We start from the raw sequence: 57,451 nt of genomic DNA on the forward strand, positions 1-57,451 counted from the left end.
GCCGCCGACGCCGCCGCTGCCGCCGACGCCGCCGCTTCCGCCCGCGCCGCCGCTGCCGCCCATGCCGCCGACGCCGCCGCTGCCGCCCGCGCCACCGCTTCCGCCCATGCCGCCCGTCCCGGAGCTGCTGCTCGCGGACGACGACGACGACGAGCTGCTCGCGGCGAGCGAGCCGCCTGCCCCGGACGTGAAATCGGGCAACTGGGTGCCTTGCGCGCAGCCGACGAGCGGGACGAATGCGGAGAGCGCGACGAAGCGGGGAAACATGCCCCAGTTGTCGCGTACTTCGTGATGGCGTCAAGCTTGGAGGAAAGAGCGAGGCGGGACGGATGGGGGCGGGTCGCCGCCCCCATCCCAGCGGATCACCGGATGGTGATCGCGAGCTTGTAATCGAACACGGCGAGGGCGTTGCCCGGCTCCGCCGAGAACGGCGCCGCCTGCACGAGCAGGTAATACGTGCCGCCCGCGAGGTTGTGCGCGAACGCGTGCGTGGGTGTCGCGCCGAGGCCGTCGATCGCCGAGCAATAGCCGCGACCGCCGTCGTCGTCCGCGCCGAGCTCCACGCCCGCCGCATCGTACAGCGTCAGGTAGCTATCGATGGGATCCGCCCCGTTCGAGCACGACTCCGCGGCCGTCCCCTCGATGATCTCGGCCCGCAACGACTTGCCCGCCGGGACCGTGATCTCGAAGTAATCGTCATCGTCGAAGGCCGGATGCGCGGCCGTGATGACCGTGTCCCAGCCCGTCGTCGCGTCGGCGTCGGCCGGCTGATTGTTCGGCTCGGTCTCCGGGCCGCTCTCCGTGAGCACCTTCGCCCGCAGCATGTACGAGGCGATGGTCCCGTTGTTGTTCGTCTCCTCGACGCTGACGTAATACGTGCCCGCGGCGAGGTTCATCGTCAGCGCCGAGCAGGAGCCCTCGCCGCTCACGTTGTCCGTCTCGAGGAGCTGGCCGCTCGCGTCGAGAAGGCGCAGCGTGGACGTGAAGCCGCAGCCGATGCCCGTGTCGTTCAGCGTCTCGAGCACGAGCGCCGCGTCCGACGCGAGGTCGATGCGGAAGACGTCGACGTCGCCGACCGCGGCGATCGAACCCGTCACGTTGGTGCTGCCCGTGAGAATCACGCCGGCGTCCGCCTCGACCGTCGTGTTGTTCGGCTCGATCTCGGCGCCCGCCTCCAGCGCGCACATGTCGCTGCAGCCGTCGCCCGCCGTCGTGTTGCCGTCGTCGCAGGCCTCCGTGCCGTCGAGGTAGCCGTCGCCGCAGACCGGGGTGCGATCGCAGGTCGCCTCGCAGCCCGCGCCGCCGTCGCACTCCTCGCTGCCCTCGACCACGCCGTTGCCGCAGACGGCCTCGACGGCGATCTCGAGCAGATAGCCGGGGATGGCGTTGTTGTTCTCGTAGTCCTCGACCTTGACGAAGTACGTGCCCGGGGCGAGGTGCCGCGCGCCCGCGTGCGTCTTGCCCGAGATGCGCGAGCAGATGTTGACGCCGCCGTCGTCCGCCTGCGCGAGCTCGGTCGTGCCGTCCGGGCCGTAGAGCGTGAGCACCGTGTCGAGCGGCAGCGCGCAGGTCCCGGGGCCGTTCGCGTCGTGCGTCTGGAGCCGCACGTCCGAGATCGCGCTCAGCGTGAAGCTGTAGAAGTCGACATCGCTGCCCGGGGTGATCGCGCCGCTCACGATCGTGTACGGCGTGTAGGGTCCGCTCGCCGTCGCGCTCGTGTCGTTCGGCTCCGTCTCCGGCGTCGACTCCTTCGTGCACGTGGCGTCGCAGCCGTCGCCCGCCGTCGTGTTGCCGTCGTCGCAGGTCTCGGGCGCGTCGATCTTGCCGTCGCCGCAGACCGCGATGCGATCGCAGGTCATCGAGCAACCCGCGCCGCCGTCGCACTCCTCGGCGCCCTCGACCTTGCCGTTGCCGCACGTCGCGTCGAGCGTGATCTGCAAGCGATAGCCGGGGATCTCCGTGTTGTTGAGGAAGTCCTCGACCGAGACGTAATACGTGCCCGCCGGCAGATGACGAGCCGCGCCGTCGCCCGGCTTCTTCGCGTCGATCTTGCCGCACGCGCCGAGGCCGCCGAGGTCGCGCTCGAGCAGGAGCGTGGTGCCGTCGGTGCCGTAGAGGCGGAGCAACGTGTCGATGCCGTTGCAAGAGCCGGGGCCGTTCACGTCGAACGACTCGACCGTGAGGTCGCTCGTCTGGTCGAGCTTGATCGCGTAGAAATCGACGTCCGTGGCCGGGCTGATCGCGCCTTGGTAAAGCGCCGGCGGAGCGAAGCCGCCCGACGCCTGCGCGCTCGTCTCGTTCGGCTCCGTCTCCATGAGGATCGACGTCTCGCAGGTCGCGCTGCACGTGTCGCCGTCCATGGTGTTGCCGTCGTCGCAGGTCTCGGGTGCGTCGATGTTGCCGTCGCCGCAGACCGGGACGCGATCGCAAGTCGGCGAGCAGCCTGCGCCGCCGTCGCACTCCTCGGAGCCGCTCACGGTGCCGTCGCCGCAGACCGCGTCGTACGTCACGACGAGCTTGTAGCCCGGGATCGCCTTGTCGTTGCCGGCCTCCTCGACCTTCACGTAGTACGTGCCCGGCGCGACGTGCCTGAGCGCCGCGTTCGTCGTGCCGTCGAGGCGCGAGCACGCGTTCGTGCCGTTGTCGTCGTCGGAGGCGATCACGGTCGTGCCGTCGGACGCGTAGAGCGTGACGAGCGTGTCGATGTTCAAGCAGCTCGACGGGCCGGCGCCGTCGTACGTCTCGATGTGCAGGTCGACCGTGCCGGGGACGGTGATCTGGTACCAGTCGGCGTCGCTCCCAGGGCTGATCGAGCCCGCGACCAGGACGGGCGCTGAGTACGGACCGTTCGCCGTGCCCGACGCGTTGTTCGGCTCGGTCTCCGTGAACGTGTCGACGACGCAGGCGGAGCTGCAGCCGTCGAGGTCCTTCGTGTTGCCGTCGTCGCACGCTTCGGTGCCGGCCTGGATGCCGTCGCCGCAGGTCGTCGCGCACACGCTCGGAGCGCCCGTGCATGAGTAGCCGACGTCCTCGACGCACGCGGTGCAGCCGTCTCCGTCGTTCGCGTTCGCGTCGTCGCACGCCTCCATGCCGGCGACGATGCCGTCGCCGCAGGTCGTCGTGCACACGCTCGGCTCGCCGGCGCACAGGAAGCCCGCTTCTTGCGTGCAGGCGGCGTTGCAGCCGTCGTTTGCCGTGGTGTTGCCGTCGTCGCAGGCCTCGCCGCCGACGATCACGCCGTCGCCGCAGTTCGGCGTGCACACGCTGGGTTCGTCGGCGCAGCTCCAGCCGGTCTCCTGCGCGCACGCGGCGTCGCAGCCGTCACCGGCCGTGGTGTTGCCGTCGTCGCAGGTCTCGGCGCCGCCGACCAGGCCGTCGCCGCACACGACCATCGAACCGCCCGTGCCGCCCTGGCCGCCCTGGCCGCCTTGGCCGCCTTGGCCGCCCTGGCCACCCTGACCGCCTTGGCCGCCTTGGCCGCCCTGGCCGCCCTGGCCGCCTTGGCCGCCCTGGCCCCCGATGCCGCCTTGGCCGGCTTCGCCCCCCATGCCGCCTTGGCCTCCGGTGCCCCCGGATCCGCCTTGTCCTTGCGGAATATCGCTCCGATCGACCGATGCGATCAGCTCGCAGCCCATGGATCCGAACGAACCCAGGCCGAGCACGAGCGCTACCCCAACGTGCCGCGTTAGCCTCGTCATGCGCGATTCTTCGCTCCCAACGTTAGCGATGTCTCGCCCGACGCCTGCGCCGAGACGCGTACCCGAGAGCCTCGGCAAGCGAAGAGCTGAGATACCTCAATGAATCGACGGGCCGGCGTCAAGGAATAGGTGCCGCGCGCCTTCGATGAGGGATCTCCAGGGTGAAGGTGGCTCCCTCCCCTGGGCGATTGTCCACGAGCACCCGGCCGCCGTGCGCCTCCGCCACGCTCTTCACGATCGCGAGCCCGAGGCCCGTACCATCACGATCCGCGTCGGTCGTGAAGAACCTGTCGAAGATGCGCGGCAGGATCGCGGGCGGCACGCCCGGGCCACGATCCGCAACGGAAACACGAATCACGGCCTCGGGCGGGCCTCCCTCGACGCGGATCCGCACCGGCTCTCCCGGCGGCGAGAATCGAACGGCGTTGTCGAGCAGGTTGCCGAGCGCCGTCTCGACGTCCACGGGTCGGCAAACCACGTCCTTCTCGCTCGCCACATAGTCGAGGATCACCGGCTGATCGGGCCCCGACGCGCGCTCCTTCGCCGCGAGCGCGAGCGCCGCAAGGTCACACGCGCGCATCGGCTCGGCCGAGGCCTCGATGCGCGAGAGCTGGAGCAGGCGCGAGACCAGTCGATCGAGGCGCTCGACGTCGAGCTCGATGTTCCCGAGGAAGCGAACGCGCGCCTCCGGATCGTCGTGCGCGCCTTCGCCGAGCAGCTCCGCCGCGCCGCGGATCGAGGTGAGCGGCGACTTGAACTCGTGCGCGACGTCGGCCGCGAACTCCGAGATGTACCGCATGCGCGCGTCGAGCCGCTCCTTCATCGCCGCGAACGACTCGCCGAGCTCGCGGATCTCGCCGCCGCCGCCGATCGGCACGACCACGTCCCGCTCGCCCGCCGCGATACGCTTGGCCGCGCGCGAGAGCCGCCCGAGCGGCCGCGAGATGCTCCACGCGAGCACGAGCGTCACGAGGCCCGTGCCGAGGAGCGCGACGAGGAGCACACGTCCGAGGCCCGAGCGGATGCGGTAGAGCTCGAACAGGACGGGCTGCGTCGATCGCGCCACGTACACCACACCCGTCACCGCGCCGTTCGTGCGGATCGGCTCTGCGAGAAAGAGGATCACGCCCGGGTCGCGGTCGCGGATGCGCGTGCGTGTCGCCTTCGAGCCCGCGAGCGCCGAGCGCACCTCGAAGCGATCTGCGATCTCCGGCCACTTCTCCCCGGGCGCCGCGCGCATGTCGAGCGCCCACCGCACGTCCCGCGAGCGCGGCAGCCGGAGCGGCGCCGGCGGCTCCGGCCCTTCGGGCGGCCCCTCCGCGTGCGAGTCGGACACCACCTCGCCGCCCTTGTCCACGAGCCGGATCCGCGTCCGCGTCCGCTGCGCCGCCGTCGCGAGGATCTTCTGGTGCTCCGGATCCCCGAGCGCGCGGCCCGCGCCGAGGTTTTGCTCGACGAACGATCGCACGAGGATCGCCTGGTTCGACATGTCGCGCTCGAGCGCGTCGAGCAGCTCCCGCTCGTGGATGCGCGCGAATTCGAGCCCGATCGCGGGCACGAACAGCGCGAGCAAGTTGATGGCGAGCAGCCGCATGCGGATGCGGCCGAGCAGGACGAGCAGCCTACGCACCGGCGACCTTGTACCCGACGCCGTGCACCGTCGCGATCGGGTCCTCGCCGCCCGCGGCGCGGAATTTCGCGCGGATCCTGCGCACGTGCGTGTCGATCGTGCGCTCGGTGATCAGGTTGTCGTACCGGTACGCGCGCGTCATGAGCTGGCTGCGCGAGAGCACGATGCCAGGTCGTTCGAGCAGCGCGCCGAGCAAGCCGAGCTCGGTCGCCGTGAGCGTCACGGGTGTGCCGTCGAGCCGCGCCTCGTGTCGCTCCACGTCGACCTCGATCCGCCCGTGCGTGAGCACCTTGCGCGTGGCCTCGCCCGGCGCTTCGAGCCTGCGGAACAAGGCCTTTACGCGCGCGACGAGCTCGCGCACCGAGAACGGCTTCGTGAGGTAGTCGTCGCCGCCGAGGTCGAGGCCGAGCACACGATCGATCTCGTCGCTGCGCGCGGACAGGAAGAGGATCGGCACGCGGCTCTCGATGCGGATGTGGCGACACGCGGAGAGGCCGTCGACCTCGGGGAGCATCACGTCGAGGATCACGAGGTCCACAGAGCCTTTCGCGACGGCCTCGATCGCCTCGCGGCCGTCGGTCACCACGGAGACCTCGTAGCCCTCTTTGCGAAGCGCGTACTGCAGGACCTCGCGGATACGCGCCTCGTCGTCGACGACCAGGATGTGTTTGCTCACGTCTCGATCGGCTCCTCGGCGCGGAGGCTCTCTTCGGCTTCGAGGGCAGCGCCGAGGCCCTCGACCCGCGCCTGCACCTCCGAGACGATACCACCGATGTCCGCCGCGGAGGATCCGCTGAAGCGCGCCACCGTGACCTGCGTGCGCAGCGCCTCGGCGAGCGCGCAGAGCTCCTCCAGCGCACGCGCGTCCCGGTCGCGCAGCGAAGACAGACGGCGGACGTTGTCGAGATCGAGCCGCGCCGTCGCGAGCGCGCGGCTCGATCCCGAGGCGCGCTCGAGCTCGCGCACGCGCGCCTCGGCCCGCCCGAGATCGAACGCCTCCTTGCGGAGGAGCGCTTCGAGCTCCGCGTGCCGCGCGACGCGCCGCTCGACCTCCGCCTCGATCCGCGCCGCGGCCTCCGCCGGCAGCACGCTCGCGAGCGGCGTCCCCCGCGACGCCGCGACAGCCTCCCCGAGCGCGGCCTTTACCCTCGCGAGCGCGCTGCCCGCCGCGCCCATCGGCGCCTCCACCGCGCGCTTCGCGGTCAGCGCGATCGGCGCCCAGAGCGGCCAGAGCGGCACGGCCAGCGCTGCCGACATGGCCGCGCGTGATCCTCCCGCGGGGGACGAACGGTAGATCGCCACTGCGCAGCAGAGCCCCGCGACGAGGTAGAGCAGCGACAGATCGCGCAAGCTCATTGCCCTCCCTCCTCCACGAAGTCTTCCTCGACCTCGCGCGACCGCGTGTCCTTGTTGCGCTCCCACGCGTCGGACTCCGCGGGCGCGTCGATGCGATACGGCCGGTCGCTGTACATCGCGGCCGACGTCACGCTCGTCAGCACGGCCTCGGCGAAGCTGCCCTCGCGGTCTCGCAGGAACGGCACGCTCGTCGCGCGCGGACGCACCAGGTACGGACGCAGGATCCACGCGGTTTGTCCGCCGACCGCGAAGAACACGCCGATGAACGCGATCGCCGTGGTGAGCCGCCCTTTCCCTTCGCCGAGCCCGCGCACGAGCAAGGACAGCGCCGCGAACCCGGCCACGGCATACGCGCCCGACGCGACGATCGCCGCCGTGTGATAACCCATGCCGAGATCGAGCATCAGCCAAAGCGCGGGCGCGAACGCGAGCAGGACGAGCGACGATCGACCCGCGGACGCGAGCGCGAGCGCCACGATCGATCGCATCGGCCAGGGCCTCCCGAGCACTGCGGCGAGCGCGTGGAACGCCGGCGCCGAGAGCGCGAGCGTCGCCAGCACGGCGAGCGGGACCTTCGCGGCGCCGTAGAGGATCTGCGCGCCGCCGCGGAAGCTCCCGAGCACGCCGCCGAATGCGGCCGCGCCGAGCGCGATCGAGGCGAGCGAGGTCGCGGCGATGGAGCGCACCTCCGGGTCGTCGTCGCGACAAGCGCGGGCGATCTCTCCAGGTGCGCGGAGCAGGCGGGCGAGGACGGTCGCGCTCACGGGGCACCTCCGAAGATCGGCAGCGTGCTCCACCAGACCCGCGCCGACAGCGCCGTCGCGAAGATCGCGAAGCCGGCGAGCGCGAACCCGCTCATCGTTCGCACGCCCGCGGAGGCGCGCCCGAGCGGCACCCCAATCGCGCCGAGGAACGCGCGCAACCCGAAGATCCCCGCGAGGATCAGGCCGAGCCCCGCGGAAAACGCCGCGCCGACGCGCGAGCTCGACGTCGTCACGAACAGCGCCATCGCGGGCGCGAGCCCGCCGAGCACGAGGCCCGTCGTCGCCGCCCCGCGCGCCGCGGCCTTCACCGCGGCCGGCGGATCGATCGGCGCGTCGAACAGCGTGAGCACGATGAACAGCGCGGGCACGCCGAGCCCTGCGACGGCGAGCGGCGCGAGCGGCACCGCGGCCGCGTGCTTCAAGATCGAAAGCCCTCCGTCCCGCGTCCCGATCGACAGCCCGTACATCGCCGACAGCGCGAGCGCCGCGGCGAACCTCCGCGCGTCGTCGCGCAGCGCGCCTGCGGCGCCTTCCGGCCCGTCGCCGAGCAGCGACTTCGCGAACGACGGCGCGCCCTCGTCGACAGGGCTCGCCGGGGCGACGTGCGGCGCTTCGGGGGGCGGCGGGGGCGTGGACCCTTGGGGTTCGGGCGGGGCGTCGCCCGCGAGGGCATCGACGTACGAGGCGTGGGCTTGCATCTTTCCTCCGGGGTGGCGGCCACGGGCCGCGCCAGACCTCCTTTTCGTATCGCCCCGGTTTGGCGCTCCTCTGCCTTCGCCGCGGAGGAGTCGTGGAATGAATTCGACGAAATTGTGGCAGGGTGGATCACCGATGATCCACCTCTCTGCCGCCGTTCCGTTGTATCGACTTCGGTTTCGCTGCTAGAAGGGGGGCCATGCACGTTCTCGTCATCGGTGGGACGCGGTTCGTCGGGCCGCTCCTCGTGCACCGGCTCCTCGCGGCGGGGCACCAGGTGACCTTGTTCAATCGCGGGACCCTGCCGGATCCCTTCGGCGCGCGGATCGAGCGGCTGAGGGGCGATCGGACGACGGCCGATTTGTCCCGGCTCATGCAAAACCGTCACTTCGACGCGGCCGTCGACTTCGCCGCCTATCGCTGGGAGGACACGCGCGGCGCGGTGGATGCGCTCGGCGGCCGCGTGGGGCATTACGTCTTCATCAGCACGGGCCAGGTCTACCTCGTGCGCGAGGGCGCCCCGCGGCCTTCGCGGGAGATCGATTATGTCGGCCCGGTCATGCCCCGCCCCACGGACGAGGACGAGCTCGCGAACTGGGAATACGGCACGGGCAAACGCGACTGCGAGGACGCGCTCGTCGAAGCGTTCCAGAAATCGCGCTTCCCCTCCACGCGTGTTCGTATCCCCATCGTGAACGGCGAGCGCGACCATTATCGCCGGCTCGACCGTTATCTCCTCCGCCTCGTCGACGGCGGCCCGGTCATCGTCCCGGACGGCGGCACGCACCCGGTTCGTCACGTCTATGCGGGCGAAGTCGCGCGGTTCCTCGTGGAAATCCTCGGCCGTGAGCAGACGTTCGGCGAGGCGTACAACGTCTGCCAGCGGGAGACGCCGTCCCTCGTGGAGCTGCTCGGCATTCTGCGAGGAATGCTCGGGTCCCGGGCCAAGCTCGCGCCCGTCGCGTCCGCGGACATCCTCGCGGCGGGGCTCGACCTCCGCGACGTCTCGCCGTTCAGCAGCAAATGGATGTCGATGCTGGATCCCTCGAAAGCCGAGGCCGAGCTCGGCTTCTGCCACGAGCCGCTCGCCACGTCCCTGGGCAAGATCGTGGCGAGCTTCCTCGCGTACGGTTATGCGACGCCGCCGGACGGCTACGAGCACCGCGCGACGGAAATCGCGCTCGCCGAGCGCTGGCTCAAGGAGCGCGAGACCGTGCGTCCCCCGCCCACGGGGCGCTTCGAGTAGCCCCCTCCTCGCATCGGACGCAGCATCTGCGCCGCCACGCAAGGCGCGCACGTCCTCGGCCGCATGCTCGGCCCCGAGGCCGCAAAACCAGGCATTCGTGGGGATGGCATGGCCCTTGCCGAGGGTCTCGCTCGAAAGCCACCTGCACCTGGAGAGCGATGATGCAACGTACGATGAGGGCCGCGGTCGTTCGGGCGTTTGGACAGCCTCTTTCCATCGAGGAGGTCCCCGTCCCTGTGCCCGGCGCGGGCGAGGTCCTCGTTCGCGTCGTGGCGAGCGGGGTTTGCCATACCGATCTCCACGCAGCGAACGGCGATTGGCCGGTCAAACCCGCCTTGCCCTTCATCCCCGGCCACGAGGGCGTCGGTCACGTCGCGGCGCTCGGCCCCGGCGTCACCACGCTGAAAGAGGGCGACCGCGTCGGCGTCCCCTGGCTCCACAATGCCTGCGGCGCCTGCGACCATTGCATCACCGGCTGGGAGACGCTCTGCCCGTCGCAGCAAAATACAGGCTATTCGGTCAACGGCGGCCACGCCGAATACGTCGTCGCGCCTGCGGCGTACGTGGGACGCATTCCGGACGCGCTCGGCTTCATCGACGCCGCGCCGATCCTTTGCGCGGGCCTGACCAGCTACAAGGGCCTCAAGGAGACGGAGGCGCGTCCGGGGCAATGGGTCGTCGTCTCGGGCATCGGCGGCCTCGGGCACCTCGCGATTCCGTATGCGAAAGCGATGGGCCTGCGTGTCGTGGCCGTGGACGTGGGCGCCGACAAACTCGACCTCGCCCGCGAGCTCGGCGCCGAGCTCGCCATCGACGCGCTGCACACCGACCCGGCGGCAGAGGTCCAAAAGCAGATCGGCGGCGCGCACGGGGCGCTCGTCACCGCGGTCTCGCCGGGCGCTTTCCGCCAGGCCCTCGGCACCCTCCGCTCCGGCGGAACGTGTGTCCTCGTCGGCCTCCCGCCCGGCGATTTCCCCACGCCGATCTTCGACGTCGTCCTCAAGCGCCTCACGCTCCGCGGATCGATCGTGGGCACCCGGATGGACCTCAAGGAAGCGCTGGAGATCGCCGCGCACGACGGGATCCGGCCCACGACCGAGGTCCAGCCGCTCGAGGCCATCAACAGCGTGTTCGCGCGCATGGCGGAAGGGACGATCCACGGCCGCGTGGTGCTCGCCCTTCGCGAGGAGGAAAAAGGTCAGGTCAACGCGGCGCGGTGATCGAAGGCCGCTCAGCGCGTCTTCGCGAACGATTTCGGAGGCGCGAGGGTGGCGCGACAGAAGACCACATTCTCGCCGTGCTTCGAGGGCGGGCAAAACCGCGTTTTGGGCGGCTCGCCCGCGGGGCTCGTGGCCGCCTCCTCGCCGCGCTCGTGAGGCTGGGCCTGCGGCGCCGGATCGAGACGATTGCCGCGATCGACCTTCGCGTCCCGTTTTCCTCCCGTGCCGACGCCGGGTCCGCCGAACCAGCTCGACGGGGTGTGGCCCAGACGGAGCGAGGCCGAATCGTGCATTCCGGCCGGCAGGTCGTCTCCGAACGGGTCCGTTTGCAGCGCCTCGGCGCGCTCCCCGGAGGTCGCCGTGGGCGTGTTGTCGGTCCGCACCGACTCCATCGTGCCCTCGTCGCAAGGCCCGCTCACCTTGCGCTCGCCGCCGCGCTCCTCCGTCACCGTCTCCCCCGGCTCCGCGGTCACGAGTAGCATGCGCGTCTGCGTGACGTGCTCTTCGATCCGCGTCTCGGCGTACGAATCCCTCGGCCCGAAGAGCGCCGCCCCGCTGAGCAGCAGCACGTGCGCGGCCAGGGAAAAGCCGTGGCAGAGCACGGGAACGAACGGCTTCACGGGGGGGAGGGGAGTGCTCATGTCCATGCGTGGGCCTCGGGCGAGCGGCTCGAGCGCGGACACCGCTGCGTGCCCTGGGTTCCCGCATTCTTGCGGCCCCCCCACGATCCAGGCATCCTGCCGATCCTTCCCCATGCGCGTGCCCTTGTTCGCCCTAGCCCTCGTCGTCCCCGCCCTGCTCCTCGCCTGCGGCGCTCGCAGCGATCCCACGGCATTTGATCTCGGGAGCGGCGGCGCGGGCGGCACGGGCGGCGGGCCTCCCGTCTGCACCGTCGAGCTCTGCAACGGCCTCGACGACGATTGCGATGGCCAGATCGACGAGGAGAGCCAGAACGCGGGCGCCGATTGCATCACGGACCTGCCCGGCATCTGCAAGGACGGCTCCGTCGTCTGCACGGCGGGCGCCCTCGCGTGCGCCCCGGACGTGGCCCCGAAGCCCGAGATTTGCGGCAATGGCATCGACGAGGATTGCAATGGCATCATCGACGACGCCTGCGCCAAGGGCAACGGTTGCAGCGACGGCACGCGCGAGGGGTTCGTCGACGAGCAGCAATTTCCCCAGATCGCTGGCTGCTCCGGCGGCTGGGACCGCCCAGGCCTGATCTATTCGTTCGACCCGGAATGCAACCGCGAAGCCGGCAACACGAGCGTGAACCCGTTCGGCAAGGGCTGCCGCGCGGAAGATCTCTGCGCGCCGGGCTTCCACGTCTGCAAGGGCGCGGACGACGTCGCTGCCCGCGCGCCGGGGGGCTGCGCCGGCGTGGGCCTCGAACCGAACCTTTTCTTCGCGACCCGGCAGGGCTCGACCGGCTGCGCGATATGCGCCCTCGGCACCCTGACCGATCCGAACCTCTGCACCGCCGGAAGTTGCTCCATGGACTGCGCGCAGAGCGACGTCACGGCGAACGACCTCTTCGGCTGCGGCACGCTCGGCTTTTCCAATGACGGCAACTGCGGGGTGCTCACCGTGACCTCGGGCAACATCTGCAGCTCGCTCGGCGCTCCGTGGTGGTGCGGCGGACCTGATGGCGGTTACGACGAGGCGCACGTCGTCATCAAGTCCGGCCCCGACGGCGGCGGCGTCCTCTGCTGCGCGGATTGAGCGGGGCGGGGGGCCTTGACGTCCGCCCGCCGCCCGCGTTTCATGGGTTCCATGCCGTCGGGTGGGCCGAGGCTCTGCGTGCTCCACATCTCGGACCTGCATTTCTGTGCGGCCGAGGCGCGCGGCCACTACTGGAACACCGAGGCCACCGAGCTCGCCGTCGCGCCCCACAACCGCCGCGGTCTCCTCGGCAGCCTGCTCTACGACCTGCGCAACGAGGGCCTCACGCCGAACCTCGTCGTCGTCTCCGGCGACCTCCTCGACCGCGGTAACGAGACCGGCGTCGAGCCCGTCGTCGTGTTCCTGAAGGCCCTCGCCGAGGGCCTCGGCCTCCCGGCCACGCGAATCGTCCTCGCCCCGGGAAACCACGACGTCCTGCGCGGAGGTGATCCCGCAGGCCGGTACGTCCTCTACGACCGCATCCGCGGCGCCCTCTACGGCGATACGCGCCCGTCCTTCGCGCCCGATACGCCGCCGCACAAGCGCGTCGATCACCACGTCTTCGAGGACCTCGGCGTCGAGGTCGTCGCGTTCAACTCCTGCGAGGAGCTCGAAGCGAGCGCGCAGAAAGAGCACGGGTCCGTGGGCATCGGCCAGCGCGACCACGCCGACGGGCTCCTCCGGCGCACCCGGAGCAAGAACCTCTTTCGGCTCGCGGTCGTCCACCACCACCTGGAGAGCCCCGCGGGCGTCGGCCGCACCGATTACAGCGTCATGACCGACGCGGGCGGCATGCGGCGCTGGCTCGCGCGTGAGCGATTCCAGCTCGCGCTCCACGGCCACCAGCACGTCGATTGGCACGACGTACGCGAGCTCGACGGCTGGTTCCTCGCCATCGCCGCCGCCGCGAGCGCGGGCGTCGCCGAATATGGCCGCAAGGAATGGGCGCTCCCCATTGCCTACCAGATCCTCGTCGTCGAGGGCCCGACCCGCGGCCGCCGCATTCGCCGCGAATACGACCCGCAAACCATGGAATGGGCCGACGCGGGCCGCGGCGAGGACACCCAGGCCCTCCGGTTCGGCCCCGCGGACGTGGCCGTCTCCTCCTCCTCGCGGCCCGCGCCCGAGCCCGCGGTCAAGACACCATCGCCCGAGGAGCCCTCGCCGCCGAGCCTCACCCGCAAGGGCCGCATCGCCGTCAAGATCCAGCACCTCGAACGCGCGATCGATTCACACCGCACCACGCTCCGCGTGCAGCTCGTGAGCGTCGGCGCCGCCGTCTTCCTTGGCATCGCGCTCGCGGCGTACCTCTACCGCATGTTGCCCCCGGTCCTCTCCGTATCGGGCGGCTTCGCGCTCCTCTTCGCGGGCTCGATCGGCCTCCCGATGCGGCTCGCGTCGTATCGCGAGGCAATCGACAGGCTCCATTTCCTCAAAGACGGCTATCAGCGTTGCGCGTCGCACCGCGACGACGAGCTCGTGCGCGTGCTCGACGAGCGATTCCAACGGCTCATTTGAAGGGCGAGCCATGACCATGGATGAGAAAGACAGGTTGGAGATGGAGCTCTCGGCGCTCGAGGCGCGCGCGCGCGCGCAGCGCCAGAGAAGCATGCTCGTCACGCTCGTCCCCGTCCTCCTGACGGCGCTCGTCGTCGTTTATTTCGCGATCGACATCGCCCGGAAAAACATGGAGCTCCAGGACACGCGGATGGCCAAGGACGAGCTCGACCAGAGGCTCAGCGAGGGGCAGGCCAAGCTCGACGAAGTCGAGAAATCGCGCAAGAAGCTCGAAGAGGAGACGCGCCGCCTCGAGGATCGCAAAAAGGACCTCGAAGCGTACCTGCGCAACCAGCGGGCGGAATTGCACCCCTCCGCCCCTGCGACAGCGGGGGTGGCGGCCCGCACCGCCGATGCCCCCGAGAGCGTCGTCCTGACCGAGGAGGGCAAGGTCCCCGAGGGATTGCGTCCGACGCCGCGCGTGAGGGTGGTGCAGCGCCCCGGCATTCGCGGCAGTGCCGTGTTCGACGTCATTCTCTCGCTCGACGTTCCGGAGGCGCAGAAGGACACGATCAAGCGCGTCGTGTACGAGCTGAACCCGGTCTTTTACATCTCGAAGAGCGAGCTCGTCGGCGGCAACGCGCCGTCGTTCGAGGCCGCGGCCTCGGTGAACGCCTGCAAATCGACCGTCGTCGTGAAGATCGAGCTCCGCGACGGCTCCCGCATGGAGCTCGATCTCGACTGGTGCCGAGCCGAGGGATGGCCGCAGAAAAGAGCGGAAAAACAGATCGTCGAGAAGGCGAGCCCGAAGGAAGTCGAGCGGTTGCTCAATACGCCCCCGCAGCTCACGCCCCCGCAGCTCACGGCCCCGCCGGCCACGCCCCGCCAGAATGACCCGTTCGTCGACGATCCGTACCGGTAGCACCCGCCCGGCACCTCTCCATCCTCTCCACATTTTCGATCTTCATCGGTTTTTCCCGCCAGACGATCGACGCGTCCACGTCGAAATCGTCCTGATGAGCGTGAATCGTCCGCGCTGCGTCGCGTCGAAGAGTCGCTGCCGACGTGATGGCTGCGTGGAGGTTCCGAAATGAAGAAGTACGCGACGCTCCTGGCTTTTTGCGCCCCTCTGCTCGGGCCTGTGATGGAGGCGCGGGCGGACGTCGGGATCGGCGCGTCGCTCGATGCATCGTTCCTCGGGAAGGTGCAGATGAGGACGCCTGCCCAGATGCAAGCGCAATGGCAAGCGCCCGTCCAGTTGCCGCCGCAGGTCCAGACGGCTCCTCCGGCGGAGCGGCCCTACGGCTATCGATCGGTCCCGCGTCCGCAATATGGCTCCGCCCCCACCCCGAGGCGTTACACGAACGCCTACCCCGGCTATACCGAGCTCCGCGTCGCGCCGGTGTACGGCGGGATCGCCTGGATCTACGACGGCGACACCCTCGTCGGCTCGATCGAGGGGCGCCCCGGCGTCATGTTCGTCCCCGAGGGGCGCGCCTATGGCGTCGTCATGACCCGCGGCGGTCGGATGGTTTGGCAAGGCCACGTCCAGGCCACGCCCGGCGTCGTGGCCCTCTCCCTCGACCGTTACGGCTCGCCGATCGTCGAGCGCGTCCCGCCGCCGCCCTCGCACGGCGCGTATCCGCCGCCCGCCTTCGAACTCGAGCGGCCCCTCTCGGCCATCCAGTTCCGCACCACGATCGCCGACATGGAGGCCTTGCAAGACGATCGCAGCCGCCTCGCGTTCGTCGTCGAGGTCTTCGGCAATCGCGCCGTCACCGTCGGCCAAGCGCATGATCTGATCGCGCGCCTCGCATTCGAAGAATCGCGCCTCCGGGCGCTCGAGATCCTCGCCCCCGGCCTCATCGGTCGTGGTGACGCCTCGCGCCTGCTCGACACCTTCGTCACCTATGAAGGCCGCGCCCGCGCCGCCGCCATTCTCCGCATTCCTTGATCATCCACAATGCCCGCTCGACGTCCCGTCCGGCGGCACGCACGAAAGCCCGAGGGTCGCGCAATCGAGCGTGACCCTCGACCCGGCCACGCAGACCGAGATCGACGATCCATTGCAGACGTCGATGTCGGGATCGAGCGGTGAGCACGCCTCCCCGGGCTGCGCGCACCGCGCGCCCCCGTCCTCCGCGACGCACGCGGCGCCCATCGCAGCGCAATCGAACTCCGAGGCGAGCGAGCCGTCGCAGACGCGCACCCGCGCATCTTTCGGCGCGCACGACGTCACGCCTGGCTCGTCGCACGGAAAGACGCCGTCCTCGGTCGCGCATTGCGCGGACGCGCCCTCCGCGCCCTCCGGGCAGGTGAGCCCCACCGTGTTGCAATCCTTCGCGACCTTCAGGTTCGTCGCCGGATCACACCGCACGTAGACCCCCGACGTGCAGCGCGGCGGCACCGCGGTCTCGGGGAGGCACCCGCTGAGCGCGCATCGACCCTCGCTCCCGAGCCCGAGCCTGCACTCGCTCCCGGCGCCCCAGTGCGGCGTCACGCAATGCTCGGCGTACCGGCTCGCGCAATCGACGAGCATCCCCGCGGACGTGCACGCGTCCCCCGCCGCGCCCACGCACCGCGCGTCCTCCTCGCCGAGCGGCTCGACGAAGGCGCACGCGAGCGCCTCCTCGCATCCCCCGGCCTCGCTCACGCAGGCGAGCAGGCTCGCCTGCGCTGAAAGACCAAACCGGCTCTGCGGCAGCGGGCCCGCGAGCCACCCGAGGCACGTCGAGAACCGCGTCGCGCTCGCCGGCACGCCGATCGACCGCGCGATCGCCTCGGAGAGCCGTGGACAACGAAAGACCAGGCTACACGCCCGCGCCGCCTCCTCGATCGGGAGGTACCCGGGCAGCGCGCTCGTGTCCGGGGGCAGGGGGACCCCGTCGAACACGGTGCAGCCGAGGAGCCCGAGGAGGAGCCAAGCAAGGAGTTTTCCACGCATCACCGGCCATTGTCGCCGATCTCCCTCGCGCGATACGGATTCGCGTGCAGATCCCAGCGCGACGCGGGCGCTTTCGGCCGCGCCGAACCGGTCGCCGCGCCCGAAGCCGGCTTCATTTCCTCCGGCGTCGCGCGCGCCGGCACGCGCTCGCCCATCGCCTCCCCGATCGCCCCGTTCGTCACGACGACCCCTGCCTGCCGCGCGGACGCCACGCTCGCCTCCACGCCCGCGTTCGCCCGCGCCGGGCTCGGCGCTGCTCGTCGTATCGCTGCGAGCGCCAAGAAGCCGCCTCCCGCGAGCGCCGCCGCCGAAGCCAGCACCACGATCGCCCGCGACGACGATCGCCGGCGCGGCGTGTTCTCCGGGGCCGCCTCGACCCTTGGTTGGTCCAGAAAAACTCGCACCGCCTCCCGCCGCCGCTCGATCTCCGCCGCTCCGTGCCGCGCGAGGATCGCCGCGACCTCGCGCGCGGGCGCGGGCGGGAGCGCGCGTTCGAGCGCCTCCGCGAACGCCGCGGCCGAGGCGAAGCGCTCCTCCGGATCGCGACAAAGCGCCGCGTCGAGCACCTCGTCGACCGCGGGCGGAAGGCCCGAAATGGCCTCCGACAGCCGCGGGATCTCGTCCGCGAGCACGCCGATCAAGACGTCCGCCTCGTCGTGCCCGTCGAAGAGCCGCTCCCCCGTGATCGCCTCGTGCAGCACCACGCCTGCGGCGAACACGTCCGCGCGCCGATCGAGCTCGCGACGCCGGAGCTGCTCCGGCGCCATGTACGCGATCGTCCCCTTCATGATCCCGCTCTTCGTCTGCGTGATCCGCCGCGCCGCCTTGGCCACGCCGAAATCGATGAGCCGCGCTCGCCCGTCCGTGCCGACGAGCACGTTCCGCGGGCTCACGTCGCGGTGCACGATCTCGAGCGGCTCGCCGCGCAGATCCTTCGCCTCGTGCGCCGCGTCGAGCCCGGCGAGCACGTCGAGCAGGATCCGGCTCGCCACCGCGGGCGGCAGCCGCTCGCCTGCGCGCCGCGTCGCATCGAGCAGCGCGCCGAGCGAGAGCGACTCGACGTACGGCATCACCAGGCAAAGCTCGCCGGACGCGTCCACCACGTCTTCCACCGGCACCACGTTCGGATGCCGCATCGACGCGGCCACGCGCGCCTCGTCGCCCAGCATGTCGCGGAGGTTCGGCTCCTTCAGCAGATGCGGATGCACGCGCTTCAGCACGACGAGCCGCTCGAAGCCGACCTCGCCCGTCTTTCGCGCGAGGTACGTCGTCGCCATGCCCCCGGAGGCGAGCTCGGCGATCACCTCGTATGCGCCGATCCGCTCGATTGCTCGCGCCATTCAGAAGCTCCCCGTGGCCCCGACGAACGCCGGGCCTCCGAGCACGGGCGGCGTGATCTTCAGTTCGACGCTCGGGGCTTCGGATCGCCTGACGGCGTCCTGCGCCCCAGACCCCACCTTCACGTCCTTGCCGCTCCGCCCCACGAGCCAGATCGATCCGAGCGCGCCCGTGATCGCGCCGAGGCCGAGCGACACGCCGATCAGCACGTTCGTGCGGAACTGTTTGTCCCGGCCATCGTAGTATTTGTCCCAGGTTCGCCCTGCATCGTAGTCCGACCGCGCGTTCAGCGTATCGACCCCCGACCATACCAAGAGCCCCGTGCTCACGAGCGTCGCCGCTCCGCTCGCGACGAGCGCCGGCACGAGCCACGGTTTGTCGGCGCGCGGCGCGGTCGGGATCGGGGCCGATGGTCGCTGTGGTTTCACGATCGGCCGCGGCGGCTCTCTTGGCGGCTCCTTGGGCACATCGTTCGGCGCTGAAACGATCTCCTCCACGACGAGCGCCACGCTGCGCACGCTGCCCGCTTCGAGCACCTCCGTCCGCTGCACCGAGATCCCACGCATGCGGCCTTTGATCACGTGTGTTCCGGGGTGCACGTACACGCTCGATCCTTCGAGCGGCTGATCGTCGACCCGCACGTCCTGGGCCTCGGGCGCGAACACCTCGATCCGTCCGAGCTTCGTCGCGAGCTCGGCGAGCGCCTTGCCGGCCTCGTCGCGATCCGGCGCGCCTTCGGGCGCCTCGCGCAGGTACCGCGCGTATCCGTTCGCCGCGCGCGCGATCTCGCCAGCCTTGTTCCACGATCGCGCCGCGTTCCAGAGCGGCGCCGGGTGCGGCGCTTTGCGGTAGGCCTCCTCGAACCGTTCGGCTGCTCTTGAAAAATCACCGGCTCGATACGCGCGTTCGCCCTCCTCGAATGCGCGCGTCGCGGCCTCGCGATCCTCCATCGCTCCACGCTCCTCGCTCCGCGCCGCCGTGATCCCGGTGCCTGCGGGCGCCGCGAGCAGCACGAGCGTGCACAGGACGAGCCGGGCTCTTTTTCGAGAAACGGAGCGGGCAAGAGGGAGCATTCCGCGATAAGATACCACGTCTTCCGAGCGCGCCGCGGCACGCCCCGGCGCGGGGAGCAGGGGTATGACACATTCTGTCCTTCCCTTTCGAGCGACTCGTGTGTCCATCGTCTCCCTCCTCCTCGCGGCGGCCGCCTGCGGCCCTGCCGAGAGCGAGGACGAGCGCGTCGACGTCGAGCAGGCCCTCGATGCGTTCGACGTCTCGCAAAACGAAGCGGCGCTCGTCGTCGGCGCGATCGCGCGTGTGGATCCGAAAAGCAAAAATCCCGAACTCGCCGCGGCAAAAGCGGCGGCGACGGCGGGCCTCGTCTTCCGCCCCGTGGACTGCGTCACGGCCACGCGGAAGGACAACACGGTGAAATACCTGCTCTCCGGTTGCGTCGGCCCGTTCAAGACGGCGAAACTCGACGGGACGCTCGACGTCGTGTACTCGGTCAGCGGCAATGGCCTGCACGCGCTCGCGTCCGTGCGGGATCTGCACGCCTCGCGGGCGATCCTCGACATCGACTCCGAGGGGTTTTACTCGCTCGACCCCGACGGCGAGACGCGGCGGCTCGTCGTCGAGGCGAGCGGCGAGGGCCAGGGCCCGCGCGGACATCGAATCGAGCGCGCAGGCTCTTACACGGTCACGTGGAATGCCACGGAGAAATGCGTCACGTTCGAAGGTGATTGGGAGACCATCGTGAGCACGCGGTCTTTTCATACCACGGTGAGCGGGCTCTCGCGTTGCGCGGGCGAATGCCCCGCGGCGGGCGGCGAGATCGTGCACGAGAAAGAAGAACTCGGCGTCCGCATCCGCGTCACGTTCGACGGCAGCGCGCAGGCGTCCTGGTCGAGCTCGCGTGGTCGAAGCGGGAAAATCCAGCTATTCTGCGGCGCGGGAGCATGAAGAAGAGGCGCGGAGGAGGACATCGATGAGCGATTCGGTAGAGGAGGGCGACGTTTCGCTCGTCGAGCGGGTCCTCGCGGGGGATCGGAGCGCGGCGGACGCGCTCGTGAAGGAGCATCAACCCGGGATCTTGCGCCTCGTCCGGAGGTACGTCCGGCGCCCGGAGGACGCCGAGGACGTCACGCAGCGGGCCTTCCTCAATGCGTTCGAAAAACTCGCCGATTTTCGCCGCGAATCGAGCTTCCGCACCTGGCTGTATCGGATCGCGGTCCACGTCGCGCTGAACCACGTCCGTGGATCCTCGCGGGAAGGCCCGCTCGCCGACATGGACGATCTGCCCGCATTCACGAACTCGCTCGAAACGAGCCGCCTCGTCGCCGCCGAGGTCTGGGGCCGCGTGGCGCAGCGGCTCGAAGAGCTCCCGCCGAAGCAGCGCCTCACCGTGGAGCTGCGCCTCTTCCACGAGCTCAGCTTCCGCGAAATCGCGGTCCTCGCCGATTGCAGCGAGGACAGCGCGAAGGTGAACTTTCACCACGGCATCAAGCGTCTGCGCGGGCTGATCCCGGATCCGAACGGCTGATCCCGCGCGCCTTGCGTCGCCCTTTCCATCCGGCGAGCCCCGCGCCGAGCGCGGCGAGCGTCGCGAAAAGGGCGAGGGCTCGCGGGACCCACAAGGACGAACGTCCCGGGTCTGTCGGGACCGACCGTTCGTCTTTCTTTACCAATGCGGGAGCGGCATACGACGCGCACATCCCCGCCACGTCATCCGGATCGAGCGCGCGCCTCGGCGCATGCCCTGGCTTGAGCCCCGCGCGCATCACGGCCGATGTTTGCGCGCTGTGCGCGAGCCCCGCCGCGTGCCCGAGCTCATGGAGCAGCACCGTCTCCAGATCGAGCGCGTCCGCCGGAACGTTCACCACGTCGCTCCACCGCCGCGTCGCGTCGAGCTCGATCACCACGCGCAGAATTGCACCGCTGAACTTGTCACTCTCGACATCCGTGTGCGCCGCAATCGCCTGGCCGTGACGCCACCCCTCGCGCACGGCCCGCACCTCGATCGGCGCATCTTCCCCCGTGTTTGCGTAGGCGAACGAAACCCTCGTCGCCCCGCAATTCACGCCGGACCACGTCGCCATGGCCCGGAGCATGGCCCCCCGGCCTCCATCGGAAAGACCCGGCACGGGTGTGGCAAGACGCACCCGCGCCGGAAAGGAAGTCAAATGCAGGCGCGCGCCGTACTCGGATCGCCCGTGCTCGTAGCCCCAGGCTGGAGGCGTGAGAGACAGGGCCACGAGCATCCCGAGGGATACCCGGACGAACCCGAATACGGCGCGCGCCGAGCTCATGCGTTCACTGGCCGATCGCGTCGGCCACGTCCGCCTCGGCCGCGTCGATGTCCATCGCGCCCGATTCCTCGAGCAGCGCGTCGAGCTCCGGATCGGCGTCCTGCCCGTCCGCGCTCACGTCGGATTGATCCGGCGGAGCTTCCTCCGCGAAGCCGGCGCACATCGTGACGTCGCCCTCGTCCGGGTTCATCGCGTCGTTCATGGGGTTATCGTCCTTGTACGCCGTGCGCAGGCCGTCCTTGTCCCAGCACTCGTGCGCCGTGCCGAGCAGCTTCGGATTCGGCCCGAGCGAGGCCACGGCCGCCGCGGCGCGCCCGCCTTCGCCGGCCTTCCACAGGATCCGGAGGCCGATTGCCTCCGGCCCCGGCAGATCCGGGATCACGTCGCCGATGCCCACGGCCCGGAACCGGCCGCCCACGCCCACGAGCCGCACGAGGTCCGCGCCGTAATTGACCTTCTGCATCTGCGGGTCGTCCCGACGAACCACGTTCACGTAGGCGATGCGCCGGCCGCGCTTGTCGCCCTTGTGATTGGCGAACCAGAAATGGACCGAGCCGTCCGCGCCCGGGGCATTGTAGAGATCACTCACGTTCGTCAGGTTGACGTGGAACCGACCGCCGCCCGTCTTCGGGCCCTTCTTCACGAAAATGCCCGTGAGCAGCGGCTTCTTCGCGCCGTCCGCGCCCTTGCCCTGCACCAGGTACCGCAGCCGATCCTGCGTCATGCGCACGACGGAGAACGTGATCTCCACGCTCTGGATCGTCTTCACCCATTGCGCGTACGCCCGACCGTCCGCCGTCACGCCCTTCTTGGCGGGCTCGCCCTGGGCGGCCTCCTTGATGAAGCTCATCACCGCGGCGACGTCGCTGCGCGCCTTGTCGCCCTGCTTTTTCCCCTCGGCCAAGAGCGTCGCGGGATCGCCGATCACCTCCGCGGCCGCGGCCGCGTCCTGGTCCTGCTGGATGAGATCGCCGAGATCGACGATCTCCTCGTCGGCGATCGGATCGGCCGAGGGCTCGGGCTCGGGCTCATTGCCGCCGCAGCCGGCGAGCGCGAGGGCCGAAGAAAGGACGAGGCTCGAAAGCGTGTAACGAAGCCATTTCATGCCGAAATCTCTCCCTTCGATCCCCCACGTGTGGTGGAGGACCGTCCTGCGATCGAAGGCGAGACGCGCGCCCCTCCGGCGCGTTCTCTCACCTCGTTCGCGCTTCTAGACACCCCGGCGGGCGAAAGGGAAAATCAGCGCTTCGCGTGGACCTTCACGGCGAAGAGGCCCGGGCCGTCGCCCTCGCGGTAGCCCTCGAAGCTCGCCTCGTACTGGAAATAACGCGCCCTCGGCACGACGAGCTGCATGTCCGTGGGCGGGCCCAGCGTGCCCGTCGGATCGACGAACCAACCGTCGCTCCCGTCCGCGCCCACGAACGGCGGATCCCCGTCCGCGCAGGCCGGGTCCTCGCACGCGCGCACCCGCAGCGCGAGCCGCGCCCCGCCGCGCCGATAAATGGCCATGACCTCGTGCGCATCGAGCGCGCGTTTCCAGACGGCGACCTCGTCGTACGTCCCCTCGGCCTGGTAGCCGCCTTGGAGCAGCGCGCCGAGGGTGAAGTCGTCGCCGGTCAGGAAGATGGGGACGTCGAACGTGGTCCCGAGCGTCGCCTCGGCGATCCCGTCGACGTAGAGCACGACTTGGCTCTGCGCGTGGCCTTTCTTGACGGCCGCGAGGTGGTGCCAGTTCCCGTCGTTGATCTGGCTCGTGCCGCAGAACGGCACGCCGTCGGCCGGGTCGTCGCTGTCGGACTTGAAGGTGCCTGCCGCGCGGCCCTCGGGCGAGCCCGGGCCACAGGCGCTGAATGCGTCCCCCTCCGCGCATCCGAGCCAGAGGTGCGGACCGCTGAACCCGGTGTCGACGCCGAGGAAGACCTTGTTGCCCGCGCAGCTCGAATCGGTCTTCACCCAGAGCGCCCAGGTGAAATCACCCTCGTTGAAATCGAAATTGCCCGAGAGCGTGTCGATCGCGAGGTGCGTCTCGAGTTTGTCCGCGATGCCCTGCCCGATCGGGCCTTCCTCGAACGAGAGCGTCGTACCGTTCGGCGCGCTCACGGTCGCATTGTTTTTCCCGCCGGACGTATCCGCCGCCTCGGCGCCCGCGGTCAACGCGCCCGCGCCGTCGAGGTGCAGCAGGAGGACGTTGCCGGACATGTCGATCGCCCCCTCTGTATACCCCGTCTCCTTCCCCTTGGAATCCGGCAATGCCTTGATGTACGGTCCGGCCGGGGTCCAGTTGAACGTGGTCCAGTCGACCGGCTCGCCGGCGTCGAAGACCCGCGAGCGGAACGTCCCGTCGATCGACTCCGACTTGAGCCGCAATCGCGCGCCGCCCCACTCCGTATCCGCGAACGATCCGAGCTCGAATTCGCCCTCGAACGCGTCGTCCACGAATTCGAACGTCCCGTCCGGCAGCTCGATCGGCCCGCTCCCGCTCCCGCCGCCCGACGAGAGCGCGTCGAGATCGACGAGCGCCGAGCAGCCCAGCGTGCAGGAGAGGGGGACGAGCGCTGCGAAGAGGTACGTCTTCATCAGAAGGTTCCTTGGAGGCTCAAGAACCCGCCGCCGATCGTCGGGGCAAACTGGAGGCGAGGCATACCGCTCTTCTTTTCGTCGGACGGGCCCGACGTGAAGTACACGATCGCCGCCGCCCCGAGGATCGCGACCGACGCGGCGGCCGTCACATCCGCCACCAGGAATTTCGTTCGAACCGCGTCGACGGACGCGGCCGTGCACCGCGGCGCGCACGATTCTTCGAGGTCGGATTTCTCCGAGAACGCGAGGAGCCCGATCACCCCGGCCGTGCCGAGCCCGATGAGCCCCACGCCTCCGATCACGATGGGCAAGATCGGCAGGCCGCGCCCGTTCTCGGCGGGCTTGTCCTCCGGGGCTTTCGGCTCCTTCTTGAACGACGCCTCGATCCGCACGAGTTTGTCCCCCTCGTGCACGATCACCTTGCGGGTCACGGGCTCCGCGCCGTCCCGCTCGAACCGGAGCACGTGCTCGCCGGGATCCATCGGCATGGCCTTGCCGTCGAGCCGATCTCGCACGAGTTTGTCCCCCTCGAACACGCGCACGTCGGCGGTCTCGTCGCCCTTTTCGTCGCGCGCCATGAGCACCACGGTCGGCAGGCTCTTCTCGATCTCGGCGAGCCATTCGGTGCAGTCCTTGCGCACCACGCGCGGGCAGTCGTCGTGCGAGCAGACGAGCGCCGCCTCCTGCGCCGCCGCGAGCTTGCCTTCCTTGCGCAGCGACTGCGTTTGCTCGTACGACGCCACGCACTCTTTTTTCGTCGTGGCGGAGGCGGGGGCCGCGAGCGGGATCGTCGCCGCGGCAAGGAAAACAAGGGCTCGAATCTTCACAAACACTCCGGCTTGATGCGGCGGATCCCCTTCGCGTCGATGGTGTACGGAGGGCTGCAGCCCTCCGCGCGGGGCGCCGTTTTACCGCTCGTCGTCGTCGCAGTCGTCGTGCCCTTCGCCGTCGGGCGCGGCGCGGCCGTCGTCGTCGTCGTCGCGACGGGCGTGCTCGTGCTCGTCGCCGTCGGCTCCGGCGGCGCGGGCGCGACCGTGGGCTCGGGCGGCTTTGCCGTCGCGGCCGCTGTCGTCGCCGTGACCGTGGGCGTGACAGGCTGGATCCCCGTCGCCTGCTCCTCGCGGCCTCGATCGAGCCAGAGCACGGCCGCGCCTCCGAGCGCGACGACGAGCACGGCGGACGCGATCACCACGACCGATCGCGGCAGCGCCACCGCTTGCGGCCGATGGGGCACGGCGATCCCCGAGACCTGCGACGATCGCATCGCCGACGCGATGCTCCCCGCTTCCACGCTCCCGTCGAGCGCCGACAGCGGCGGCACGTCCGCGTCTGCGAGCGATGCGTTTTCGATCGCTTGCACCTCGCGCGCGCGCCGCGTGATCCCCTCGGGCGCCACCTGCGCGAGCCACTCGCCGACCTCCCACGCGGGCGCGGGCGGCACCGCGGTCTCGAGCGCCATCGCCATCTCCCGCGCGGTCTGGAAGCGATCGGCGGGGCTACGCGACAGCCCTCGCATCACCACCGCTTCGAGCTCCGGCGGCACCTCCACGCCGATTTGCTTCAGCGGCGGGATCTCGTTCATCGTCACCTGCGCGATGATCGCGAGCTCGCTGTCGCCGTTGAACAGCCTGCGCACGGCGAGCATCTCCCAGAGCACGATGGCTGCGGCGAACACGTCGACGCGCCGATCCACGGTGCTCCCGGACCGGATCTGCTCCGGCGCCATGTACGCGTATTTCCCTTTGAGCTCGCCCTCGCGCGTCACCTGCGCGCGGCCCATCGCCTTCGCCACGCCGAAGTCGAGCACGCGTGTCGTCCCGTCGGCGCCGATGAGCACGTTCTGCGGCGACACGTCGCGGTGCACGATCCCGAGCGGCGCGCCGCGCTCGTCGGTGGCCTCGTGCGCGGCGTGGAGCCCGTGCAGCGCGCTCGCCATCACGCCGGACACGATCCGGAGCGGCAGCCTTGATCGTTCGCGCTCCAAGTTTTTGAGCACGCGCGCGAGGCTCTCGCCGTGCACGTAGTCCATCACGAGGAGCAGCTCGCCGCCTTCGAAGATCACGTCGAGGATCGGCACCACGTTCGGGTGCTTGATGCGCGCGGCGAGGCGTGCCTCGTCGAGGAACATCGTCGAGAACTCGGGATCCTTGGCGAACTGCGGATGCAGCCGCTTGATCGCGACGGTCCGGGCGAACCCTGACGGCCCGAGCAGGCGCCCGAAATGGACCGTGGCCATGCCTCCCGACGCGATCTCGCCGTAGAGGGCGTACCGACCGACCTTGCGCGCGCCCGCGTGCCCTCCTGTCATGAGGCTTTCGCCACTCTAACAGACCGCGCCCTTTCGCGGCCACATCTCTTACCCACCCTTCTTTTGCCGCGCCTTCCAGGCCCAGAACGCCTTCGAGCTCCCGCGGCTCTTCCCCTTCGCCTTCCCGCTGCCGCGCGCCTTCTTCTTCGGCGCCTCGTCGAGCGTGACGAACCGCGTGGGCGCCCCGCCGCCGTGCGTTTGTCCCTCCTCGGTCAGCGACACCCGCTGGAACTCGATCCACTCCCCGCCCTTCTGGAACGAGTCCGACCGCACCTCGCACATCCCCGCGCGCACGAGCCCGTTCACGAGGTGCTCGAACGACCGCCGATCGAGCGCGTCGCCGAACGTATCGCGATGCAGCCGCCCCATCGGCTGCCCGTCCTCCTCGCCGAGCGCGTCCAAAATCTTCTGGATCGCCGCTGACTCGGCGCGGCTCGGCTCGCGGAACTTCCGCCCGACGCACCCGTCGGGCGCGCACACGTCGCAGACGCCGCAGGGCCTCCCGTCGTCCTCTTGGTCGCCGAAATGCCTGACGAGATGCAGCATCCTGCACCCGTGCCCTTCGGCGTACCGGGCCATCTTGGCCAGGTCCTCCTGCTTGTGCTTGCGCTGCGCCACGTACTCGCCGAGGAAATCTTCGCTCCCCCGCCGGATCCCCCCGTCCGCGTCGATGATCGCGCCGCCGCTGATCCAGAGCTTCTCGAGCACCTTCTCGAACTTCTCCGGATCGGACTCCACCCGCGGCGCGAGCGCCTCCTTCGTCTGCGGCCGCATGCCGAGCGCCCCGAACAGCGCCGAGAGCAGGGCCGGATCGGGATAATCGCGCTCGAAGAAAAACTCGTGCGTCCGCCGATCCGTGAACGAATGCATCAAAATGGCCCGCGAGGGCAAACCATCCCGCCCGGCGCGCCCGATCTCCTGGTAGTACGCCTCCACGCTCCCGGGCAGCGCCATGTGAACGACGGTCCGCACGTTCGGTTTGTCCACCCCCATTCCGAACGCGATCGTCGCCACGACCACCTCGAGCTCCCCTGCCAGGAACGCCGACTGGATCCGGTCCCGCGTCCCCGTCTCCATCCCCGCGTGATACGCCGCCGCCCCGAGCTTCGAAAGCTCCTTTGCCGTCTCCTCCGCGTGCTTCCGCGTCGGCGCATACACGATCGCCGGCCGCCGCTCCTTCGGCGCCAGAAGCTTCTGTACCGTCTCCACCCGCGCCGAGGGCGAAAGCTCCACCACCTCGATCCCGATGTTGGTCCGCCGGAACCCGTGAATGAACCGCGCCGCCTCCGAGAGCCCGAGCTCCCGCGCGATATCGTCCTGCACCATCGGCGTCGCCGTCGCCGTCAACGCCACGACCGGCGCCGGCCTGAGCGATGGCAGCCGCTGCCCCAGCATCCGGTACTCTGGCCTGAAATCATGCCCCCAATGTGAAATACAATGCGCCTCGTCCACGGCGACCAGCGTCGGCTTCCGCTTCGCCAGCATCTCGGGAAACCCCGGCACCCGGAGCCGCTCCGGCGCAATAAATAAAAAGTCGAGCCGTCCCGCCAGATACTCCGCACAAGCCGCCCGCGACGCCAGCCGATCCCTTCCTGAATGAATCCGCTCCGCGGCAAACCCCTGCGCCCGGAGCTTCCCCACCTGATCTTCCATCAAAGCAATGAGGGGACTCACCACGAGCGTCGTCCCCCGCCGCGCGATCCCCGGCAACTGATAACAAAGCGACTTCCCGGCCCCCGTCGGCATCACCAAAAGAACATCCTGCCCCTCGGTCACGGCCCGACAAACCGCCTCCTGATAAGGCCGAAACCCGGGAAAACCAAATCGTTCCCGCAAAATCTCCCCGAGCGTCGCGCCCGCCCGCACCTCCCGCCGCTCCGCCAGCGGCAGCTCCGCCTGCCCTTTCAACACCCTTGCTTGTCCTGCCATACCATTCACCACCCCCGCCGAAGCGAACGCCGCTGCCCCCTTCGGCTCGACCGTCCCCTTCTTCCCCCCCACCTTCCCCGTGCTCTTGGCACGCGACGCACGCGATTCGAGGCCTGCGGGCGGTGTGGCTTTGGAGGGCCGGGGTGGTGGGTCCTGTTGTTTGAGGGCCCGCTTTGCGGGCCCGAGTTCGGGGGAACCGCCCCGGCCCTCCAAAGCCACGCCGCCCGCGGGCCGATCGTCCCCATCCTGCACCGCGCCCACCACATACTTCACATACGCTTCAATCCCCCGCATGAACGTCTTCAAATCCCCCTCGCCCCGCGACAACCGCGCCAAACGCGCCTCCCATTCCCCGGTCATCGCCGCGCTCTTCACATGCGGATGAACCGCCCCCACCAGCAAAATCCCCTTGTCCGTCGCCGCCAGACTCTTCCCCATCCGGACCACGTATTCCCGCTTGATCAGCGTCTCGATGATCGCCGCGCGCGTCGCCGGCGTCCCGAGCCCCGTGTCCTTCATCGCGTCCGACAGCTCTTTCTCCTCCACCGTCTTTCCGGCCGTCTCCATTGCGGTGAGGAGCGTCGCCTCCGTGAACCGGCTCGGCGGCTTCGTCGTCTTCTTCTCCGCTTTCGCGCTGAGCACCCGCGCCTTTTTCCCTTCGGAAAGCCCCCGCGGCAGCTTCTGCGCCTCCGCCTCCTCCTCCGCTTCGGCCCCCTCCGCCGCGCTCTTCTTTCGCTTCTTCGGCCCTTCTTTCGTCCCGGCCCCCCCGAGGTCCAGCACCTTCCAGCCCACTTGCTCGACCACCGTCCCCGCCGACCGGAATCGATCCACCGCCTCGGACGACGTCACCTCCGTGATCACCGTCGTCGTGCGCTCGATCAAATTGTCGTGCCACGCCGCGAGCAGCCTCCGGCAGACCAGGTCGTAGAGCTTTTGCTCCTCCGACGACAAGGATCCACCCGGGGCCGTCGTCGTCGGCACGATCGCGTGGTGGTCCGTCACCTTCGTATCGTCCACGAATCGCCGCCCGAGCGGCCTTTGCCCCGTCCCCGGCGCCAGGAGCCCCTGGTACTTCCCCTCGATCGCCTTCACCACCGACGGCAGCGTCTGCGCCACGTCCGTCGACAGATGCCGGCTGTCCGTGCGTGGATAACTGATCAGCTTGTGCCGCTCGTAAAGCGCCTGCGCCACGTCGAGCGTCCGCTGCGCGCTCCACCCGAACAGCCGGTTCGCGTGCCGCTGCAGCTCCGTCAGGTCATACAAAAGCGGCGGCGGGATCCGGCGCGTCTCCGCCGACACCTTCGTGATCACCGCTCTGCCCCCGAGCACCCGCCGCGTGATCCGCTCCGCTTCCTCCCCATCCGGCGGAAGCCGCCGCGGTTTTTCCGGACCACCTGGTTTTTCCGGAACATCCAGCAGGATCCCCTCATACCGCCCGTCCGGCCCGTCCGGCGCTCCTTCCGGCGCGAACGTCGCCCGCACCTCCAGGTAGTCCTCCGGCACGAACGCCCGGATCGCTTGCTCGCGCTCGACCACCATCGATAACGTCGGCGTCTGCACCCGCCCCACCGAAAAATCCTGCCCGAACGACAGCGAATAGGCCCGCGACAGGTTCATCCCGACGAGCCAGTCCGCCCGGCTCCGCCCCCGCGCCGCGTCCGCCAGCGCGTCGTAGTCCCGCGCGTCCCTGAGCTTCCGGAAGCCCATGCGGATCGCGTCCGGCGTCAGCGACGAAATCCACAGGCGCCGCACCGGCTTTTTGCAGCCCGCGGCGTCGTAGATGTAGCGGAAGATCAGCTCGCCCTCGCGCCCGGCGTCCGTCGCGCAGACCACCCACTCCACGTCCGCGCGGAGCAGGATCTTCTTCACCACCTCGAACTGCTTGCGCGTCTCTTCCAGCACCGAGAGCGGCCAGGTCGGCGGCAGCATCGGCAGCGTGCGCAGGTCCCAGCGCTTCCAGGCCGGGTCCATCTGGTGCGGCTGGGCGAGCGCCACGAGGTGACCGATCGCCCAGGTCACCACGTATCCGGCGCCTTCGAGCGCGCCTTCGCTCGCCTTCGTCGCGCCGAGCACGTGGGCGATGTCTCGGGCCACGGACGGCTTTTCGGCGACGACGGCGATGGTCATGGGGTGCGCCCCCCGGCTCGGGGGCGGCGCATCATGACAAAGGGGGCGGGGATGGGCAATCCATGCCGCGCCGGCCCGTGCGCTTCAGGGCGCGTCCGCTTCGCAGCCCGGCGCCCTCGGTTCGGCCGGGAACGACGCGTTCGTCTCCACGCACACGGATGCGGCCTCCATGGGCGGCGGCGGCAGCGCCCAGTCGCAGGGCGCGTTCGCTCGGTGGCTCGGGTGACGCGCCAGCATATCGCAGGCGAACCTCGTCGTGCGCCGGGCGTACACGAGCGCGTCCTCGACCACGTGCAGCGTGCGCGCTCCATACGCGAGGCGGCTTTGATCCTCGGGCGGCGAACGCTCCATCTCGCTGCAGACCCGAAACGCCTCGTACTCCATCGAGAATGCCGTCTCGGCCATCCGATCCACGATGCGGATCCAGTCTTTGTGCTCCTTCGGCGTCGCGCGAAGCAGGCGCGCCATCATGTCGAGCTCCTGCCGAAGCGGCAGCCCCCGGCACCCTCGCCGTGGCATCTCACCGAGTACCTGTGCCCCGCGTGACAGCGCTTTCGCACTCCCTGATCCCGGGGGATCCGGACATACAGCTCTGGCGGCCTGCAGGAAACGATCGATTTCGGGCGGTGTAGTTTTTGCGTTTCCTTTGTTCAGGGAGGCGAGCCATTCCGCGGCGGTGCCGAGCGGCGGACCTTCCGGCGGAGGCGTCGTGGTTCGTACCGGCGCGCATCCGACGAGCAGGCATGCGAGGACACATGCGATCCGTCGGACCTCCGTGGAATTCGTACGCAGCATGTCCTCGTTCGTACACCTCGTGCGGCGTGACCTTGGGCAGAAGTCAGCAATAGCCCGACGTTGTGGACGATGGACCGCCGTCCTCGACGGGTATATCGTGCGTCCTCGACGGGTCACGCTTTGGGGGCGCTGCTCGGCTCGTTCGGGCGCAGCCATCCAGCTTGGAAAGGGGCTTCGATGAGCAGCATTGGCATCGTGGGAGCCGGCATCGCGGGCTTGCAGCTCGGATTGTACCTCCGCAGGCATGGCATTTCCTGCACCCTTTACGCCGAACGATCGGGCGACGAGATCCGAGCTTCGCGCCTGCCGAGCACGGCGGCGCTCCTCGGCTCGACGCGCAGGCGCGATCGCGAGCTCGGCACCAATCATTGGGATGACGGATCGTTCGGTTGTTTTTACGTCGACGTACGCGTCAAAGGATTGCCGGAGCTCTCCTCGCGGGGCCGAATGGATCCGCCCGCGCTCTTCATCGACATGCGCCTCTACACCCCCCGCCTCCTCGAGGATTTCGAGGCGCGCGGCGGCCGCGTCGTCCGCTCCGGGGCCCTCGATCGATCGGACGTCGAGCGCCTCGGCGCAAAACACGACCTCGTCGTCGTGGCGAGCGGCCGGGGCGAGCTCGGCACCATGTTCCCGCGGGATTACGACCGTTCTCCCTGGCTCGAGCCGCAGCGCCGGCTCTTTGCGGGCCTCTTTCGGGGCATCGATTTCCCCGAGGAGCTCGGCCTTCATTTCCAGATCGTCCCGGGGCACGGCGAAATCTTCGAGAGCCAGCTCCTCACGGCGGAGGGGCCGGTCAGTTGCCTCCTGTTCGAGGCCATCCCCGGCGGCGCGCTCGACGCCGTCACGCGTGTCCCTTGCGACGACGATCCGCACGTGGTCGAGAGCCTCGTGCTCGATTTGCTGGAGGCGAACGCGCCGAGCGTATATGCCCGCGTCGATCGGCAGATCTTTCACCTCACGAGCCCGAGCGATTGCATGCAGGCCGCGATCGTCCCGACGGCGCGCCGCGCGTACGTCGAGCTCGGCGCGGGCCGTCATGCCGTCGCGGTCGGGGATGCCTTCGCGACGCACGATCCCGTGCTCTGGCAGGGCGCGAACGCGGCCTCGCGTGGGGCGTGGGCGCTCGGCGAGGCGATCGTCCAGGCGCTCACGCTCGGTCGTCCCTTCGATCGTCGGTTCTGCGAGGGCGTGGACGAGCGGCTCTGGTCCCTCGTCGGCCCCTCGATGCAGTGGACGAACGCCTTCCTCTCGCCGCCGCCGCCGCACACGATGGCCATCTTCTCGGCGGCATCGCGGGATCAAGGCATCGCGGACGCGTTCGCCTCGAACTTCGACGATCCGGCCTTGCAATGGCGGATCTTCCGCGGCCCCGAGGGCGCCTCTGCTTTCCTCGAAGGGTTCCGAGGCGCGCGGGCGCGGCGGGGCCTCGGCGCGACGATGGCGCCTGCCTCGGCCTAGCCGGAACGCCTCGGGGGTGTGGTAGGCTGCGCGCCCGATGCGGCGCCGCCTCGAACGAGTCCTCCTGCTCCTCGGGTTGCTCGCGCTTCCGCTCGTGCTTTTGCGCCTGCCGGTCGTGCGAAACGCGCTCGTCTCGCTCGTCGGGTTCATGCGCGAGGCGGGCGCGGCCGGCGCGCTCCTGTTCGTCGGGGTCGAGGTCTTTGCCCTCGCGATCACCACGCCGCTCTGGGTCATGTCGGGCCTCGCGGGCTACGCGTACGGCTTCGGCAAGGGAATCTTGATCGCGTGGCCGGCCGTGACGCTCGGCGTCTGCCTCTGCTTCCTCTTCGGCCGCGTCTCCATCGGCAAGCTCCTCTCGGCGCGCGCGGGCGAGGCCCATTTCTGGCGCGCCGTCGAGCGCGCCGTCCGCGCCGACGGCTTCAAGATCACCTTCCTCCTGCGTGTCACCTTCGCCTTCCCGCAGAACATCGGCACGTACATGCTCTCGGCCACGCCCCTCTCGTTTCGTGCTTTTGCGGCGGGCTCGTTTCTCGGCCTCTTGCCGGCCACGCTTTTTCACGTCTACGTCGGCGCGAGCGTGGAGAGCGCGGCCGCGCTGCTCTCGGGCGAGGCCAAGGCGCCGGGATCGCTCGGCTGGATCACGCTCGTGGCCGGGTTCGTCGTGACGCTCGGCGCGCTCGTCGTCACCTCGCGGATCGCGCGTCGCTCCCTGGACAAGGCGCTCGCGGCGCCCTCGCAGGCGGTGGAGCCCTGATGGCGGCCCGGAAAAACACCTTCGACGACAAACTCGCGCGTATTCGCGCGCTCGCCCGCACCGAGCCTCCGGCGGCCGCCGCGCCCGAGCTCGGCCGGTTCCTCGCCGATCCGAACGCCTTCCTCGTGGGCGAGGCGGCGAAGGTCGTGGCCGATCTCGAACTGCGCGCGCTCACGGCCGACCTCGTCGCGGCTTTCGAGCGGCTCCTCGGCATGCCTGCGATGGCCGATCGGGGCTGCCATGCGAAGCAGAAGGTCCTGGAGGCGCTCGTCACGCTCGAAGCGGACGTGTGGGACACGTATCGAAAAGGCCTCCGGTACGTGCAGATGGAGGCCACCGTGGGCCCGCCCGTGGATACGGCCGGGCTCGTCCGCGGCATCTCGGCGCATGCGCTCGTCCGGACGAACTTTCCGCGGGCCGCGCTCGAAGTGACCCCGCTCCTCTTCGACGAAACGCCCGAGGCCCGCGTCGCCGCGGCCGAAGCGCTGCGCGACACGTGCGAGGTCGTCTGCGCGGCCGTGCTGCATACGCGGGTGATCGTGGGCGACCCCGAGCCCGACGTGCTCGGCGCGTGTTATCGCGGAATGCTCGCGCTCGAACCGCGCCAGTATTTGCCCGTGGTCGCGGCTGCGCTCGATGCCGGGGTCGAGACGGCGGCGCTCGCGCTCGGCGAGTCACGCTTGCCGGAGGCGCTCTCGGTGCTGCAGGAGGCCGTCTCGCGCGCCGATCCGGAGATGGAAAAGACCATCCTCCTCGGCGTGGCCCTGCTCCGCACCGACGAGGCGCTCTCGTATTTGCTGAACCTCCTCGCCGAGGCGCCGGAGAGCCGCGCGGTCCACGTGATCCAGGCGCTCTCGCTCCACCGGCACGATACGCGGCTCACCTCGAAGGTCAGCGAGATCGTCTCCGCCCGCAAATCACGAAAGCTCGCGCGTGCGTTCGCGGAGCGGTTTGGCCCGAGCGAAGGTTGACGAGATCGTGACAGTGATCCGCACGCTGGATCACGGGACCGCGTATCGCGCTTCGCTCCATGCCATCGGGGTGCAAACCATGGTTTGCATCGCAACGATTTCGCGGCGAAAAAGTGACGAAATCGTGGACAGCCGGACGCGCGTGGCTTTATCTTTCGACTTCGCCCATGACGTCCGTCGCTTGCCGCAGCCATCGCCGTTCGTTTCGGGGGGGCAACGTGTTCTGGGAGGAGTGGGCTCCGCATGGAGGGCTCGCACACGAGCGCCAGAGGCCTGTCGTTCTCGTGCACGGCCTCACGGATACCTGCCGGACCTGGAACAAGATCGCCCCGATCCTCGCGCGGGATCGGCGGCTTTATGCCCTCGATCTGCCGGGACACGGGCAGTCGAGCCGATACGACGCCTCGTATGACGTCTCGTGGTACGCGAGCCTCGTCGTCGAATGGATTCGTTCGCTCGGGCTGTCGGATTTCGACCTCATTGGTCATTCCCTCGGCGGCGGGATCGCGATGCACGTGCTGCTCGAACAGCCGGGGCGCGTGCATCGCCTGGCGCTCGTCGCCGCCGGCGGGCTCGGCCTCGAGGTCGCAGCGCCCTTGCGCCTCGCCTCGTCGATGGGCGTGCTCGATCTCGCGGCGCCGGTGCTCATGGGCATCGGCACGAACGCGGGCGTGCGCGTGCTCGGCGGCAATTTCGACGAAACGGAGCGCAAGCACCTCGTCGAGATGAATGCCCGCCCGGGCTCGGCACGCGCCCTCTTCCGGACGCTGCGAAATGCCGTCGATCTGCGCGGGCAACGCGAGCACCTTCTCGATCATGCGCATCGGCTGCGCGAGATGCCGCCGCTCGCGGTGTACTGGGGTGATCGGGATCCGGTGATTCCGGTGAAGCACGCCGAGCAGGTGCACCATTACCTCGACGGCGCCATCGTGCGTCGTTTCCAGAACGTCGGCCATTACCCGCACCGCGAGGCCGTGCCGGAGATCCTGTCCGAGCTCTTCCGGTTCCTCGACCAACCCCAGCGCGCGCCGCGGGTGCGCCCGGGCGCTCGTCCGCCCCGCGCGCCCGAGGACGCGCGCCCCTCGCTCTGGCGCAGGCTCGCGGGGGCGCGGCTCGCCGAGGCCGAGTGACGGCGTTCGATCACGGATTCGTGGCGATCGCGTCGTATCCCTTCTCGGAAAACTGAATCAGGCAGAGGCCGTGCCCGAACGGATCGGCGAGCACGACGATCCGGCCCCAGGCGTGCGCGGCGACGTCGCTCTCCCGGACCGCCCCGGCGGCCTCGGCGCGCGCGAGGGCGCCATCGAGGTCCTCCACCACGAAATCGAGGTGGACCGGCGTCCAGTGGCGGCCATAGGACCGCGGCGAGGTCGAGCCGGGGAAGGGAACACTCGCAGCCTGCTTCACGAGCAGATAGATCGCGGCATTCGCGCCCAAAAGCTCCACGCCGGCGGCGCCGAAGCGGCGGCCGATGCGGAGGTCGAAGGCGCCCGTGTAGAAGTGGATCGCGCGGTCGAGGTCATCGACGTCGATGTTGACGAGCAAGATGGTCATGGGTTCGTCCGCGGTCATGGAAGCACGGTTTTGCGCTGGTTTCCAAGCCACGAGAGCCCCGCGTTGTAAATCACGTCGTGTCCGCCGAGAAAAACCACGACCGTCGCGCGCTCGCTCGTGCGTTCGAAGACCACCTTCGCCTTCGCGGCGTCGTAGAGCGGGCGCGCCTCCGGGGCGGCGAGCGTTTCGGGGATGCTGCGCGTCTTGGCGATTCGCCCGATGGCCTCGTCCGGGACCCGATCCGCCGGTGCCGCGAGGTCATTGAAGGCCCGGAGCGCGTGATCCGGCGGGACGAGCTGGTCCCAGATTCCCACGCCGAGATAGACGTTCACACGCCCGCGCGCGCCTTTGAGGTGGGAGCGTGGGCTCCGCCGCCGGCATTCCTCCTCGGCACGTGTACCCGGTCGGGGCGCGCCGCCGCAGGCAGCGGCGACCTCGTGCGCGTAATGGCGCTCGGGCATGTTCACGCGCAGCCATCCGTACCAGTCGACGAGGTCGTAAATGGGCACCCAGGACACGACGCCCGCCCAGATCTCCGGGTGCCGGCCCGCGAGCACGAGCGACGTCATCGCGCTGCCGGAATACCCGACGAGGTAGATGCGCGTCGGATCGACATTGGCGCGCCGCTGCGCGTACTCGACGGCGTCGAGCACGTCCCTTTGCGCGAGCTCGGAGGCCACCGACGAGGGCGACCGGTAGGGGCCGCGGTGATCGGGATGGATGAGCACCCATCCATTCCGCTCGGCGAAGATTCCGTATGGAATGCCGATGTTCTGCAGGTAATTCTCGCTCCAGCTATGGAGCGCTACGAGCAGCGGTCGCGGCTCGGGCCGGCCCGGATCATAAAAAAGCGCGCGTTGCTTGTTCCCGTCGAGGGACGAGGAAATCTCGACTTCCTCGATCCGCGGGACCCGCGCCCGCCATACCGAAAAGTCCTGCGCGCCGAACGGGAAGGGGCCGCCGGCCGCGCGTGGAAACTCCGGAATCAGCGAAAGTGGCTCTCGCGCGCGCTCGCCCGCCGCGGGCGCCTGCGAGGGGACCGTCGTGGGCCGAGGTGCGCGGGTCTCCGCATGGGCCGTGGGTATTTCCCGACACCCCGAGAGGAGGATCCCCGCGAGGAGCACCAGCATGGAAACGATGGGGCGTGGCATTGCACCTTCCCTGCGCGGCCTTCCGCGCCTGGATACGTTCGTCCCGCACCCCGCACGGGAACGCAATCGCCGTGCCTCATTTCGTCGCTCTTGGCGCACGGACGGGCAGGCCCGACGCTCGCAATTCGTTTCGGATGCATGGCCTCGGCTGGGTGGAGCCGCTATACCCGCGCTCCGAGAGACGAACGCATGAATTGCATCCAGAATCGTGTTCGGTTCCTTGCCGTGGTGGCGCTCATGGCGCTTTTTTCGGTCGCGGAGGGGCCCGCGCGCGCCGAAGGCGTGAAGCGCGTTGCACCAGCGTTCACGCTCGCCTCCCGATTTCCAGGCGGCGAGGGCGCCTCGGGCCTCGGCGCCTGGGAGGAGCGCGTGCCCGGAATCGAGTCCGTGACGCTCAAATCCTCGGCCGACGGCGCCGATCAGCGCGCCATGTTTTTCGACTCGGGCGCGTCTGGAAAGCGACCGCTCCTCGTGGTCTTGCATAGCTGGAGCACCGACTGGCGGCAAAACATCGGCATCCCGTATGCCATGTTCGCCGCGCAAAACGACTGGGTCTTCGTGCACCCCGATTTCCGCGGCCCGTACCTGCGCCCCGAGGCCGCGGCCTCGGACCTCGCGGCGCAGGACATCCTCGACGCCATCACCTACGCGAAGCAACGTGGCCACGTCGACGAGACGCGTATCTATCTCGCGGGCTTTTCCGGCGGCGGCATGACCGCGCTCGCGATGGCCGGGCGGCATCCGGAGCTCTGGGCCGGCGTCGTCGCGTGGGCGCCGGTGTACGACATCCCCGACTGGTACACGTACAACCGAAAAGGTTTTCCCCGGCGGCATTACGCTCGATTCATCGAGGGCGTGTGCGGCGGCGCGCCGCGTCCGGGCACGCGCGCGCACAGCGAGTGCTCCCGCCGCAGCCCGAGCGCGCTCCTTTCGCGGGCGAAGCAAGCAGGCGTGCCGATCTACGTGGCCACGGGCATCCGTGACGACATCGTGCCTCCGCGGCATTCGATCTCCGCGTTCAACGACCTCGCCGATCCGGCCGATCGCGTGGGCGACGACGTGCTCGCGAAGCTCCTCGCGCCCACGGCGACCCGGCGGGTATCGAAAACCTCCTCCGACGATATCTACGAGCGCGCCGGCGCCCCGTCGCACCTCACGCGCACCTCGGGGAGCGCCACACTGGTGCTCTTCGAGGGCGGGCACGATGTCGTCTTCGACGCGGGCCTCGCCTGGCTCCGCGACAAGCGCCGCGCGGCGAAGACCCCTTGAGCGGCTCCGCCGCGCGAGGATTGTCGTTGTGAAGCGGCGGGAAAATCTGTAGAGAAGGCGCATCCGGGCGACGCGGTGTTCGCGTATGCCTCACGGAGGAGCTTCTACATGATCCATTCCCGCCTCGGTTTTGCTTCGATCCTCGGATTGGTACTCGCCTGCGCGGCGGTCTCTGCGTGCGGCGACGAAAACAGCGGCAGCGGAGGTGCGGGGGGTGATGGCGGCGCGGGCGGCAGCGGCGGCAGCGGCGGCAGTGGAGGTACGGGCGGCGCAGGAGGCAGCGGCGGCAGCGGCGGCGCGGGCGGCTCGGATCTCGTCATGACCGAAGCCGATTTCGGTTGCATTCTCGAGTGGGAAAAGGTCCGCTCCTATCGCATCACGAACAAGCTCGGTAACCTCGACGCCACCCTCGCCGCGGCGAATGCGCCCGGCACGGTGGATTTCCCCGTGGGCACCGTGATTCAGCTCGTCCCGCATGAGGCGATGGTCAAGCGCGCGCCGGGTTTCTCCGAGGCGTCGAACGACTGGGAGTTTTTCTTCCTGGAAGTCTCGGACATGGGCACGAAGATCGTGCAGCGCGGCGTCACGGAACCCGCGAACCCGCTCGGCACTTGCTTGAGTTGCCACGCGAAGGCCACGCCCGAGTTCGATTTCGTTTGCGAGAAGAGCCACGGCTGCGATCCGCTGCCTCTCAGTGACGACGACATCCAGATGGTTCAAAATGGCGATCCGCGCTGCACGATGCCGTGATCGGCGACGGAAGTGATGGGCGACGAGCTCCGCATCGGTAGGCACGTGTTCCGTTTCGAGCACGAAGACCTGCTCTTGATGGAGATCCACGGCGACATCGAGCGCGGGGAGATGGCCGCGATGTATCGCGTCCACGACGAGCGGCTCCTCGCGCTCGGCCGGCTCTTCGTGCTCGCCGACGTGCGCCAGGCCGCGGGCATGTCGCGGATGACGAAAGGAGAAGGGCTCGGCCGGCCGAAATCGCTCCCGCCGCACGTGGTGGCGGTCGTCGGCGCGCCCTTCCCCGTGCAGGTCGTGATCGAGCTCTTCGCGCGCGCCACGAAGCTGCTCACGGGCGGCGCGACGACGCTGCGGTTTTTCGAGACAATCGCGGAGGCGCGGGCCTACCTCGAAGAATGCCGGCGGTCCTGGAAGCCGAGCGCGTGAGCCTTCCGCCCGTCCTCCATCCTCTCGGGGACGGCGTGTTTTTTTCGGATGCGCTAGGGCCTTCCGTCCGCTAAATAGGCGCCCCGCATGATCCGGCTCGACTCCATTGGCAAGCGCCACGGCAAGCAGATCCTCTTCGTCGAGGCCTCTGCCGCCGTCAACCGCGGCGAGAAGATCGGCCTCGTCGGCCCGAACGGTTCGGGCAAGACCACGCTCTTCCGCATGATCACCCGCGAGGAGGTGCCGGACGAGGGGCAGGTCGCCATCGATCGTGGCGTCACCGTGGGGTATTTCCGGCAAGACGTCGGCGAGATGAAGGGCAAGACCATCGTCGCCGAGACGATGGACGGCGTCGGCCCCGTCTCCGAGATCGCGGCCGAGCTCGCCGAGCTCGAAGCGGCGCTCGCGGATCCCGATCGCGCCGACGAGATGGAGGAGCTGCTCGAACGATACGGGCAGGCCCAGGCGAAATGGAGCGAGCTCGACGGGTATGCGCTCGACGCGCGGGCGCGGGAGATCCTCGCGGGCCTCGGCTTCTCGAACGAGCTCATGGATCGCGACGTCGGCACGCTCTCCGGCGGCTGGAAGATGCGCGTGGCGCTGGCCCGGATCCTCCTGCTCCGGCCCGACGTGCTCCTGCTCGACGAGCCGACGAACCACCTCGACATCGAGTCGATCATCTGGCTCGAAGGCTTCCTGAAGTCCTACGAGGGCGCGCTCGTCATCACCGCCCACGATCGCGCCTTCATGAACCGGATCTGCACGAAGATCCTGGAGATCGACGGCGGCGAGCTCACCACGTTCTCGGGCAATTACGATTTCTACGAGCGGCAACGAGCGATCGCCGCCGAGCAGGCCGAGGCGCAATACGAGCGGCAGCAGGCGATGCTCGCGAAGGAGATGCGCTTCATCGAGCGGTTCAAGACCCACGCCGCGAAGGCGGCGCAGGTCCAGAGCCGGGTGAAGAAGCTCGACAAGATCGACAAGCTCGAACCGCCGAAGAAGAGCAAGCGGCCGCAGATGTTCGATTTCCGAGCGCCGCCGCGCTCGGGCGAGGACGTCGCGAAGCTCGACGGCGTGGTGAAGCGTTATGGCAGCCGCACGGTCTACGAGGGGCTCGATTTCCTGGTCCGGCGGCGTGAGCGTTGGTGCGTGATGGGCGTGAACGGCGCGGGGAAATCCACGCTGCTCAAGATCATCGCGGGCGACCTCGCGCCGGACGCGGGGGGCGCGTCGCTCGGGGCGAGCGTGAAGCTCGGGTATTTCGCGCAGCACGCGATGGACGTGCTCGACCCGGAGCTCACGGTGGTCGGCACGCTCATCCATTCCTTCCCCGAGGCCTCGCTCGGCACGCTGCGCACGCTGGCGGGCTGCTTCGGTTTTTCGGGCGACGACGTGGACAAACCCGTCCGCGTGCTCTCCGGCGGGGAGAAGGCGCGGCTCGTGCTTGCGCGGATGCTCTACGATCCGCCGAATTTCCTGGTCCTCGACGAGCCGACCAACCACCTCGACATCGCCACGAAGGAGATGCTGGTGGAGGCGCTCTCGAATTTCGAGGGCACGATGCTGTTCGTCTCTCACGATCGGCATTTCCTCGCGGCGCTTTCGAACCGCGTGCTCGAATTGACCCCGGAAGGCGTGCACAAGTACGGCGGCGGGTACCTCGAATACGTGGCCACGAGCGGGCACGAGGCGCCGGGGCTCCGGCGGTAGCGCCTTCGCATGCCGACGCTCGAACTCGTCGAGAGTGACGAGGCCCTTCGGGATTGGGTCGACGTCGTCGACGCTGCGGATGTCTGGGGTGTCCCCTCATTCGAGGATGCGCGTCATCTGCGCGGCCTTCATCCGGGCCGCGTGGATGGGGTGTTACGGATCGATGGGCGCCCCGTGGGCGCGGCATTCGTTCGACCTGCCGGCGGCGAGAGCGCAGACCCGTGCGGTGTCGCGGGCCTGTGGGTGATTCCCGCGTTTCGGCGCCGGGGCCTGGGATCGGCCATGCATTGCGCGCTCTCGGAGCACGCGCGACGGCTTGGATTGCGGGAGCTCCTGATCGAGGCCCACGAAAGCCAGCGTGACGCGTGCGCCTACCTCGAACGGCGCGGCTACGAGGAAATCGGACGCGAGGTCGAGCTCGTGCTGGAGCTCGATTCGTTGCCCATGCCGGAGGTGAAGCCGCCGGCGGGCATCACGCTCGTGACACGGGCCGAGCGACCCGACCTTTTGCTCGGTATGTACCAGGTCGCGCGAGAGGCCATCCCCGACATTCCCGCGGAACAGGCGGACGAGGTGGGATCCTTCGAAGAATGGCTCGCGACGGACATGGACAGGCCCATCCATACCCACGACCTCACGTTCATCGCGATGGACGGCGCCGAGGTGGTCGGGTATGCGGTGCTCCAGCGTGGCCGGGGCGGCGTCGCATTCCACAGCCTCACCGGCGTGCGGCGGGCGTGGCGCGGGCGAGGCATTGCAAGCATGCTGAAACGGGCGCAGGTGGCGGGCGCGAAGCGAGCCGGCTTCCGGCGCCTGGTGACGGAGAACGCCGTGGAGAATGAGCCGATCCGCCGCCTCAACGAGGTCATGGGGTACAAACCCCTCATGAGCACGATTCTTTATCGCGGGCCGCTCCTCGGCGGCTGAGGCCTGGGCGGCGGCCGGAGCGCCAGGTAAACGGTGCTCCAGAGCTGGAGTGCGTTCGATTCATCCACGTGGCCACGCGCCTGGCCAAACGGGATGAGCACGGCCTTGCCGCCCACGGGTTCCCAGCTCCACAGCTCTTCGGCGCGCTGCGCGTGGGTAGCCTCGATGCCCTCCCATAGTGCGCGCTCGGCCAGAAGGAGCATTTCGCGCGTGACGGCCGGGAGATCTTTGCGCGAGAGCTGCCGCGAAAGACCCGCCGCCATTGCGGCCTGCTGCCACGACCAGACCACGGTCCCGTGGTAATCGGCGCGGGTGAACATCGCGGCGAGAGCAGGATCGCCCGCATACGCGGGATTCGCGACCAGCATGCCGACGTCCGTGCGAAGCCCGGCCGGGAACGGGCGCAGGAGCTCGGCGGCCACGAGGCTGAGAAGCTCGGGCGAGGGCTCGTCGAAGAGCAGGACGAACCCCGTGTCCGAATGCATGACCGGAATCGGTTTGCCCGCGGCGTCGAGTGCGATTGCGAAAAAGCGGATCGGGGCGTCGATCGAGGCGACCGCAGCCGCGCCGTCGAGACCGACCGCGGCCGCATATTCGCTCACGCGCGCGCGTGCCGTCGCGGCGGGGATCTCCACTCTGAAAAAGCGCTCGACACCCTTCCATGCATCGGAGAGGGTTTGCGCTTCGCTCGCCGCAGCGGCGTCCGGGCCGAGGAGGTTGCTCGCGAAGAGGCGCGCGGCGGCCCGCAGGGCGGCCGGGACGAGGGCCACGTTGACGTCGAAGGGGATGTTCCCACCGCCGAGCCCCTGATTCGAATCGCGCCAGTTGCCCACGGGAAGGCCTGGCTTCAGCGCGACGAGCGTCTCCGGGCCCGGATGGGCCGCGAAGGGGGCCGTGCGCGCGAGGACCAGCGTGAGGTTTTGCCGGAGCGCGTCGCGATAGAGCATGCCCGAAGGCGTCTTGCGAGCGAGGAAAGCCTCGGCACGTGCTCTCCCCGCGGGCATGTCGAGGAGATAGGCCGCGGCCATGGGGGCGAGGAGGAAGTCGTCGTCGATCATCTTGTAATCGAGGACGGGCGCGCGCAGATCCGCGGGTCGCGGGGTTGTCATTGCATTGAGCCAGACCGCGTACTCGCCGATGGCCTCCTCGTGCGCGACGTCGCCGTCCGGGGCGAGCCGATCGAGCACCGAACCGAGCCCCGCTTCGATCGCAGGAGGCTCGAGGGCGGGCAGGAGCATCTGCAGCGCGAGCAACGTATCGCGTCCGAAATAGGTCAAGAATCGCCAGGACCCGGCGAGGAGCTTTTCTCGGTAAGAGAGGAAAGACAGGGCCTGGCGCGCCCGCGTGTCGCTCGCTGCATTCGCATTGACAATCTCCTCGACCGGGAACGGCGCGAGCGGCAGCTCGTCCTGGAGCGCCGTGACGAGGAAGTGAACCTCGCCGCCCGGGCCGGCATGAAGGACGATATCGTTTTTTTCGAGCGTGAGCGTGGAATCCTCCCTGGGCTCGATGCGGAGCTCGATACGCCGGCCGTCGAGCATGGTGCGGCGCAGAGCAACGGGCGGGCCGGGATCGACTTCGTACGCGAGCGAGGGCGCCCCGGGGCCGAGGCCTCCGGCCATCTCGTCGCGCAGGAACCGAATTCCGGCCAGCATGGCGTGGTGGACGCGCAAGGCGGGCGCACGGGCGACGAGATGGGCCATGACGCCGCGCATTCCATCGGGCTGCTCGACGCCGTCGAGCGGGGCGAGAGGCGCGAGGTCGAAAGCAGCAGGCTGCGCGAGGGGCGCGAAGCCGAGGACGATACCCGCGTTCCCCGCGGGAAACGCGACGAGGAGGCGCGGGGCCATTCCGGAGGTCGCGAGGAGGTGCGCCGCGATCGGGCCACGGCGATAAAAGTGATTGGCAATGGATCCAGCCATGATGTCGAAGCGCAAAAGCTCGGGGGCAGGGGAGGGCGCGGCGTGCCGTGGCGGCGTGACGTCCGTGCGGTGATCTGCATAGCCGCTGCCCGCGCAAGCGGCGAGCGCCAAGAGCACGCCGGCCAAAATACGGAATCCGCGTGATCGTGGAAGGCTTGGCGTGGGCGGCGTGCGCATGGTCTTCCCCACGGCGGGGGAATGCAAGGAGGGCGCCGGAGCCGCTGCCGTTTCCGTTTCGGCCGCCTTTTCCGTTACACGAGATCCGCGATCGAATCGATCTCCTCCCGAAGCGCCGTCACGAACGCGTCGAGCTCGCTCTCCTCGATATCGAGCCGCGGCTGGAGCCGGAGCGTATTCCAGCGGTGCCCGCACACGAAGCAATAGTAGCCTCGCTTGTACATGCGGTGGCAGACGAGCAGGCCGATCGGCGAATGCCCATGAAGCTCGTCCATGCCGAAATGCTCGAACGAGAGCCACGGGTGATCCGTCGCCCGGAGCTCGACGCCCGCGATGAGCCCCGCGCCGCGCACCTCCACGACGAGCGGCGAGCCCGCGAGCGCGCGCCGGAGCCCCGCCTGGAAATGGTCGCCGCGCGCCTTGGCCACGGCGAAGACCTCGGGCGAGAGCAAGTCGAGCATCGCGAGCGCCGCGACGCAGGACATCGCATTGCCGCCGAACGTCACGTTGTGCGCCTCCGCCGTGGCCATGTCCTTGCCATAGGCGCGCAAAAAGGTGTCCTTGTACGTGAGCATGGCCGAGCACGGCAAGAGGCCGCCGCCGAGCGCCTTCGCCAGCACGATCACGTCCGGGCGTCGCGGCCAGGTCGCCGTGCCGAGGAAACGACCGAGCCGGCCGAGACCCGTCTGCACCTCGTCCGCCACGAGCAGCGTGCCGTGTTTTTCGGTGAGCTCGCAGAGGGACGCAATGTATCGCTCGGACAAAGGATTCACGCCGCCTTCGAGCTGGATCGGCTCCACGATGATCGCGGCCACGTCCTCCGGCGCGAGAGCGCGCGCGAGCGCGTCGACGTCCTCGGGCGGGACGGGTGAGACGCCGGGAACGTGCGGCGCGAAGGGATCGCGGAACATCCCCGGATGCATGAGCGCGCAGCTTCCCATTGTGGTGCCGTGGTACGCGCCGAGCAGCGAGAGCACGCGCGGGCGCCCGGTGGCGGCGCGCGCGAGCTTCATCGCCGCCTCCACCGCGTCGCTGCCCGACATCCCGAAAAATGCGTTGTCGTAGCCCGTCCGCTCATTGAGCGCCCGCCCGAGCCGCCCCGCATAAGGATTGACCCGCGACGGATACCAGGACGGCGCGTCGGTCGCGAGCCAATCCCGCACGGCGTCCGCCACGGCCGCCACGCGGTGCCCGAGCGATTGCGTGCCGTGCAGATCCTCGATGAGCCGCCCGCCCTCCTCGACGAGCTTTCCGTCCCGCGTTCCCGCAATTCGGTAAGGCTCGCCCGTCATCGCGACCCGCGCCGCGACGAGCGGATTGACGAACCGGCGAAAATCCTCGATGCCTTTGCGCAGGATCTCGGTGTGATCCATGGGGGTCATTTCGTCACCTCGCCAGATCGAAGGGCTCGATCCCGGCTTCGCGGAGGAGGCGGCAAAGCGAGAGCAAGGGCAGGCCCACGATGGCCGACTCGTCGCCGCCGCGCACGGATTCGAAGAGGCCGATGCCGCGTTTCTCGAAGAGATACCCGCCCGCGCTGCCCACCGGATCGTCGAGCGTGACGTAGCGATCGATGAGCGCCGGCGAGAGCGACCGCATCATGAGCTCCACCGTGACCGTCTCGCCGAGCATCCGGCCCTCGGACGGCGACCAGAGCACGACGGCCGTATGCAGCATGTGCGTGCGCCCGGAGAGCTCGGCGAGCTGCGAACGGCAATCGTCCTGGCTCTCGGTTTTTCGCAGGATGCGGCCGTCGTATTCGGGCACCTGATCGGCGCCGATGACCCACGTCCCCGGCGCGGCGTCGAGGCTCTTCGCCTTGCCCTCGGCGAACGCGCGGGCCACGTCGCGGGGCGACAAACCCTCGGGCGGGATCTCGTCGAAATGAGGCGCGCGGGCTTCGTAGGGGAGGCCGAGGCGGTCGAGCAGCGCGCGGCGGAAGCGAGACGTGGATGCGAGGATCAGCCGGTCCATCGCCGCGGAGCATACCCCTGGCTTCCGGCGCCGCGAAGCGCACGAGCGACCCCGTCCTGAAGCGTGCTGCACGTGACGAGGCCGCCGAAGTTCGCGTCGAGCGCGAGGAGCGTCTGCGCGACGGGTCCGCGGATGCCCGTCAGGAACACACGCGCGCCGAGGAGCGAAGCCGCGCGGGCGGCCCGCAGGATCCCGTGCGCCACGTGCGAGTCGACGTCGCTCACGCCCGTGATGTCGAGGATCGCCACGCGCGCGCCTCGCCGCGAGATGCCCTGGAGCATGGTGTCGAGCATCTGCTCGGCGCGTTGCTCGTTCAGGGCGCCCACGAGCGGCATCAAGATCACGCCCTCGGCGATCGGGAGCAGCGGCGTCGAGAGCGCGCGGATCGCCTCCGCCTGCGAGGCGATGATCTCCTCCTGGAGCCGCATCCGCGCTTCCTCCGCCTCGACGAGCGGGCCCTTGTCGCGCAGGAGCCAGAAGCGCGCGGGCTGCCGATCGTCGTGGCTCTGCGCGATGAACGAGAGGACGTCCGCCTTGAAGAGCTCGCCGTTCGCGCGGAACAGGTGAAGCTCACCGCGCACGCGTCCTTCGCGAAACGCCGTGGTCGCGAGGGCCGCGAGCACGTTTTTTTGCTCGTCGGGGACGAACGTTCCCATGAAGCGCCCCGGGATCCCTTCGCCGCCGAACGTCTCCTTGAAGGCCGCGTTCGCGTAGATGAGCATCGTCCCCTCGCCGCCCGCGAGCGCGACCGGGTCGGGCGAGGCATCGACGAAGTGACGGAACAACGTGGCGTCGGCCGCCTCGCGCGCCTCGGAGCCGTGGAAAAACGCGTCGACCTCCGTGAGCACCGCGGTGAACGCTTCCATGAGCCGGTGCACGCCGGCCCGGGCCTCCGGGACGCCCGCGACGACCGCGTCGATCGCGAACTCGAGGTAGTCCTGTCGGCACCCTTCGACGAGCTGGAGCACGAGGTGCACGCTGCCGCCGAGCGTGACCTGACTCTCGCACCAGGCCCGCGCGCGCCGCTCGAGGTCGGAGAAATCGGGGGCCGTGAGCGCGTAGGCATACGCGGCCACGTCCTCTTTGACCGGCTCGACGAGGAACTCGTCGGGGGCTTGTGCGAGCCAGGGCAGGATACGCCGCAGTCGCTCGACCGCACGTACGACCAGGACGTCATGGCGCCCGAGCAGCGCCGCGCGAAACGCGGCGAGGGGATGTTCGTCTCGCGGGGAGCGAACCTCGGAGTTCATGGCGAAAGGACAAGCGAAAATCGTGCACGGGCCGACGCCGCGAGATCCAGGGCTCCGGGCGGCGCGCGTCTTGCGGATCTGCGACGCGCGCCGGCCACGTCCTTTCATCCGTGAACGACTCTTCAGACGGGCGGTAGCTCGGAACCGGCCAGATCGAGCCTGCGCCACACGCCGCTCCGGAAGCGCAAGAGCAGGATGACGGCCATGAGCGCGATGTACCCCGTGAGCCAAAAGACGACCCACCCGATGCCGCCGCCGAGCACCCGCACGGAGATGAACGAGCCCGGCACGAAGACGCACCACGCCACGATCCCGCGGACCCAGGCCGTGAAGGCCGTGTCTCCCGCGGCGCGTAGCCCCTCGGCGAGTGTCATCACCGTCGCGTCGAACATCTGCCACGTGATCGAGAGCGTGAGGATCCGAGCCGTGATGTCGAGGAAGGCCTCGCGCTCGGCCCCGGGCGGCGCGAAGGGGAGCATGCAGTACCGCGCGAACGCGAGGTAGACGAGGCCCACGAAGCCCATCCAGCCGCACGCCACGAGGGCCGTGAGCTTCACCGTCTTCGGCACTTGATCGAGCTGCTTCGCGCCGATCGCTTGCCCCGCCAGGATCGCCCCCGCGCTCGTCAGGCCGAACGCGGGCATGGCCGCGACCTGATTCACCTCCATCGAGGCCATGAACCCGGCGAGCGTGGTCGTGCCGAGTCCCTTGATCACGATGTTGATGAACAAGGAGAACGCGCCGAACTCGACGAACCAGTTGAGCCCCGAGGGGATGCCGAATCGGAGCATGCGGCCGAGCTCGGAGAGGCGGAGCTGCGCCTTTCCTCGGCGGGCGCTCGGGTGCTCGCCGTAGCCGGCGAGGAAACACCCGAGGAGCACGAGGAAAGCGGTCAACGTGGCGAGCGCGCTCCCGAGCGCCGAGCCGACCACGCCGAGCGCGGGCGCGCCGAGGTGCCCCGAGATGAACACCCAGTTCAGCGCGACGTTGAGCACCATGCAGAGGACCTGCGTGGCCATGGGCAGGCGCGGGTTGCCGAGCCCGCCGTAATAGTTGCCGAGCGCCTCGAGCCCGATCGCCGCGCCGCCCGTGCAGAGGCGGACGGTGAGCCATTGCTGCATGAGCGTCGCGACGGCGGGCTCGTAGCCGATCGCCTCGACGGCGCGCGGCATGACGAGGGCGCCCCCGAAGTAGAGGACCTGCGCCATCGCAGCCACGGCGAGGCCATAAAAGCCGTACCGGCGGGCCCCAGCGTGATCGCCGCGGCCGTAGAGCTGCGAGGCGAAGCTCGACACGATGAAGACCACCCCCATCGGCAGGATGAAGAAGGCCATCAAGTTGAGCCCGCCCGTGGTCGTGGCGGCGAGGCTCTCCTGGCCGAGGTGCGAGACCATCGCCGCGTCGGACACGCTGACCACGACCTGCGCCGAGCGCGAGATGATGATCGGCCACGCGAGATTGAGGAGCCTCTGCAGCGAGGGACCGTGCGCGGCGTGCTCGATGTGCGCGGCGTCCAGCATGGGGGGTCCGAGGTTGACATTGGAACGGACCGCGCGCCCGCGCCGCTCGCTTCGCGCGCGAATTTCGGGCAAGAAAGCGACATGCAGAAAGCCCGCCTGGCCATCGCGACGTGCGCCCGTCTGCCCGCGCTCGACGTCGACGACGTGCTCTTCCGCGAGGCCCTCGACGCGCGAGGGATCGCACATCGTTGTCTCGTCTGGGACGATCCGGGAGCGCCCTGGAACGAAGCTGATCTCGCGCTGATCCGTACGCCTTGGGACTACTGGGACGGCCCGGGTCGCAGGGAGGCGTTCGTCGCGTGGGCCGAGCGGACGGCCGCGCGCGTGCCGCTCTGGAACGGCGCCGACGTCATCCGCGCGAACACGCACAAGTCCTACCTGCGCTCGCTCGAAGCGGCGGGCGTGTCCGTGATCCCGACGATCTGGCTCGCGCCGGGCGAACGCGCCGAGGGGCTCGCGCGGCGCATCGAGGCGCGGGGTTTTTCCGAGGTCGTGATCAAGCCGGCGGTCTCGGCGGGCTCGGTGGGCGCGATGCGCATCGACGCGCGGACGAACCCCGACGAGGCGGAGGCACACGCCGCGTCGCTCGTGACGTCGGGCGAGGTGATGGTGCAGCCGTACCTGCGCTCGATCGAATCGGAGGGCGAGCTCTCCATCGTGTTCTTCGGCGGCGAGCCGAGCCACGCGGTGCGGAAGGTGCCGCGCGCGGGGGATTTTCGTTCGCAGCCGGAGTTTCAGAGCCACGTCACGGCAGCGCCGATCGATGCGGAGGCGCTCGACGTGGCCCGCGCCGCGTTCGCGGCCGTGGGCAAGCCGTTGCTCTACGCCCGGGTCGATCTCGTGCGAGGTGAAGGCGGCGCGCTCCAGCTCATCGAGCTCGAGCTCACCGAGCCGAGCCTGTATTTCCGCTGGAGCGAGGGATCCGCGGAGCGGTTCGTCGACGTGATCGTCTCGCAGCTCGAAACGCTTCGCGTGTAACGCGAGCCTCTTCCCACCCCGCGCCACGCGCGTATCCTGCACGGAGCATCAAGAGCGCGGAGGATCGTCCCGTGCGTTCACCTCGCCGAAGAGCCCAGCGAACCACGCTCGTCGTCGCGGTCTCCACCGCGCTCGTGTTCTCGTTCTCGCCGTCGACGCTGCGCGCGGATCCGCAACCCCCTGCACCCGCGGACGAACCGAAGGCGCGCGCCGCAGATACCGCGCCGTCCGACGCGACCACGGGTGTGCTCACGGTGCGCGCGTCGGCGGCGGCAGCCGAGGTGCTCGTCGACGGCAAGCTGATGGGCGTCGCGCCCCTCGAGCTCGACGTGCCCACGGGTACGCATCGGATCACCGTGCGCCACCCGGATTTTCGTGTGTATGAGACCTCGGCCGTGGTCTCGGCCGACGGCTCCACGGCGGTGACGGCGACGCTCGCGCAGAGGTCGGTCGTGACGCGCTGGTGGTTCTGGGCGGGGGTCGGCACGGTCGTCGCGGTGGGCGCCGCGGTCACGATCGCGGCGTTCACGGAGCGCGCGCCGCATGCGGGCACGATCGCGCCCGGTCAGCTCACGACCGAGGCGATCGGCGGCGGGGGCGCGACGTTGTTCCGGTTCTGATCGTCTCGCGCGAATTCGTTCGACGAGCGCGCGCGCGGCGGCGCCATCCCCATCACGATCTGGGTTATCGTGAACGCCCATGGTCAAGCAATCGCGGCTCCTCTGCGCGGGGCTTTTCGCCCTGCTGTTCGCGGCTCCTCTCGGTTGCCTCGATCCAACCGAGGTGTTCGTGGAAATCTCGACGAATAGCTCCTGTGGTGACCTCGACAGCACGGGCATCACCGCGGGGCTCCTCGGCGAGATCGAGACCCGTCCGTACGGCACGACCACATCGCTTTGCGAAAACAACGGCGAGGTCGGATCCATCGTGCTCCTGCCGCCGGAGGGCGAGCGGAAGGCGCCTTTTGCTTTCAAGGTCGTCGGCAGCCTCGGCGCGCCGGTCGAGAGGGCCTGCGTCGCGCCCACCTACGGGCCGGGCTGCATCGTGGCGCGCCGGTCGATGAGATTCGTGCCCCACAATTCGTTTCGGGTCCCCGTGCGATTGAGCCAGGCGTGCGCGGGCGTGCTTTGCCCGGAGGACGAGACCTGCGTCGACGGTACGTGCCAGAGCGCGGCGGTCGATGCCATGGACTGCGAACACGACGCCGAATGCGGCCCCAGAGCGGGCATTACGCCCGCCTGGCAAAAGAGGCTCGGCGGCCCCGGCGCGCAGAGGGCGCGCCACCTCGCCCAGGGCGACGATGGCACGCTCGTCCTCACGGGGGATTTCGACGGCACGATCAACCTCGGCGGCAAGGACCTCACGTCCCGCGGCGGACACGACGTTTTCATCGCCTCCTACGCCCAGGGCGGCCACCACCGCTGGTCGGCCTCGTTCGGCGGGTCGCTCGACGAAGACGTGACCCGCGCCGCCATCGATGGAAAGGGCGCGATGTACGTCCTCGCCCAGTTCCAGCAGACCGTCGATTTCGGCCGCGGCCCGCTCGTCCATGCCGGTGGGCGGGACGTCGCCATGTTGAAGCTCACGAGCTGGGGCGAGGTGGAATGGTCTCTCCGATTCGGCGGCCCGCTCACGGATGTTCCGGGCGCGATTGCCGTGGGCGCGGACGGGATGATCTACGTGGTCGGTGAATTCAACGAAACCGCATCGATCGGGAGCAAGACGCTCACGGCCGCGGGCGCGTCCGATCTCTTTTTGCTGAGCCTCACGCCGTCCGGATCGGTCCGCTGGGCGAAATCGATCGGCGGGCCTGGCAAAGACGGCGGCACGGGCGTCGGCGTGGATGCGGCCGGAAACGTGTACGTGGCCGGGTATTTCGCGGGCACGGTGGATTTCGATCCAGCCATGCCGGGGATGATCCTCGAAGCCACGGGCTCGGACGCATTCGTGATGAGCTTCGACCCGGAGGGCCACGTACGCTGGATGAAGCCCATCAGCGGGACCGGCGACGATCGCGTGAACGATCTCGCGGTGCGCCGCGGTCGCGTGGTGTTCGGCGGCCGGATCACGGTGAACACCAAGATTGACGGTCGGGTGTTCGATGCTGCGGAAAAACAGGGGATCGTCGGGGCCTTCGACACGGGCGGCAAGCTCGTATGGGCCAACCTCTTCGGCGGGATGAACGACGGGGAGGCGGAGGCGGTGGCGATCGGTTCGAATGATTCCGTCGTGGTGGGCGGGGAGATCGGCTCCGATTCGGTGTTCGGCGCGCGTGCGCCCGGCAATACGGAAGGAACGCTCCATCCGTTCGTCACGATCGTCGAGCGCGACGGCAAACCCCGCTGGGCGAAGGTCTTTCCGAGTGATGACGTCGGTATCGCGACGGGCGTCGCGGCCCCCGCGCACGGCTTCGCGCTCGTCGCGGGCTGGTTCAAGGGCGAGCTCGACGTCGGCACGGAAACGCTGACATCCGAGGGGGCCGAGGAGGGCTTCCTCTTGCGTGTCGCCCCGCAATGATCCGATGCTGGCAACGAAGCCGGGCCGAAGTGCCGCGCGTAGGACGATCCATGCGACATCTGCAACCTCGTGTTTTCAGCCTCGTTGCCTGCACCACGATCCTCCACCTCGCCGCGAGCGCGCACGCCGCCGAGTTCTACGTCGATCCCGCGAACGGCTCGGCGAGCGGCGACGGCAGCGCAGCCAAACCCTGGCAATCGCTCGAGCAGCTCATCACCGACGGCGCCTTTGGCACCACCATCAAGGCCGGAGACACCGTCTGGCTCCGATCGGGCTACCACGGCGCCCCCGTCTTCAAGGGCGGCGACTACACGCCGGCCATCACGATCGCCGCCGCGCCCGGCGAAAAGCCGACCGCGGGCTCCGTCGCCTTCAAGGGCGCCAAGGGCTGGACCTTGCGCGGCCTCTCGATAAGCCCCTCGCACGCCCCCACGCCCACCGTGGGGGACATCGTCCTCATCGACCCTTCGAGCGCGCGTGTCACGGTCGAGGACAACGAGATCTTCAGCGTGACCGACAGCTCGGCGTGGGGCGCGGACGAATGGATCAACGCGGCCAGCAGCGGCATCTTCGTGCGCGGCGCCGAATGCGTCGCCCGCAACAACAGCCTCACGAACGTCCGGTTCGGCATCAGCGTCGACGGCAAAGGGGCGCTCGTCGAAAAGAACCGCATCGTCAATTTCTCCGCCGACGGCCTGCGCGGCCTCGGCGACGACGGCGTCTTCCAGTACAACCTGATCAAGAACGTATACGTCAGCCAGGACGACGGCGACAGCAACCACGATGACGGGTTCCAGAGCTGGTCCGTCGGCGCGGGCGGCGTCGGCACGGGCGCCGTCAAGAACGTCGTGCTCCGCGGTAACGTCTTCATCAATCGCGAAGATCCGAATCAGAAGCTGACCAATTCGATGCAGGGGATCGGCTGCTTCGATGGATTCTTCGAAGGCTGGGTCGTGGAAAACAACGTGGTGGTCACCGACCACTGGCACGGCATCAGCTTCTACGGAATGCGCAATTCGCGCATCGTGAACAATACGGTGATCGACGTGAACGACGTCACCCCCGGGCCGCCGTGGATCAAGGTCACGGCCCACAAGGACGGCACGGCGAGCCAGGATGTCGTCGTGCGCAACAACCTGGCCACGGACCTCCAGCTCGAGGGCACCAATGTGACCGACGATCACAACACCAAGCTGGAGCTCGCGGATCTGGCGACATTTTTCGTCGCACCCGCGAGTTTCGATCTCCACCTCTTGCCTGGCTCACCCGCGGTGGATACCGGGAGCCCAGAGATGGCGCCCGCGCTCGATATCGAGGGGATCCCGCGGCCGCAGGGAGCAGGCGTCGATCTCGGCGCCTACGAATGGCACGAGCCAGGCGTCGGCCCTGTCGACGGCGGGATCGGCGGCAATGGAGGAGCGGGCGGCGTGGATCCGGACGGGGCGGCGACGGGCACCGGCGGCGCGGGCGGGGCGGGCGGCGATGGGACGCCGGGCGCGAATGGGGGATGCGGGTGCGTGGTGGAGGATCGCAGCTCTCCGCACGCGGTATGGGGGCTCGTCGGGCTCGTCGTGGGTTCGGTTTTGCGTAGGCGCGGGCGCGGGAAAGGCCGCACCGGATCATAACGACGGACGACCGGGTGGCAGAAGGGGAGGTGCGCGAGATCCGCGTCGACGACGGCTGAGCCAGCCATCGCCGCGCCCTCAGCGTTGGTCGGCGGTGCTGCCTCCGCAGCGGAAGCCAACGGCGGAGCCGAAGGTGAACGGTCCGCCGCCGGCGACGACCGTGCCGGATCGGAAATCTCTTCATCGATCGTCAAGAAGCGAAAAACCGCGAGAGCGGGCGCGGCAGCGTTCGTCCTTGCACGACATGTGCTACCTGTGTCGAGGCGGAGGGGTTCGTGCCGACGATCAAGCACATCATCGAGACGCAAGGCGGCCGTATCCTCCAACGCTGGGCCGAGGAGGCGCAGAAAACGGCGTCGGCGCGTGGACTCTCGCGGCCCGAGTTGATGAACATCATGCCGCTGTACCTCGCGTCCCTCGTCGAGCCGGATGGGCATACGCCGAGCGGCCGCCAGCTCGAGCTCGTGGAGAGCCACGTCGCTTCCCGCCTCCGCCACGGCTTCGATCTCGCCGAGCTTCAGAGCGAATTTGCCCTTCTTGGCCGCTGCATCTTCCAGGCGTGGGCGGCCGTGCCGCCCGAGGAGCGGTGTGAGCCGCTCGAGGTCGACAGGATCCTCGAAGTCGTGCACGGGTCGGCGGTGCTGGTGTCCGACATGTTCGTCCGGCACCTCCTCGACGACGCGCAATCGGAGAAGCGGTTTTTCCGGTTGATACGGCAGGCATTCACGGGCGAGCCGCCCGACGCGCTCCGCAGGTCCCTGACCCTGGCCGACCGGCTCCACACCGCCATGCCGATCGTCATGGAGGCGCTCGGCGCCGCGACGGCGGCCATCCTGCTTCATGAGCCCACGACTGAAAAGCTCGTGATGACCGCGTCGGCGGGGCTCGCCGACGAGCGGCTCACGCATTACGCCCGCTCGCTCGCGCCCTCCTCGTTTGCCGGGAAGATCGCGTCGCGCGGCGAGACGACGACGATCCTCGACGCCGAGACGACCGAGCTCGACGTCACCGACAACCTCCGCCATAGCGGCATCCATGCACTCCTCGGGGTCCGTATCCCCCTCCAGCACAGGCTCCTCGGCGTGATGTACGTCGGCATGCGCGAGCAGCGGCCTTTCTCGGCGCGGGAGAAGCGGCGTATCGAGGCGATCGCCGAGCACCTCGCGCTCCTCATCGAGAACGCCGAGCTCTACAACATGCTGGAGGAGCAAATCGAGGCGCTGCACGAGGAGCAGCGGATGCGGGACGTCCTCTCGTCGATCCTCGTGCACGACCTCCGCGGCCCCCTCTCTGCGGCGCGCGTGGCCGCGCAACTGGTGGACCGCTCGACCTACGACCCCAAGTCCAAACGCTGGACGTCGACCGTCCTCCGGAGCCTGGACCGCACCGAGCGCATGGTGAGCGACCTGCTCGACGCGCAGCGCGTCAAGGCGGGTGACCGCCTCCCCATCTCATACGAGCGCTGCGATATCCTCGATATCGTGCGAGACGTCGTGGCCGAGCTCTCCCAGCAGCACGGCGATCGTTTCGTCGTCGTCGCGCCCGAAGGGCCCACGACGGGGAGCTTTGGTCGCGAGGAGCTCCGGCGAGCCTTCTGGAACCTCGCGTCGAACGCGCTCAAATACGGATCGGCGGACCCGGTGCGTTTCACCGTGCGGTCCCTGCCGGACCACGTCGAGGTGGAGGTCCACAACGAGGGCCGGCCCATCCCCGCGGACGAGCAGGCCACGCTGTTCGAGCCCTTCACCCGCGCGCGCCACGAGCGCGCGTCGCCGGGCGGCTGGGGGCTCGGGCTCGCCATCGTCCGCGGCGTCGCGGAGGCCCATGGCGGGAGCGTCGACGTCGTGAGCGCCCCCGGATGCGGGACGTCATTCACGATGCGGCTGCCGTTCGAGGGCGAAGGCGCGCGGCGCGCGGGATGAGGCAACCGCCACGGACGCGCTCGCGGGCGCAGCGAGGCGTGGGCCGAGCCCGAGCGCGTTGACGCTCCTGCCTCCCCGGTGCGACCATCGCGGCCATGCAGGAAACGATGAACCAAGTCGGCGCGGGCCTCACGAGCCTGAAGACCACGCTCGTCGAATTCGCCGTGCGGTACGGGCTTCAGATCCTCGGCGCGTCCGTCATCGTCCTCGTCGGGTTCAAGGCGGCGGGATACCTGACCCGCATGCTCGACACCTGGCTCGAGAAGAAGACCACGATCGACGTCGCGCTCCGGACCCTCATCGTCCGCTTGCTCCGGCTCGTCGTCGTCGGCGCCACGATCGTCATTGCCGCGGAGAAGATCGGCGTCCCGGTCGCCTCACTCATCGCCGGCCTCGGTGTTGCCGGCGTCGGCATCGGCCTCGCCATGCAGGGCGTGCTCTCGAACCTCATCGCGGGCATGACCATCTTTTTCCTCAAGCCCTTCAAGGTCGGCGAATACATCGACGTCCTCAAGGAGCACGGCGAGGTCGTCGACATCACGCTCTTCTCGACCACCCTCCGCCACACCGACCAATCCCTGATCGTCATCCCGAACCGCCAGATTTCCGGCGAAATCCTGCACAACTACGGGACGAAGCGCCAGCTCGACATCGAGATCGGCATTGCGTACGCCTCCGATATCGGAAAGGCGCTCGACGTCGCGACGGAGACCGTCCTCGCCGATTCGCGCGTGCTGAGAGAGCCGGCGCCGCTCATCGGCGTTCGCAAGGTCGGCGATGCCGTGCTCACGGTCTCCGTCCGTCCCTGGGTGCGCGTCCCCGACTACGAGCTGGCGCTCCTTGGTCTTTATCGCGCGCTCGTCGAGGCCTATCGCGATCGGGGCATCGACATCCCCCTCCCCCAGCGCGAGATCCGCGTCCACGCGGAGACCGGCGCGGCGCGGGCCGCCCTCGGCGCGCCGGTCGTCAAGGTCAACTGACGCCGGCGCGGCGCGGGAGTTTCATCGCACCCGCTGCACGGCCGGCGGCACCCAGGCGCCGTCGAGCACCGCCTGCGCGGGCCAGTACATGCGCAACATCAGGACGAACTTCCCTTGCGGGGCCGGCAGCCAGTTCGACGCCTTGTCCTCGTCGGGGGGCGTGTTCTGGATGTAGAGGTCCAGCGAGCCGTCCGCGTTCCGCTTCATCACGTCGTCCGAGTGGATGGCGTAGCGACGGATCGCATTCGGGTGGAAGAACATCTGATCGTTGTACAGGGTCAGCGACCAGAACCCGCTCACCGGCGGAGTTTGGCCCTTGGGAAAGTGCAGCCTGTAACGGTTTGCGCCGTCGAGCGGCTGCCCATCGCCGTCCACCTTCGTGAGGGGATAAACGGCGTCCTCGGGCAGGTTCGCGCCGAGGCCGACGAGGGCGATGAAGGCTCGCTGAAGGTAATCGGTGCCATAATCACCCGTTTTCAGCGTGATCGTCCAGCCATTCACGCTTTTCCCTG

At 69.2% G+C, this 57,451-nt stretch carries 49 protein-coding genes (1 of these 49 cut by a window edge); 23 read left to right on the forward strand and 26 right to left on the reverse strand.

Annotation, left to right across the window (positions count from 1 at the left end; all coding sequences use genetic code 11):
• From QHF84_RS42495 to QHF84_RS42525, 7 genes are all read right to left on the reverse strand, one after another.
• Positions 1 to 267 (reverse strand): hypothetical protein (locus QHF84_RS42495; protein WP_281319295.1); only part of this gene is annotated, 267 nt, incomplete at its 3' end.
• A gap of 95 nt (positions 268 to 362) precedes the next feature.
• Positions 363 to 3,698 (reverse strand): DVUA0089 family protein, encoded by a 3,336-nt coding sequence (locus tag QHF84_RS42500; protein ID WP_281319296.1) that lies wholly within the window; start codon positions 3,696 to 3,698, stop codon positions 363 to 365.
• Positions 3,699 to 3,816: 118 nt separating this feature from the next.
• On the reverse strand, positions 3,817 to 5,328 hold the full coding sequence (locus QHF84_RS42505) for an ATP-binding protein (RefSeq protein WP_281319297.1): 1,512 nt from the start codon (positions 5,326 to 5,328) through the stop codon (positions 3,817 to 3,819).
• Positions 5,321 to 6,004 carry a response regulator transcription factor gene (locus QHF84_RS42510; RefSeq protein WP_281319298.1) on the reverse strand — a complete coding sequence of 228 codons (684 nt, stop codon included), beginning with the start codon at positions 6,002 to 6,004 and terminating at the stop codon, positions 5,321 to 5,323. The genes QHF84_RS42505 and QHF84_RS42510 overlap by 8 nt, the downstream gene beginning before the upstream one ends.
• Positions 6,001 to 6,684 carry a hypothetical protein gene (locus QHF84_RS42515; protein ID WP_281319299.1) on the reverse strand — a complete coding sequence of 228 codons (684 nt, stop codon included), beginning with the start codon at positions 6,682 to 6,684 and terminating at the stop codon, positions 6,001 to 6,003. The genes QHF84_RS42510 and QHF84_RS42515 overlap by 4 nt, the downstream gene beginning before the upstream one ends.
• A complete protein-coding gene (locus tag QHF84_RS42520; RefSeq protein ID WP_281319300.1) occupies positions 6,681 to 7,448 on the reverse strand; it encodes a hypothetical protein in 768 nt (255 codons plus the stop codon). The genes QHF84_RS42515 and QHF84_RS42520 overlap by 4 nt, the downstream gene beginning before the upstream one ends.
• Positions 7,445 to 8,146 carry a hypothetical protein gene (locus QHF84_RS42525; protein WP_281319301.1) on the reverse strand — a complete coding sequence of 234 codons (702 nt, stop codon included), beginning with the start codon at positions 8,144 to 8,146 and terminating at the stop codon, positions 7,445 to 7,447. The genes QHF84_RS42520 and QHF84_RS42525 overlap by 4 nt, the downstream gene beginning before the upstream one ends.
• Positions 8,147 to 8,343: 197 nt before the next feature.
• Here QHF84_RS42525 and QHF84_RS42530 point away from each other — a divergent pair, with 197 nt between their 5' ends.
• Both QHF84_RS42530 and adhP read left to right on the forward strand, forming a co-directional pair.
• Positions 8,344 to 9,390, forward strand: a complete 1,047-nt coding sequence (locus tag QHF84_RS42530; protein WP_281319302.1) for an NAD-dependent epimerase/dehydratase family protein — start codon at positions 8,344 to 8,346, stop codon at positions 9,388 to 9,390.
• A gap of 161 nt (positions 9,391 to 9,551) precedes the next feature.
• Positions 9,552 to 10,610 (forward strand): alcohol dehydrogenase AdhP, encoded by a 1,059-nt coding sequence (gene adhP, locus QHF84_RS42535; protein ID WP_348652932.1) that lies wholly within the window; start codon positions 9,552 to 9,554, stop codon positions 10,608 to 10,610.
• Between the two features lie 11 nt (positions 10,611 to 10,621).
• On the opposite strand, the gene QHF84_RS42540 is transcribed toward adhP, so the two are convergent.
• A complete protein-coding gene (locus QHF84_RS42540) occupies positions 10,622 to 11,251 on the reverse strand; it encodes a hypothetical protein (RefSeq protein ID WP_281319304.1) in 630 nt (209 codons plus the stop codon).
• 112 nt (positions 11,252 to 11,363) lie between these two features.
• On the opposite strand from QHF84_RS42540, the gene QHF84_RS42545 reads away from it, so the two are divergent.
• The 4 genes from QHF84_RS42545 (at position 11,364) to QHF84_RS42560 (ending at position 15,723) form a co-directional block, all read left to right on the forward strand.
• Entirely contained in the window at positions 11,364 to 12,332 is a 969-nt protein-coding gene (locus QHF84_RS42545) for a MopE-related protein (RefSeq protein ID WP_281319305.1), read from the forward strand.
• A gap of 78 nt (positions 12,333 to 12,410) precedes the next feature.
• Positions 12,411 to 13,790 carry a metallophosphoesterase gene (locus QHF84_RS42550; RefSeq protein WP_281319306.1) on the forward strand — a complete coding sequence of 460 codons (1,380 nt, stop codon included), beginning with the start codon at positions 12,411 to 12,413 and terminating at the stop codon, positions 13,788 to 13,790.
• Between the two features lie 16 nt (positions 13,791 to 13,806).
• Entirely contained in the window at positions 13,807 to 14,691 is an 885-nt protein-coding gene (locus tag QHF84_RS42555; RefSeq protein ID WP_281319307.1) for a hypothetical protein, read from the forward strand.
• A 168-nt stretch (positions 14,692 to 14,859) separates the two neighbouring features.
• Positions 14,860 to 15,723 (forward strand): DUF4476 domain-containing protein, encoded by an 864-nt coding sequence (locus tag QHF84_RS42560; RefSeq protein ID WP_281319308.1) that lies wholly within the window; start codon positions 14,860 to 14,862, stop codon positions 15,721 to 15,723.
• Here QHF84_RS42560 and QHF84_RS42565 read toward each other — a convergent pair whose 3' ends face one another.
• Genes QHF84_RS42565 through QHF84_RS42575 form a run of 3 tightly spaced genes read right to left on the reverse strand, consistent with a single transcriptional unit; the run spans position 15,724 to position 19,124 of the window.
• Positions 15,724 to 16,713, reverse strand: coding sequence for a hypothetical protein (locus QHF84_RS42565; protein WP_281319309.1), 990 nt, complete (start codon positions 16,711 to 16,713; stop codon positions 15,724 to 15,726).
• On the reverse strand, positions 16,713 to 18,053 hold the full coding sequence (locus tag QHF84_RS42570; protein WP_281319310.1) for a serine/threonine-protein kinase: 1,341 nt from the start codon (positions 18,051 to 18,053) through the stop codon (positions 16,713 to 16,715). The genes QHF84_RS42565 and QHF84_RS42570 overlap by 1 nt, the downstream gene beginning before the upstream one ends.
• The gene (locus tag QHF84_RS42575; RefSeq protein ID WP_281319311.1) at positions 18,054 to 19,124 is read right to left on the reverse strand and encodes a hypothetical protein; all 1,071 of its coding nucleotides are present in this window, start codon (positions 19,122 to 19,124) and stop codon (positions 18,054 to 18,056) included. It abuts the gene before it with no gap.
• 100 nt (positions 19,125 to 19,224) lie between these two features.
• Between QHF84_RS42575 and QHF84_RS42580 the strand changes: the two genes are divergently transcribed.
• A complete protein-coding gene (locus QHF84_RS42580) occupies positions 19,225 to 20,013 on the forward strand; it encodes a hypothetical protein (protein WP_281319312.1) in 789 nt (262 codons plus the stop codon).
• A gap of 25 nt (positions 20,014 to 20,038) precedes the next feature.
• A complete protein-coding gene (locus tag QHF84_RS42585) occupies positions 20,039 to 20,593 on the forward strand; it encodes an RNA polymerase sigma factor (protein ID WP_281319313.1) in 555 nt (184 codons plus the stop codon).
• Here QHF84_RS42585 and QHF84_RS42590 read toward each other — a convergent pair.
• From QHF84_RS42590 to QHF84_RS42620, 7 genes are all read right to left on the reverse strand, one after another.
• Entirely contained in the window at positions 20,553 to 21,359 is an 807-nt protein-coding gene (locus QHF84_RS42590; protein ID WP_348652930.1) for a matrixin family metalloprotease, read from the reverse strand. The two genes, QHF84_RS42585 and QHF84_RS42590, sit on opposite strands and share 41 nt — an antisense overlap.
• 4 nt (positions 21,360 to 21,363) lie before the next feature.
• Entirely contained in the window at positions 21,364 to 22,464 is a 1,101-nt protein-coding gene (locus tag QHF84_RS42595) for a hypothetical protein (protein ID WP_281319314.1), read from the reverse strand.
• 134 nt (positions 22,465 to 22,598) lie between these two features.
• On the reverse strand, positions 22,599 to 23,936 hold the full coding sequence (locus QHF84_RS42600; RefSeq protein ID WP_281319315.1) for a LamG domain-containing protein: 1,338 nt from the start codon (positions 23,934 to 23,936) through the stop codon (positions 22,599 to 22,601).
• Positions 23,936 to 24,766, reverse strand: coding sequence for a hypothetical protein (locus QHF84_RS42605; protein ID WP_281319316.1), 831 nt, complete (start codon positions 24,764 to 24,766; stop codon positions 23,936 to 23,938). Before QHF84_RS42605 ends, QHF84_RS42600 begins: the two co-directional genes overlap by 1 nt.
• Positions 24,763 to 26,247 (reverse strand): serine/threonine-protein kinase, encoded by a 1,485-nt coding sequence (locus tag QHF84_RS42610; RefSeq protein WP_281319317.1) that lies wholly within the window; start codon positions 26,245 to 26,247, stop codon positions 24,763 to 24,765. Before QHF84_RS42610 ends, QHF84_RS42605 begins: the two co-directional genes overlap by 4 nt.
• Before the next feature lie 48 nt (positions 26,248 to 26,295).
• Positions 26,296 to 30,303, reverse strand: coding sequence for a DNA topoisomerase 3 (locus tag QHF84_RS42615; protein WP_281319318.1), 4,008 nt, complete (start codon positions 30,301 to 30,303; stop codon positions 26,296 to 26,298).
• A gap of 84 nt (positions 30,304 to 30,387) precedes the next feature.
• Entirely contained in the window at positions 30,388 to 30,774 is a 387-nt protein-coding gene (locus QHF84_RS42620) for a hypothetical protein (RefSeq protein WP_281319319.1), read from the reverse strand.
• 501 nt (positions 30,775 to 31,275) lie between these two features.
• Between QHF84_RS42620 and QHF84_RS42625 the strand changes: the two genes are divergently transcribed.
• The 4 genes from QHF84_RS42625 to QHF84_RS42640 all read left to right on the forward strand — a co-directional run bounded on the left by QHF84_RS42625 (position 31,276) and on the right by QHF84_RS42640 (position 35,414).
• Positions 31,276 to 32,559: a styrene monooxygenase/indole monooxygenase family protein gene (locus QHF84_RS42625; protein ID WP_281319320.1), complete on the forward strand. Its 1,284-nt coding sequence runs from the start codon at positions 31,276 to 31,278 to the stop codon at positions 32,557 to 32,559.
• A 37-nt stretch (positions 32,560 to 32,596) separates the two neighbouring features.
• Positions 32,597 to 33,313 carry a VTT domain-containing protein gene (locus QHF84_RS42630; protein WP_281319321.1) on the forward strand — a complete coding sequence of 239 codons (717 nt, stop codon included), beginning with the start codon at positions 32,597 to 32,599 and terminating at the stop codon, positions 33,311 to 33,313.
• Positions 33,313 to 34,284 carry a hypothetical protein gene (locus tag QHF84_RS42635; protein ID WP_281319322.1) on the forward strand — a complete coding sequence of 324 codons (972 nt, stop codon included), beginning with the start codon at positions 33,313 to 33,315 and terminating at the stop codon, positions 34,282 to 34,284. The genes QHF84_RS42630 and QHF84_RS42635 overlap by 1 nt, the downstream gene beginning before the upstream one ends.
• Before the next feature lie 218 nt (positions 34,285 to 34,502).
• Positions 34,503 to 35,414, forward strand: a complete 912-nt coding sequence (locus QHF84_RS42640) for an alpha/beta fold hydrolase (protein WP_281319370.1) — start codon at positions 34,503 to 34,505, stop codon at positions 35,412 to 35,414.
• 10 nt (positions 35,415 to 35,424) lie between these two features.
• Here the strand turns inward: QHF84_RS42640 and QHF84_RS42645 are convergent, their stop codons facing one another.
• Positions 35,425 to 35,838: a VOC family protein gene (locus QHF84_RS42645; protein WP_281319323.1), complete on the reverse strand. Its 414-nt coding sequence runs from the start codon at positions 35,836 to 35,838 to the stop codon at positions 35,425 to 35,427.
• A gap of 14 nt (positions 35,839 to 35,852) precedes the next feature.
• Positions 35,853 to 36,989, reverse strand: coding sequence for an alpha/beta fold hydrolase (locus QHF84_RS42650; RefSeq protein ID WP_281319324.1), 1,137 nt, complete (start codon positions 36,987 to 36,989; stop codon positions 35,853 to 35,855).
• 189 nt (positions 36,990 to 37,178) lie between these two features.
• Here QHF84_RS42650 and QHF84_RS42655 point away from each other — a divergent pair, with 189 nt between their 5' ends.
• The 5 genes from QHF84_RS42655 (at position 37,179) to QHF84_RS42675 (ending at position 42,074) form a co-directional block, all read left to right on the forward strand.
• Complete coding sequence (locus tag QHF84_RS42655; protein ID WP_281319325.1) at positions 37,179 to 38,258, forward strand: alpha/beta fold hydrolase; 1,080 nt, start codon at positions 37,179 to 37,181, stop codon at positions 38,256 to 38,258.
• 108 nt (positions 38,259 to 38,366) lie between these two features.
• Positions 38,367 to 39,008 (forward strand): hypothetical protein, encoded by a 642-nt coding sequence (locus QHF84_RS42660; protein ID WP_281319326.1) that lies wholly within the window; start codon positions 38,367 to 38,369, stop codon positions 39,006 to 39,008.
• A gap of 15 nt (positions 39,009 to 39,023) precedes the next feature.
• Positions 39,024 to 39,434 (forward strand): STAS/SEC14 domain-containing protein, encoded by a 411-nt coding sequence (locus tag QHF84_RS42665; RefSeq protein ID WP_281319327.1) that lies wholly within the window; start codon positions 39,024 to 39,026, stop codon positions 39,432 to 39,434.
• A gap of 87 nt (positions 39,435 to 39,521) precedes the next feature.
• Positions 39,522 to 41,147, forward strand: coding sequence for an ABC-F family ATP-binding cassette domain-containing protein (locus QHF84_RS42670; protein ID WP_281319328.1), 1,626 nt, complete (start codon positions 39,522 to 39,524; stop codon positions 41,145 to 41,147).
• A gap of 9 nt (positions 41,148 to 41,156) precedes the next feature.
• Positions 41,157 to 42,074 carry a GNAT family N-acetyltransferase gene (locus QHF84_RS42675; RefSeq protein WP_281319329.1) on the forward strand — a complete coding sequence of 306 codons (918 nt, stop codon included), beginning with the start codon at positions 41,157 to 41,159 and terminating at the stop codon, positions 42,072 to 42,074.
• On the opposite strand, the gene QHF84_RS42680 is transcribed toward QHF84_RS42675, so the two are convergent.
• From QHF84_RS42680 to QHF84_RS42700, 5 genes are all read right to left on the reverse strand, one after another.
• Entirely contained in the window at positions 42,047 to 44,113 is a 2,067-nt protein-coding gene (locus QHF84_RS42680) for a hypothetical protein (protein WP_281319330.1), read from the reverse strand. The two genes, QHF84_RS42675 and QHF84_RS42680, sit on opposite strands and share 28 nt — an antisense overlap.
• Before the next feature lie 134 nt (positions 44,114 to 44,247).
• Positions 44,248 to 45,555, reverse strand: a complete 1,308-nt coding sequence (locus QHF84_RS42685) for an aspartate aminotransferase family protein (protein WP_281319331.1) — start codon at positions 45,553 to 45,555, stop codon at positions 44,248 to 44,250.
• Between the two features lie 4 nt (positions 45,556 to 45,559).
• Positions 45,560 to 46,147: a nucleoside triphosphate pyrophosphatase gene (locus QHF84_RS42690; RefSeq protein ID WP_281319332.1), complete on the reverse strand. Its 588-nt coding sequence runs from the start codon at positions 46,145 to 46,147 to the stop codon at positions 45,560 to 45,562.
• Entirely contained in the window at positions 46,135 to 47,397 is a 1,263-nt protein-coding gene (locus tag QHF84_RS42695; protein ID WP_281319333.1) for an STAS domain-containing protein, read from the reverse strand. The genes QHF84_RS42690 and QHF84_RS42695 overlap by 13 nt, the downstream gene beginning before the upstream one ends.
• Positions 47,398 to 47,519: 122 nt before the next feature.
• The gene (locus QHF84_RS42700; protein WP_281319334.1) at positions 47,520 to 48,917 is read right to left on the reverse strand and encodes an MATE family efflux transporter; all 1,398 of its coding nucleotides are present in this window, start codon (positions 48,915 to 48,917) and stop codon (positions 47,520 to 47,522) included.
• A gap of 81 nt (positions 48,918 to 48,998) precedes the next feature.
• On the opposite strand from QHF84_RS42700, the gene QHF84_RS42705 reads away from it, so the two are divergent.
• The 6 genes from QHF84_RS42705 (at position 48,999) to QHF84_RS42730 (ending at position 56,939) form a co-directional block, all read left to right on the forward strand.
• Positions 48,999 to 49,895, forward strand: a complete 897-nt coding sequence (locus QHF84_RS42705; RefSeq protein WP_281319335.1) for a hypothetical protein — start codon at positions 48,999 to 49,001, stop codon at positions 49,893 to 49,895.
• 71 nt (positions 49,896 to 49,966) lie between these two features.
• Positions 49,967 to 50,515, forward strand: a complete 549-nt coding sequence (locus QHF84_RS42710; protein ID WP_281319336.1) for a PEGA domain-containing protein — start codon at positions 49,967 to 49,969, stop codon at positions 50,513 to 50,515.
• Between the two features lie 79 nt (positions 50,516 to 50,594).
• Positions 50,595 to 52,412 carry an SBBP repeat-containing protein gene (locus QHF84_RS42715; protein ID WP_281319337.1) on the forward strand — a complete coding sequence of 606 codons (1,818 nt, stop codon included), beginning with the start codon at positions 50,595 to 50,597 and terminating at the stop codon, positions 52,410 to 52,412.
• A gap of 50 nt (positions 52,413 to 52,462) precedes the next feature.
• Positions 52,463 to 54,037 (forward strand): right-handed parallel beta-helix repeat-containing protein, encoded by a 1,575-nt coding sequence (locus QHF84_RS42720; RefSeq protein ID WP_281319338.1) that lies wholly within the window; start codon positions 52,463 to 52,465, stop codon positions 54,035 to 54,037.
• Between the two features lie 275 nt (positions 54,038 to 54,312).
• A complete protein-coding gene (locus QHF84_RS42725; RefSeq protein ID WP_281319339.1) occupies positions 54,313 to 55,959 on the forward strand; it encodes a HAMP domain-containing sensor histidine kinase in 1,647 nt (548 codons plus the stop codon).
• 107 nt (positions 55,960 to 56,066) lie between these two features.
• Entirely contained in the window at positions 56,067 to 56,939 is an 873-nt protein-coding gene (locus tag QHF84_RS42730; RefSeq protein WP_281319340.1) for a mechanosensitive ion channel family protein, read from the forward strand.
• 21 nt (positions 56,940 to 56,960) lie between these two features.
• On the opposite strand, the gene QHF84_RS42735 is transcribed toward QHF84_RS42730, so the two are convergent.
• Positions 56,961 to 57,451, reverse strand: partial view of a DUF1254 domain-containing protein gene (locus tag QHF84_RS42735; RefSeq protein WP_281319341.1) — the final stretch only. Its footprint extends 910 nt past the window's final position; 491 of the gene's 1,401 nt are visible here — the last part of the coding sequence; its start codon lies off the right edge, out of view — the gene reads right to left on this strand; it ends in the stop codon at positions 56,961 to 56,963.

Origin of the sequence: Polyangium sp. y55x31, assembly GCF_029946505.1 — a bacterium.
In the GTDB taxonomy this organism is placed as follows: domain Bacteria; phylum Myxococcota_A; class Polyangia; order Polyangiales; family Polyangiaceae; genus Polyangium.

Excerpts from the sequence above, each read along its gene's own strand:
- QHF84_RS42500 (WP_281319296.1), bottom strand. The coding sequence starts at position 3,698 with ATGACGAGGCTAACGCGGCACGTTGGGGTAGCGCTCGTGCTCGGCCTG.
- QHF84_RS42515 (WP_281319299.1), bottom strand. The coding sequence starts at position 6,684 with ATGAGCTTGCGCGATCTGTCGCTGCTCTACCTCGTCGCGGGGCTCTGC.
- QHF84_RS42525 (WP_281319301.1), bottom strand. The coding sequence starts at position 8,146 with ATGCAAGCCCACGCCTCGTACGTCGATGCCCTCGCGGGCGACGCCCCG.
- QHF84_RS42530 (WP_281319302.1), top strand. The coding sequence starts at position 8,344 with ATGCACGTTCTCGTCATCGGTGGGACGCGGTTCGTCGGGCCGCTCCTC.
- adhP (WP_348652932.1), top strand. The coding sequence starts at position 9,552 with ATGCAACGTACGATGAGGGCCGCGGTCGTTCGGGCGTTTGGACAGCCT.
- QHF84_RS42540 (WP_281319304.1), bottom strand. The coding sequence starts at position 11,251 with ATGAGCACTCCCCTCCCCCCCGTGAAGCCGTTCGTTCCCGTGCTCTGC.
- QHF84_RS42545 (WP_281319305.1), top strand. The coding sequence starts at position 11,364 with ATGCGCGTGCCCTTGTTCGCCCTAGCCCTCGTCGTCCCCGCCCTGCTC.
- QHF84_RS42555 (WP_281319307.1), top strand. The coding sequence starts at position 13,807 with ATGGATGAGAAAGACAGGTTGGAGATGGAGCTCTCGGCGCTCGAGGCG.
- QHF84_RS42560 (WP_281319308.1), top strand. The coding sequence starts at position 14,860 with ATGAAGAAGTACGCGACGCTCCTGGCTTTTTGCGCCCCTCTGCTCGGG.
- QHF84_RS42565 (WP_281319309.1), bottom strand. The coding sequence starts at position 16,713 with ATGCGTGGAAAACTCCTTGCTTGGCTCCTCCTCGGGCTCCTCGGCTGC.
- QHF84_RS42570 (WP_281319310.1), bottom strand. The coding sequence starts at position 18,053 with ATGGCGCGAGCAATCGAGCGGATCGGCGCATACGAGGTGATCGCCGAG.
- QHF84_RS42575 (WP_281319311.1), bottom strand. The coding sequence starts at position 19,124 with ATGCTCCCTCTTGCCCGCTCCGTTTCTCGAAAAAGAGCCCGGCTCGTC.
- QHF84_RS42585 (WP_281319313.1), top strand. The coding sequence starts at position 20,039 with ATGAGCGATTCGGTAGAGGAGGGCGACGTTTCGCTCGTCGAGCGGGTC.
- QHF84_RS42590 (WP_348652930.1), bottom strand. The coding sequence starts at position 21,359 with ATGAGCTCGGCGCGCGCCGTATTCGGGTTCGTCCGGGTATCCCTCGGG.
- QHF84_RS42595 (WP_281319314.1), bottom strand. The coding sequence starts at position 22,464 with ATGAAATGGCTTCGTTACACGCTTTCGAGCCTCGTCCTTTCTTCGGCC.
- QHF84_RS42600 (WP_281319315.1), bottom strand. The coding sequence starts at position 23,936 with ATGAAGACGTACCTCTTCGCAGCGCTCGTCCCCCTCTCCTGCACGCTG.
- QHF84_RS42610 (WP_281319317.1), bottom strand. The coding sequence starts at position 26,247 with ATGACAGGAGGGCACGCGGGCGCGCGCAAGGTCGGTCGGTACGCCCTC.
- QHF84_RS42615 (WP_281319318.1), bottom strand. The coding sequence starts at position 30,303 with ATGACCATCGCCGTCGTCGCCGAAAAGCCGTCCGTGGCCCGAGACATC.
- QHF84_RS42620 (WP_281319319.1), bottom strand. The coding sequence starts at position 30,774 with ATGATGGCGCGCCTGCTTCGCGCGACGCCGAAGGAGCACAAAGACTGG.
- QHF84_RS42625 (WP_281319320.1), top strand. The coding sequence starts at position 31,276 with ATGAGCAGCATTGGCATCGTGGGAGCCGGCATCGCGGGCTTGCAGCTC.
- QHF84_RS42630 (WP_281319321.1), top strand. The coding sequence starts at position 32,597 with ATGCGGCGCCGCCTCGAACGAGTCCTCCTGCTCCTCGGGTTGCTCGCG.
- QHF84_RS42635 (WP_281319322.1), top strand. The coding sequence starts at position 33,313 with ATGGCGGCCCGGAAAAACACCTTCGACGACAAACTCGCGCGTATTCGC.
- QHF84_RS42645 (WP_281319323.1), bottom strand. The coding sequence starts at position 35,838 with ATGACCATCTTGCTCGTCAACATCGACGTCGATGACCTCGACCGCGCG.
- QHF84_RS42650 (WP_281319324.1), bottom strand. The coding sequence starts at position 36,989 with ATGCCACGCCCCATCGTTTCCATGCTGGTGCTCCTCGCGGGGATCCTC.
- QHF84_RS42655 (WP_281319325.1), top strand. The coding sequence starts at position 37,179 with ATGAATTGCATCCAGAATCGTGTTCGGTTCCTTGCCGTGGTGGCGCTC.
- QHF84_RS42660 (WP_281319326.1), top strand. The coding sequence starts at position 38,367 with ATGATCCATTCCCGCCTCGGTTTTGCTTCGATCCTCGGATTGGTACTC.
- QHF84_RS42665 (WP_281319327.1), top strand. The coding sequence starts at position 39,024 with ATGGGCGACGAGCTCCGCATCGGTAGGCACGTGTTCCGTTTCGAGCAC.
- QHF84_RS42670 (WP_281319328.1), top strand. The coding sequence starts at position 39,522 with ATGATCCGGCTCGACTCCATTGGCAAGCGCCACGGCAAGCAGATCCTC.
- QHF84_RS42675 (WP_281319329.1), top strand. The coding sequence starts at position 41,157 with ATGCCGACGCTCGAACTCGTCGAGAGTGACGAGGCCCTTCGGGATTGG.
- QHF84_RS42685 (WP_281319331.1), bottom strand. The coding sequence starts at position 45,555 with ATGACCCCCATGGATCACACCGAGATCCTGCGCAAAGGCATCGAGGAT.
- QHF84_RS42690 (WP_281319332.1), bottom strand. The coding sequence starts at position 46,147 with ATGGACCGGCTGATCCTCGCATCCACGTCTCGCTTCCGCCGCGCGCTG.
- QHF84_RS42695 (WP_281319333.1), bottom strand. The coding sequence starts at position 47,397 with ATGAACTCCGAGGTTCGCTCCCCGCGAGACGAACATCCCCTCGCCGCG.
- QHF84_RS42700 (WP_281319334.1), bottom strand. The coding sequence starts at position 48,917 with ATGCTGGACGCCGCGCACATCGAGCACGCCGCGCACGGTCCCTCGCTG.
- QHF84_RS42705 (WP_281319335.1), top strand. The coding sequence starts at position 48,999 with ATGCAGAAAGCCCGCCTGGCCATCGCGACGTGCGCCCGTCTGCCCGCG.
- QHF84_RS42715 (WP_281319337.1), top strand. The coding sequence starts at position 50,595 with ATGGTCAAGCAATCGCGGCTCCTCTGCGCGGGGCTTTTCGCCCTGCTG.
- QHF84_RS42720 (WP_281319338.1), top strand. The coding sequence starts at position 52,463 with ATGCGACATCTGCAACCTCGTGTTTTCAGCCTCGTTGCCTGCACCACG.
- QHF84_RS42730 (WP_281319340.1), top strand. The coding sequence starts at position 56,067 with ATGAACCAAGTCGGCGCGGGCCTCACGAGCCTGAAGACCACGCTCGTC.